Raw genomic sequence first — 57,671 nt, 5'->3', positions numbered from 1 at the left:
TTCACCCGGGTGAAGTGAGCGTCCGGGTGAAGCCGGCGCGACGGTCCCGGTGCAGCGTGGCTCGGGAAACACTCGCCGACCAATAGGACGTCAATCATGAGCAAGACCGCCAGCAGCGACGGTCGTGGCCCGACGGCCAGACGACGAGCGAGAGGAGTCGGGATGAGCGTGGAAGGGGCAACCAGGCAGAACGCCCGCAGTTGGTTCGTTCGAGGCCGGCTCGTCGGTGCCGCGGCGATCGCGTTCGCGGTGTCGGTGGTGATAGAGAACGCGGTGTACAGCTTCCCGGCCGCGCCGACCTTCGACGCTCCGATCGAGGAAGTGCTGGCCTACTACGCGGCCAACCGCGACTCGGTCGCGATCGCGACCGGTGTGGTGGCCCTGAGCTTGCCGCTGCTGCTTGTGTTCGTGTCGGGCCTGCACGGCCTCGTGCAGCGGCGCGGCGGAGCGGGCGCCGACTGGTCGCGCCTCACCTTGGCCGCTGGCGCGACGCTGTCGGCCATCTTCGCGCTGGTCAACGTCCTGCAGATCGGGCTCGCGCTCTCCGCCGGCGGGCTCACCGAGCCGACGCCCGCGTTCGAGCTCGTCTGGCGGGCTCACGCGGCGGCGTTCGCGCTGGCGCTGCCAGCGCTCGGCACCACCTTCATCGGCGCGGCCCTCGCCGCGCACGCGAGCGGGCTGACTCCGGCTTGGCAGCTCCTGCTGGGCCTGGTGGGCGGAAGCCTGCTGCTCGCCGCGGGGCTCGGCAACCTCGCGATCGCCGACGGCTCGCCGCTGCTCTTCGTCGGGCTCGCAGGGTTCGCCGCCTGGCTCGTCTGGCTGCTCGCGACCGGCGTGCGGCTCGTCCGTAGCGACGTCGATTGACCGTCCGCAGACACGAACCGACTCACGACCAGAGGAGCAACGAATAACGACCGGGGTGAAGGCAGCCCCGATCGCAGCGGCACTGGGGACGTTCAGAACAGGGTGGACGCATCGGCAACGCACTCTCATGCCGCTGGTCGCGTGGTGGGTCGGCTCCAGATCGCGCAGGGCAGGCCGTCGCTGAATACCTGGGGTGGGTTGGGCAGGGGTCGGGCCTGGCCGTTGGCGACGCGCCGGGCTGTCCAGGCGCACACGGCGGCGTCGAGAACATCATCGACACCGGCCTGTCGCCCGGTGTCGCCGAGATCGCTGTCCAGGGCGATGCCGGCGGTGGCCAGGAGTCGGTGCCGCAACTGTGCGCCGGCCCAGGTGTTGTTGCGCGCGGTGAGTGGGGTACCGGCGAGGCGGGCGAAACTGACCTCGGGGTGGACCTCCACGACCCGGCACGGGGCCTGGCCGATCCACCGGTCCACCTGTCGGAGCTTGGCGCGCAATCCGAATGCCTGGATGGCGATGCCCGCACCGGTCACTGGCGGTTGTGCGCGCTGGCCGTGGTGATCGGCGACGTCGAGCGCGGCGCGGACCGGAGTCATGAACACCGACGACCACAATGCGCCGATCGCCTTTCTGGCCAGCAGGACCACCCGGAACTCCGCACGATCGCGGCCGGCTGACCCGACTTCCGGGCTGTCGACCGAACGGCGTTGCTGATCGGTTGGTGTCGATGACCTACCGCAGCGCCGCGGTGACCCGGTGTACCGGCCGGAACCCGGCTCCGTTCTGCGGCGTCGATACCGGTGCGTCGATGCCTCACGGGAGGTCGGGGATGCACGGGGAACGGTCTGGTGTGCCGGAGGGTTACGAGCGGCGGCCACATGTTCGGTTCATGGCGTGGTGTGGCGCGGTGGGCCTGGCGATCCTGATTACCGGATTGGTGTTGGGCTTGGCGTTGCCACCGCCGTTCTCGGTGCCGGCGTTGCCGGACATACCGGAGTTGCCGGACCTGCCGAACCTGCCATCGGGATTGCCGGACCTGCCTGGCGGGCCGCGGTGACGGCGCTGCTGGAGCGGGACACGAGGCCGCGCAACGTGTTGTCGGTCGCGCTTGTGCTGTCCGGGATCTTCGGGTACGGGATGCTGCTTGACGCCGCGAAACCGGCATTGAGCAGCCCGGTGTCGTGGGTGGACGTCACGGACCTGCCGGCGCCGCCGATCTTCACCGCAGTGCGGGTGTGCGTGCTGGTCAGCTGGGCGATCGCGCTGGGCATCGGGGTGTTCGCGATGGTGCGGCTGCGTTTGGCGCCGGATCCGGTGGGCCGGGCCCGCGTGGTGCGGGGAAGTCAGGTGGCGGCCGCGGTGGTGTTGCTGCTGCCGTTTCCCATCTTTCCGGTCGATGTGCTGATCCGGAACTGGTGGGCGGCGGCGATCTGCGTGCCCACCTCGGCTCTCGCGCTCTGCGGTGTGCACCTGATGCAGCGGTACCGGCGGATGCCGCTGGGGTTGCCACTGGCCGGGTTCGGATGGGGCGCGCTGATCGCCACCGGGATCGCCGGGTCGATGAACGGCTGGTTCCGGCAGTACGGCGCCGCGTACCTGGTGGACTTCCGGGATGTCCTGACCGACCAGTCCGCGCTGGACGCGACGATCAACCGGGTGATCACCGCGATGTCGCTCAACGCCGGCTTCTTCGAGGAGCTCGGCAAGGGCGCCGGGGTGGCGGTGCTGTATCTGCTGTTCCGGCACCACATCGACAACCTGGTGTCCGGTGTGGTGCTCGGTGCGGCGGTCGGCCTCGGATTCAACTGGAGCGAGAGCATGCTCTACATGGGAGCCGGCAACGGCGAAGGGGCCGTGTACCAGTACTGGGGCCGGCAGACGCTCGGGTTGATGGCCGCGCACACGGCGTTCACCGCGATGATCGGCGCGGGCTTCGGCATCGCCCGCCAGCTCAGCGACCGGCGCTCCAAACTCCTCGCCATCGGCAGCGGGTTCCTGGTCGCCGCGAGTGCCCATTTCGCCAACAACGCGTTGATGCCACGCGCGGTCCGGGTGCGGGACAACCTGTTCGGTGACAACCCCTGGCTGACCGATCTGGTGGCCATGCCCCTCACCATCATCGTGTTGCAGGGCCCGGTCGTCGTGCTGTACATCCTCCTGCTGCGGCGCGGGTTGCGCGGCCAGGTGGGCGGTCTGGCGGTCGAGCTGAGCCGGGAGGCGCAGACCGGGCTGGGTGCGGTCACCCCGGACGAGATCCCCGCGCTGCTTGGCCCGGCGCGCCGGTTCTTCGTGAAGTTCCGGGCGTTTCGGCAGGGTGGTGTGGCCGCATACCGGCACATCGCCCGGCTGCACGCGGCCCAGTTCGACCTCGCCATGCAGCGCTGGCACCGAACCCGGTGGGAGGTCGATCCGCGTTCGCAGGACGAGGCAGCACTGCGCGACATCGTGCTGCGCCTGAAGATTCCCCGGCTCGCACCGGACCGGCCGGCGGTCACGGAGGTGCCCGCATGATCACCCGGATCATCGTCCTGCTCGACACGATCCTGCTGTTCGCCCTGCTCAATCCGGCCACGGCCGCCGCGTGCAGCATTTCCTACCAGAACGGGCAGGTGGCACCGACCTCCAACTGCGCCACCACGCAGCCACTCGTCGGCGCGGCGTCGGTCACGGCGGCGGTCGCGGCGGTCGCCGTCGGGCGGGCCCTGGTCAGTCTGGTCCGGGGCGCCGCGACCGGGCCGAGCGCGGCCATGGTCGTCAACGCGCTCGCGGTCGCCAGGGTCGCGCCGCCGCTGCAGCAGTCGCTCGCCCAGAGCGTCCAACTGGCCGGGCAGGGGGCGACCGCGGCCAACCGGGCGATCGGACCGGCTCAGCAAGCCGCACAGGCGGCCGCGGTCGCCGCCAACCCCGCCGCGCCGGGGGCAGCGCAGGCCGCGCTCGCGGCCCAGCGCGCGGCCACCTCGGCGGCGGCCCTTGTCCAGTCGGCGTTCGAGGGTGCGCAGGCCGCTGCCCAGGCGGCGACCACCATCGCCCGAGCCGCCGAACTGCAGTCCCAGGGCGCGGCTCGGCCGGTCCAGCAGGCCGCGGCGGCGGCCGCCGACGCCGCCCGGCAGACCGCCGCCGCGGCGGGGCGGGCGGGACTGCAGGCGCAGGTCGCGCACCGGATCGCCGAACAGATTGCCGACCCGGCGAACCTGACCATGGCCAAGGCCGGGGTCACCGCGTCCGAACTGGTCCGGGCCAGCCAGATCGCCGCGCACGCCGCGTGGACCGCCGCCGAGAGCGCCAACGTCACCGGGCATGCCGCGGCGCTGACCGAGGCGCGGGCCAACGGCACCGCGCCGAACTTCGCCGCCGGCCTGTCGCTGACCGAGATCCACGACGGCGCGCTGCGGGCCGCGCTGCCGGCCCTGCACACCCGGTTCGCCGGTGCCCACGTCTACGGCGACGTGCCGGGGCACCGATATCTCAGCGTTCCCAATCTCGACGGCGTGCAGCCGGTCCGGGAGACGCTGCCCGGCGCGTCCACCAAGAACCCCGGCAAGAACCCCGGCTACCCCGATCTGATCGTGCACGTCGCCGGCTGGTCCTACGTCTACGAGATCAAGTCGGCCAGTTCCACCTACGGCAAGACGTTCACGACGATGAAGCAGGTCGCCCGCTACGTGCTCAAGCTCAAGCGCGCGCTGCGGCCCAACAACAGTCCCGTCTACTACGGTCCCGAGTTCCCCACCACGGTGGCGGTCGACCAGCAGACCGGCATCCTGTACCGCCTGTTCGGCGATCCCGAGTTCCCCGGCGTCATCTTCTACGCCGTCGAGTGACCGTGGCCGGCACCCCCAATGGCCATCCGGGTGGCCGCGCCCGCCTCGCCTTCGTCGACCTGCTCGAGACAGAAGCCGGCGACGTCCTTGTCGTTTCCACATGGGTGGGTCTTGTCGAGTGCTCGGGAGGCCGGAATGGGCCGCGAGGTTGTCACGCGAGTCGTGCGCGGATCGTGTTCGCCTGGGGGTCGCCCAGGTTGTCGAAGATGGTGAGGGCTTCGCGCCATCGGGTTCGTGCCGTCCCGTGGTCGCCTTGGGTGTCGAGGGTTCGGGCGAGGTTGGCCAGGGCGCGTGCGATGTTGCGCTGGTCGCTCAGGATCTGGCTGGTGCGTAGGGCTTCCTCGTAGTGGCGGCGGGCGTGTGAGTGGTCTCCCGCGTCGTGGTGGATGTCGCCGAGGGTGCAGAGGGTGAACTGCAGGCCGGTCTGGTCGTCGTGTTGCTGCTGGAGGTGGAGGGCGTCGTTGAGGTGCTTGATCGCTTCGGTTGCTTGGCCGAGACGGCGGTAGGTATCGCCGAGGTTGTTAAGGCAGATTCCCTCACCGTTGGGGTCGTCGGTCTGGCGGAACAGTGGGAGGGCTTCGTGGAAGCAGTCCAGTGCGGCGCGAAGTTCGTTCAACGCGACGTGCACGACGCCCAGGTTGTTGAGGTTCCAGGCTTGTCCGTGCCGGTCGTCCACCTCTGCCAGCGCCTGCTGTGCCTGGTGGTGGCACTCGATCGACGTCGGGAATTGGTGCATGTCGCTGTGGGCGACACCGAGGCCGCGCCAAACGATTCCCTCCGCGCGTCGATCTCCTAGCGATCGTGCCACGGTCAGTGCGATTTGGAACGTCGCGATCCAGTCGTCCCAGTGGCTGCGCCGGTAGTAGAAGCTGAGCAGGATCCAGGCTAGTTGCCACGCGATCTGCGGAGTATCGCTCTCCGCCGCGATCCGCACGGCTTGTCGTAGCGTGTCGCGTTCGGCGTGGTACCAGGCTAGGGCGTCGTCGTTGGTGGCGGACTGCGGGATCAGGAGCCCTGCGGGCATCGGGTGGAGCTCGATGACGCGTAGTCGCCGCGGGTCGAACGTCGCGCGGGCGGACTCCGCCGCGTGGAGGTACCAGACGAGCAATCGGTCGACCGCTTCCTTGGCTTCTTGAGGATGGGCGAGCCCTCGCGCGAAGGAGCGGACCAGATCGTGGAGGCGGTAGCGGTGCGGAGTGGTCTGCAGCACCAAGTGCTCGTCGAGCAGTGCCTCGAGGTGGAGTTCGGCGTCCTCCGGGGTGATCGACGCGATGGCGGCGGCCGATTCGGCGGTGAAGTCGTCGCCCGGGTGCCAGCCCAGCAACCGGAACGTCCGTTGATGCGCGAGTGCGAGCGCCCGGTAGGACAGGGTGAACGGGGCGTGCAGGTCGTGGGTGCCCGACGCGGGCTGGTCCCGGCTCGTCATGCGCAGCAATCTGGTGGCCAAGTCGTCAGTCGTCCACAGAGGATGCCGTCGGAGGCGCTGGGCCACGAGCGAGATCGCGATGGGGAGGCGGCCGCAGAAGTCGGTCACTCGGGCCGCTGCCGCTGGGTCGTCGATGACACGGTGGTCGCCGACGACGCGGGACAACAAGCTCACGGCGTCGGATTGTGGCAACACGTCGAGCGGTACGCCTTGGGCGCCGGCGAGTCCGGACAGGCTTCTGCGGCTTGTGATGAGCACGAGGCCGCCGGGTCCGCCGGGTAGCAGAGGTTGGACCTGCTCAGCGGTCAGGGCGTTGTCCAGGAGGACCAGCACTCGCTTGCCGGCCAGCCGGGATCGATAAACGGCGGCGCGTGCCTCCAACTCCCGCGGGATCTGCTGACCGGGAACACCGAGCAGCCCCAGGAAGTTCTCGAGCACCGCACCGGGCTGGAGCGGCGCGCGCTCCGGGTCGAAGGCGCGAAGGTCGGCCCACAGTTGGACCTGGTCGTACCGGCCACCCTGGGCGAGTCGGTGTGCGAAGTGCACGGCCAGCCGTGTCTTGCCGACGCCGGCCATGCCGTGGATCACCGCCACGGGGACTGCCGTGGCCGACGGCGGGTCGGCCAACGCCTCCAGCGCGCGCAGTTCGGCCTCCCGGCCGGTGAACTCGGCGATGTCCATCGGCAGTTGCCGCCAGGCCGCGGTTGTCGTGCCCGTCGGGGCAGGGTGTCGGTCGTCGCCGAGGATGTCCTGGTGCGCGCGTCGTAACCGTGCTCCTGGTTCGATGCCCAGTTCGGTCACCAGCATGTGCCGGGCACGGGCGAAGGTCGCGAGCGCCTCGGCGCGCCGCCCGGCCCGGTGCAGCGCCAGCATCAACAAGGTCCACAGTTCCTCGCGGAGCGGATGCTCGGCGAGCAGGGCACGGGTCGCGCCCACCGCCTCCTCCGCCTGCCCCACCTCGAGTTGCGCCTGTCCGCGCCGTTCCGCAATGGACACACGCAGATCAGCCAGACGCGTGATCTCCGCTTCGAGAACCGGTCCCGGTGACAGGTCCGACAGGGGGCGACCACGCCACAACCGCAACGCCTGATCGAAACAGGCGGTCGCGGTCGCGAAATCGCGATGATCGCAGGCGTTGGTGCCCTTGTCCGCGAGTTCCCGGAACGAGTCGAGATCCAGTTCCCCGGAGCGGACCGTCAGTACGTAGCCCCCGGGGCGCGTGCGGATTCTGTCCTCACCGATGGCGGCGAACATCCGCCGGAGTCCGGCGACATAGGTGCGGAGGTTGGAATCGGGTGCGACCGGCGGCGTCTCCCACACGGCCTGGGTGAGGTAGCTCGTACTGGCCAGGGAATTGGCGCGCAACAACAGCGCGGCGAGCACCGAGCGCTGCCGCTGTCCACCCAACGGCAACGGGATGCCGGCATGCCGTGTCTCCAGCAGGCCGAGAAGCCGAAACTCCACGCGAATCCCCCCAGACACCTGCCTCCCGTGTGCCGCGTCCATGGTCGCGCGACGCCCCTCGGTCGGCCAACCTCCACCTGGCGCAACCATGTGCTGGATCTGTGCGCAGGCCTGTCATACTCCGGCGCCGCACCGGACCGCATGATGTGCGCGGTTCTGTGCGGGTCCTGTGCGGGCGGCCGAGCACAGTGGTCACGTGGGGGGTACGACGAAGCCATGGGGTGCTGCGCCGCTCGCCACTGACAGCAATGCGAGGTGGGTCATGCGGAAAACCATTCAAGCCGTGGCAGCGAGTGTCGGTGTCGTCGGTGTCGTGCTGGCCGGTACCGGGTCGGCGGTGGCCGGCACCGAAGAGTCCGGGAGCCAGAGCTGCCGGGAGGGTAGTCGGTCAGGCACCACGACAACCGCGGGCGCCCTGCTGTTCTACGACATCTGCATCGAGGCCTACGGGGCGAACATCAACCTGTATCTGGAGGACAGGGCGAAAGACGGACGACGAGCCGAGGCGTGGCTCGTGACGGGAATCAACGAGTACGAGCTCTTCGAGGTGACCGGTGGGGTGGACGACTGGGACACGTACTGGCACTTCGACCAGGAAGCCACCGTGAGGGTCAAGGTGTGCACCAGCGACGCGGACATCGACCGCCGGTGTGCCAGGCCGGTGTAGCCCCACCGGTGGTCAGCTTCCCCCGTAGCCCGGACACCGACCAGCCCGTTCCCTCGCGGAGCGGGCTGGTTTCGTGTGGCGTGACATCGTTTCGTGTCATCACGGACTCGGCGTCAACGGCTGAGCTGGCCATCACCCTGCTGGAGAAGGGATCGCGCTACACCCCCACGAGCCGGGCTCCGGTCGTGGCGCCGGCCGCCTTCGGACGTGCCGCCGGCTCGGGGACACCGTCCGCGCACATCCTCGGGTGCGCCCGGGTGATCGGGAAGGGGCCGTGAACACTCTGGGGCCGGTCGGTGAAGGAGGGGTGAGAGTTCCCCTGACGGCGAGAGGCAGACGATGACCGGAATGATCCCAGGATGACCGCGGCGGCCCGGATGTTCCCAGCTTCGGACACCGATGCCGCGATCATCGGGCGGTCCGTTCGGGAACCCGAGTGCTTCGCCGTGGTGTTCGACCGCTACTACTCGCAGATCCACGGCTACGTCGCGCGACGGCTGGGCCGGAGCCTGGCCGACGACCTGGCCTCGGAGACCTTCCTGACCGCGTTCGCGATCCGTGACCGGTACGACCTGGCACATCCCGACGCACGGCCGTGGCTGTACGGGATCACCTCGAACCTGATCGCCCGGCACCACCGCGCCGAACAGCGGCGATACCGGGCCATGGCCCGGACCGGCACCGACGAGACCAGCCAGGGCCACGCCGAGGAGGTCGTCGTCCGGCTCGATGCCGTGGCCCGCCGGGGCCCGCTCGCGGCGGCGGGGTGATCGGCGGCGTCGAGCGCGGTGCGGACCGGAGTCATGAACACCGCCGACCACAATGCGCCGATCGCCTTTCTGGCCAGCAGGTCCGCTTCCCGGCGGGAGCGGTCGGGCAACCCGATCGGAATGTCGATGCCGACCGCGACCAGTGGACCATCGGCGAGAGCCGACCCGACCAACGCCTCGATCGTGCCCGCCACATATCCGCGCACCCGCCCGCCGGCCAACGCGATGCCGACCCATGACCCCTCAGACAACTTATGTTTGCATGAGGGGACATATGCTCAAAGATCCAGAGACGGCATACCTAGGGGATCTGACGTCCGATTTGTCAGGATGTTGGCATACAAAGGTTCACAAACATATGATCTCACTACGCTGAGCGACCCTAGACATCATATTTCTGGCGTACGATCAGTCCGTGTCGTTGACCGACGAGGCGATCGCTCGCATCCGGGCGCTGATCCAGTCGGGGAAGCTGCTACCCGGGGCGAAACTGCCACCCGAGCAGCAACTCGCCGCCGAGTTGGGGATCTCCCGCAGCCCGATGCGCGAGGCGGTGAAGGCCCTGGCCGTCGCCCGGGTCCTCGATGTGCGCCGCGGCGACGGCACGTACGTCACCAGCCTCGCCCCGGCCGTGCTGCTCGAAGGGCTCGGGCTGGCGGTGGAACTCATGCAGGGCAACACGTTGCTCGAGCTCACCGAGGCGCGCCGGCTGTTCGAGCCGGTCGCCACCGGGCTTGCCGCCACGCGCATGACACCCGACCACCTCGCCGAGATCCGCGGTCATCTCGACGCCATGCGTGGGGCGAGCGAGGACGTCGAGCTGCTCAACAAGCACGATGCCGCGTTCCACCGCGCGGTCGTCGCGGCGACCGGCAACGAGACGCTGACTACGATCGTCGATGGCATCTCCAGCAGCACGCTGCGCGTGCGGGTATGGCGCGGGATGGTCGAGGCCAACGCCGCCGACCGGACTCTCGCCGAACACGAGGCGATCTACGCCGCACTCGCCGACGGCGACGCGAACCTCGCTCAAGCCGCGACCCTTATGCACATCAGCACGACCGAACGATGGCTGCGCCGGGTGCACGGCGCGAGTCTCACCACCGCCGACGTTCCTGCCCACCCCGACGAGGAGACCGATGCGTTCCCGCGACCGGACCTGACGGCGCCGAAGAGCCGGTTGCACCCGACGAGAACACCAGCACACGTAACAGGTACAGCGACCTGAGGAGGATGCCGCCGAAGTACGGCCGAAGGGCTCCACAGCGAACAGAATGCAACGGCGCGTTGGTGTGTGCCGGCGGTTGAATGCGGCCAAAAACATCCGTCTGCCCGATTTCATCGGCGCGCTGTCAACGGATGCGCACCACTCGTCGCAGGCGAGGTCAGGTAGCCGATGAGAAAACGGCCCGCGATCAGTGCGGTCGCGATTGACCATGGATACCGAAAACTGTTTCGCGCCAAGCCTATCGAAAACGTTTTCGGTGGCAAGTACCGCCCAGTCTTCGTTCCCGACTGTTGACCCGTGACGACTCGTGTGGTTACCGTGATGACCCACACGTCCGAGTAATCAAACAGCGTTCGGTATTTCGAACATACTGGGAGCGCTCCCAGAGAGAGGGATGGCTTCGGGGTTGGGCGGGTCACCGTGCCAGACAGCCGGTTCGAGGTGTCCAGACCGTCCATTAAGGACCACTTGGACCGCCGGTGCCACGGGCCATTCCCGGCGAGGAAGGGCAACGATGCCAGATTCGACTCGTCCCATGCGTTGGATGCGAGCGGCGGTCGTCTCGCTCGCGGTAGCCGGTGCCGTGACGCTGATGCCGAACGTGGCCGAGGCTGCCACCACTCTGGGTGCGGCGGCGGCCCAGTCCGGGCGGTACTTCGGTGCCGCGGTGGCCGCCGGCAGGCTGGGTGATGCGCAGTACACAACCATTCTCGACCGAGAGTTCAACATGGTGACTCCCGAGAACGAGATGAAGTGGGACGCCACCGAGCGGTCCCGCAACAGCTTCAGCTTCGGCCCGGCCGACCAGATCGTCAACCGCGCGCGCGGTCGCGGGCAGCGGCTGCGTGGCCACACCTTGGTCTGGCACTCGCAGCTGCCCAGCTGGGTGAGTGCGATCGGGGACGCGAACACGCTGCGCGGCGTGATGAACAATCACATCACCACGCTGATGAGCCGCTACCGAGGTCAGATCTACGCCTGGGACGTGGTCAACGAGGCGTTCGCCGACGGAGGCAGTGGCCAGCTGCGCAGCTCGGTGTTCCGCAACGTGCTGGGCACCGGGTTCCTCGAGGAGGCGTTCCGCACCGCCCGCACCGTCGATCCGGCCGCCAGGCTCTGTTACAACGACTACAGCATCGAAGACTGGACCGCGGCCAAGACGCAGGGTGTCTTCCGATTGGTCCAGGACTTCCGATCCCGGGGCGTGCCGATCGATTGCGTCGGGTTCCAGGCGCACTTCGGAAGCGGTGGTCCGCCGAGCACCTTCCAGACGACACTGTCCAACTTCGCCGCTCTCGGTGTGGACGTCCAGATCACCGAGCTCGATATCGCGCAGGCGCCGGCGGCCGCATACACCAACACCGTCCAGGCGTGCGTGCGCGTTGCGCGGTGTTCCGGGATCACCGCGTGGGGCATCCGGGACAACGACTCCTGGCGCTCAGGTGAGAACCCGCTGCCGTTCGACCGTGGCGGTAACAGGAAGCCCGCCTACGATGCGATTCTGGCCGTGCTGAACGCCACCGCCACCCCGCCACCGGCCACGCGGGTGGTCAGCCTGCGGGCGCATGCCAACAACAACCTTGTCAGCGCGGCGAACGCCGGAGCCGGTGCGTTGATCGCCAACCGGACTTCCATCGGGGCGTGGGAGCAGTTCGACCTGATCACCAATGCCGACGGCAGTGTCAGCTTCCGGTCGCACGCCAACAACAACCTCGTCACCGCCGAGAACGCCGGCGCGAGTGCGCTCATCGCCAACCGCACCGCGATCGGTCCGTGGGAGGAGTTCGATCTCATCCGCAATGCCAACGGCAGCGTGAGCTTCCGGTCGCACGCCAACAACAACCTCGTCACCGCCGACAACGGCGGGGCCAGCCCACTGATCGCCAACCGCACCACGATCGGCCAGTGGGAGGAGTTCGACCTCATCGGTTGAACGCGCAGCGATCAGTTACCACCTTAGGGGCAATTGTGAATGTCACCATGCGAACGAGGCGTGGAGTCGCCTGGATTGCGGGCGTCCTCTGTGCCGTGGCGATGCTCCCCGTCGCTACGGCCAACGCAGACAATCCAATCATTCAGACCATTTACACCGCCGACCCGGCTCCGCTGGTGCACAACGGCCGGGTGTACCTCTACACCGGGCACGACGAAGACGGCTCGACGAACTTCACCATGCGGGAATGGCGGGTCTGGTCCTCAGCGGACATGGTGAACTGGACCGATCACGGATCGCCGTTGAACCTGGCCAGCTTCAGTTGGGCGGATGCCAATGCATGGGCCGGCCAGGTCGTCGCACGAAACGGGAACTTCTACTGGTACGTGCCCATGAGGAGTCGATCGACCGGCGCGATGGCCATCGGGGTCGCCGTGTCGAGCAGCCCCACGGGTCCGTTCCGGGACGCACTGGGGCATCCGCTGGTCGGAAACGGGGAGATCGACCCGACGGTCTTCATCGACGACAACGGGCAGGCCTACCTGTACTGGGGGAATCCGCGCCTGTGGTTCGTGCGGCTGAACACCGACATGATTTCTTTCTCCGGTGGTCCGACCCAGATCCCGCTCACCACCGCGGGGTTCGGCACCCGTACCGGAAATCCGAGCCGGCCGACCCTCTTCGAGGAGGGGCCCTGGGTGTACAAGCGCAATGGCTTGTACTACCTGGTGTTCGCGGCGAGGTGCTGCTCTGAGTTCATCGCCTACTCGACGGGTACCAGTCCGACCGGGCCGTGGACGTTCCGGGGGACGATCATGCCCACCCAGGGCAGCAGCTTCACCAACCATCCTGGCGTCATCGATTTCAACGGGAGCTCGTACTTCTTCTATCACAACGGCGCGCTGCCGGGCGGCGGCGGCTTCACCCGCTCGGTCGCCGTGGAGCGGTTCACCTACAACGCCGACGGCACGTTCCCGACCATCACCATGACCGCGGCCGGGGCGCCCCAGGTGGGCACGCTGAATCCTTACGTCCAGCAGGAGGCCGAAACGATCGCCTCGGAGTCCGGTGTCGAGACGGAGCGTTCCAGCGAGGGCGGGATGAACGTCGGTTGGATCGAGAACGGCGACTGGATCAAGGTCAAGGGTGTCGCCTTCGGTGCCGGCGCGACGTCGTTCAGCGCCAGGGTGGCCTCGGCGACCGGTGGTGGCCGGATCGAGCTTCATCTGGACAGCCTGGGCGGCACGCTGGTGGGCGCCTGCACTGTCCCGGGTACCGGTGGCTGGCAGTCCTGGCGAGACGTCTCCTGTTCGGTATCCGGTGCGACCGGAACGCACGACGTGTACTTCAGGTTCACCGGCGGCAGCGGCTTCCTGTTCAACGTGACCTGGTGGCGGTTCAACGCCCTGTGACATCGGTCCGGGCGGCACCCCGCCCAATGAGGAGGTCATCGCACATGTCTGCCCAGTTCACTCGCCGCACGATGTTGGCGGTGACCGGTGTTACCGGCGCGGCGGCAGCCGGTTTGTTGCGCGACGGCATCGCCGGGGCCACCGCCGGTCCGAGTAGCTATGTGCCAACCTGGGCGTCGGTCGACCAGCACCCCCCGGCAGCGGAATGGTTCCAGGACGCCAAGTTCGGCATCTACTTCCACTGGGGCGTGTTCAGCGTCCCGGCGTTCGGCAACGAGTGGTACCCGCGCAACATGTGGATCAGCGGCTCCGCCGAGAACAACCACCACCGAAGTGTCTTCGGCGATCCGTCGGTGTTCCCGTACCACAATTTCATCAACGGCGCCCGGGACCGGGCCGGGAACTTCGTGCAGTTCGCGCCGAGGCTGAGGTCGGCCGGGGGGAACTGGGACCCGACCGAGTGGGCGCAGCTGTTCTTCGACGCGGGTGCGAAGTTCGCCGGACCGGTGGCCGAGCACCACGACGGATTCTCGATGTGGAACAGCGCTGCCAGCGAGTGGAACTCGGTGGCCAGGGGGCCTCGGCTCGACCTGCTGCGCCTGCACGCCGACGCGATCCGCGCCAAGGGGCTCAAACTGCTGGCGGCACTGCACCACGCGTTCAACTTCAACGGCTACTACGACCGCGTGCCGGCGCAGTCGGATCCCAGCCTGCGCAAGCTGTACGGCCAGCTGGACCGAGCCGCGGCGAACCAACTGTGGTTCACCAAGCTCAGAGAGGTCATCGATGGCTACCAGCCGGACATCCTCTGGCAGGACTTCGACCTCACCGCGGTCGACGAGTCGCAGCGGCTGAACTTCCTGGCCTACTACTACAACCGGGCAGTAGCCCTGAACAAGGACTTCGTGGCCACCTACAAGGACGGATTCAACAACCGCGGCGAGGTCTTCGACTTCGAGCGCGGCGGCCCGGCCGGCATCCAGACGCCCTACTGGCTGACCGACGACAGCGTCTCCCCCAGCACCTGGGGCTTCACCACCGGCATGGGCGTGTTCTCGACCAAGGCGATCCTGCACGCGCTGATCGACCGGGTCAGCAAGAACGGCAACATGCTGCTCAACATCGCCCCGATGGCCGACGGCACCATCCCGGACGCGCAGCGCCGGATCCTGCTCGGGATGGGCGACTATCTCAGGCGCTTCGGCGAGTCCATCTATGCCACTCGCGCCTGGGCGAGCTTCGGGGAAGGCCCGACGCAGATGGGCGGCGGCACCTTCCAGAATCCGCGGGAGGGCACGCCGCGGGACATCCGGTTCACCCGCACCAAGGACAACACCGTGCTCTACGCAACCGTGTTGGGCTGGCCGGGCAGCACGGTGAACCTCACCACGCTCGGCTCGAACCGGATCAACCTTGGCAACCTGAACGCGGTGCAGCTGCTCGGTCCCAATGCCGGGCAGTTCACCAACCTGCCCAACCGCACCCAGGATGGCGGCGGCCTGCGCATCACGATGCCGTCGGCCAATCCGCCGTTCACCGCCGACGCGTACGTGGTGAAGCTGGTCTTCTCCGGACAGATCCCCACGCTCGGGTCCGCGCCGATTCCCACCGGCTGGACGCGGATCGCCAACGACGCCACGGGGTTGGTGCTGGACAGCGGCGGCAACGTCGCTTCGGGTTCCCGGCTCAAGCAGTGGAGCTGGGACGGCAGCACCAACCTGCAGTGGCAGCTGGTGCCGCTGGGCGACGGCTGGTACCGCATCGTCAACCGCACCAACGGAATGGTCGCCGACAGCTGGGGCAACGCCACGAACGGCGCCACCTGCCTTCAGGCTCCCTGGAACGGTGGCAACAACCAGCAGTGGCGCCTGGCCGACAGCGGCGGCGGCCACTTTCAGATCATCAACCGCGGCACCGGGACCGCACTGGACAACGCCGGCAACACCGCCGTCGGCTCCGACACGATCATGTGGGCACCCAACAGCAGCCCCAACAACCACTACACGATCACCGCCGTCTGACCTGACCAAGGGAGGAACAATGCGAACACGGCTCCGCTGGCTCGCGGCGACCGCCGTGGCAGGAGCCGCGGTCGCCGCGACCGCGGTGACGTGGTCGCCGGCGTCGGCGGCCGGCACCGGGCCCTGCGACATCTACGCGTCCGGCGGCACGCCCTGCGTTGCCGCACACAGCACGGTGCGTGCGCTCTTCGGCTCCTACAACGGGAATCTGTACCAGGTGCGGCGCTCGTCGGACACCGCGACCCGGGACATCGGCGTGCTGACCGCGGGCGGCGTGGCCAACGCGGCGGCCCAGGATTCGTTCTGTGCCGGCACCTCCTGCGTGATCACCGTGGTCTTCGACCAGTCCGGCCACGGGAACGACCTGTGGTACCAGGGATCGAGCGTGGTGCCGGGCTCGAGCCAGAGCCGCCCGGCGAACGCGACCTCCGAATCGCTGACCGTCGGGGGCAGCAAGGCGTACTCGCTGTTCATCAATCCCAGCAACAGCTACTGGCGAGACGGTCACCTGTCGGGCATTCCGACCGGCAGCGCGCCCGAGGGCATGTACATGGTGAGCAGCGGAACCCATGTCAACGGCGGTTGCTGTTTCGACTACGGCAACAGCGAGACCGGCCGAACCGCCGACGGGCCGGGTGCGATGGACGCCATCAACTTCAGCACCCAGTGCTGGTTCGGCGGATGCGCCGGAACCGGGCCGTGGGTCCAGGCCGATCTCGAGTTCGGGCTCTATTCCGGGGGAAGCCAGACCTGGAACCAGAACCAGCGGGCGTTCCCCCACCGGTTCGTCACGGCGACGCTGAAGAACAACGGCACGTCGCGGTTCGCCATGAAGGGCAGCAACGCGCAATCCGGCAGCCTGTTCACGCTGTGGGACGGCTCCCTTCCGCCCGGGTACAGCCCGATGCGCAAGCAGGGTGCCATCGTCCTGGGCAGCGGTGGCGACTGCTGCAGACCCGGCGGTGGCGCCAACCTCAGCGCGGGGACCTTCTACGAGGGCGCCATGGTGTCGGGCTTCCCATCCGACGCGACCGAGAACGCGGTGCAGGCCAACATCGTCGCGGCCGGCTACGGCAGCGGCGGCTCCGGCACGACCGGGGCGGTGCGCGCGGTGGGCGCGGGCCGATGCCTGGACGTGCCCGGCTCCACCACGGCGCAGGGTACCCAGTTGCAGATCTGGGACTGCAACGGCGGCACCAACCAGACCTGGACGCGCACCGCGGCGGGCCAGCTGACCGTCTACGGCGGATCCGATCAGCGGTGCCTGGACGCCAACGGTCAGGGCACAACCAACGGCACCAGGGTGATCATCTGGTCGTGCAACGGCCAAGCGAACCAGCGGTGGAACCTCGGCGCCAATGGCACGATCACCGGTGTGCAGTCCGGCCTGTGCCTGGATGTGTCCGGAGCATCCACCGTGAACGGGGCGCTGGTCCAGCTGTGGGCCTGCAACGGCCAGAGCAACCAGCAATGGGCCCTCGGGAGTTGACTCAACCTGTCCGGCGGGAGTGACGATGCGAAAACGGCTTCGCCTGTTCTTGGGGGCGATCCTGATGGTGGCCGCCGGTGTGATACCGCCCAGCGGTTCCGCGGCCGCCGAGACCAACGGCGGAGTCCGGGTGATGCCACTGGGTGACTCGATCACCGACGGGACGCAGGTTCCCGGCGGGTACCGGATCGGGCTCTGGCAGCGGCTGGCCGCAGGCGGCTTCCGGACCGACCTCGTCGGGTCGCTGGTCAACGGCCCCACCAGCCTCGGTGACCACGACCACGAGGGGCACTCGGGCTGGCGGATCGACCAGATCGACGCCAACATCGCCGGCTGGCTGCACACCACCAGCCCGCACGCCGTGCTGCTGCACATCGGCACCAACGACGTACTGCAGAACTTCAACCTTGGCGGCGCTCCCGGCCGACTGTCCACATTGGTCGACCGCATCACCGCGGCCGTGCCGAACGCCGAGGTGTTCGTCGCGACCATCATTCCGCTGACCAACGCCGGTCAGGAGGCCAACGTCCGCAGCTACAACGCCACCATCCCGGGCATGGTGCGGAGCAAGGCCAACGCCGGCAGGCACGTGCACCTGGTCGACCTGCACAGCGCGGTGACCACCGCAGACCTGATCGACGGCATCCACCCCACCGCCACCGGCTACAACAAGATGGCCGCCGCCTGGTTCGCCGCCCTGCAGTCGGTCCCCGGCAGCCTCGGCGACCCGGGCCGGCCGATCACCGGTGCGCAATCCGGCCGCTGCGTGGACGTCACGGGCATCACCACGACCAACGGCACCCAGGTGCAGCTGTGGGACTGCAACCGCCAGACCAACCAGGCCTGGACCCGCACGCCCGGCCGGCAGCTGATGGTCTACGGCACCAGATGCCTCGACGCGTCCGGTCATGGCACCACCAACGGCACGCCGGTGATCATCTGGGACTGCAACGGGCAACCCAACCAGCAGTGGAACGTCAACGCCAACGGCACGATCACCGGAGTCCAATCCGGACTGTGCCTGGACGCCGCCGGACCGGGAACCGCCAACGGCACGAAAGTCCAGTTGTGGGGCTGCACCGGAGCCGCGAACCAGCAGTGGACCCTGGGATAGGAAATCAGTGAAAGTATGTCAAGCTCATCACCGTGCGTGCCTTGGAATCGCGCCCGGCCCGGCAGGACAGCCTGCGCGAACGCAACCTCGCGTTGGTGCTGAAGCAGATCGCCGACGCGCTGGCACCGGTGTCCCGAGCCGAGGTGGCGGCGACCACCGGGTTGACCAGGGCGACGGTGTCCGCGCTGGTGGACGCGCTGGTAGGCAGCGGTCTCGTCAGTGAGCTCGAGCCCCGCGTGGCCAAGGCGACCGGGCGGCCGGCGACCGGCCTGGTGATCGACGGCACCCGGATCGGCGGGCTCGGCGTCGAGCTCAACGTCGACTACCTGGCCGCTTACGTCGTGGATCTCGCCGGCACGGTCCGGCACCGGGAGGTGGTCCGGGAGGACCAGCGTGGCCGCGCTCCCGAGCGCAGCTGTGCGGCGCTGGCTGCCATGGTGGCGCGGGCCGTCGCGGCGGTCGCGGCAGAGGGACTGGTCGTCGCCGGGGTCGCGGTGGCCGTGCCCGGGCTGGTCGACTGGCCGGCCGGGGTACTGCGGTTCGCGCCCAACCTCGGCTGGCGCGACATCGACGTCCTGGGGCTGCTGTCCCGCGCGGCCGAGCTGACCCGCGTTCCCGTCACGGTCGACAGCCAGGCCAACTTCGCCGCGCTGGGCGAGTTGCACAGCGTTCCGGCTGGTCCGGGTGACTTCCTGCACGTGTCCGGGGAGATCGGGGTCGCGGCCGGGTTCGTCGTCGGTCGGGAGTTGTTCCACGGCACCCGGGGCTGGAGCGGTGAGATCGGGCATGTGGCCGTCGAGCCGGACGGCCCCGCCTGCCGGTGCGGTGGGCGGGGATGCCTGGAGCGGTTCGCCGGGCAGGAGGCCATTCTGCGGGCGATCGAGCTGCCGATCGCGGCCGGCACGAACCTGGGTGGGCAGGCCACGGTGGGCCGGATCGTCGAGGCCGCCTCCGCCGGTGACGCCCGGACGCTCCAGGCGCTGCGCACGGCCGGACGGGCCCTCGGCATCGCCGTCGCCGGGGCGATCAACCTCCTGGACCTGCCGGAGGTGGTGCTGGGCGGCATCTATGCGCCACTGATCGCGTGGATCGCACCGGAGTTGCAACGCGAGGTGAACCGGCGGGTGCTGTCCGCGGCTTGGGCACCGGTGACCGTCCGGCCCGGGACCGCTGGACCGGAAGCGGCCGTTCTCGGCGCGGCCGGCGCGGTCACCCGCGCCGTCATGCGGGACCCGGCAGCCTGGTTACGCAGATCCGCCTCCGAATCCACCTCCGGATCCGCCTCTCCGGGATTTACTGCTGTTGTTGCGTCCCAGCCAAGGGTGCGGACGTCGGGTTGATTGTGGCTCGGTTGCGTCGCAGTCCCGCCTCTCCGGGATTTACTGCTGTTGTTGCGTCCCAGCCAAGGGTGCGGACGTCGGGTTGATTGTGGCTCGGTTGCGTCACGGTCCCCTGAGGTTGCGGTAAGTGGGCCAAGACTGCCGGAGTCGTGCCGTGGTTTCCTCCTGGTGCTTCGTCGGGGGTCGCGCTACCTGCGGAACCGGACCGCCTGGGGTGCCGGGCCGGAGAGCAGGGCGATCACGGCGTCGGTGTCGCGGGTCAGGACTTGGCGAACCTCGGCCAGCGGCACAAGGGCTGGGTCGGTGGCGAGGGTTCGGAACGTGCGCAGTTCCCGGATGGCCCTGGCATCGTTGCCGTTCGCCTCGGCCTTGCGCGCCTTGGACAACTGCGCCTGCAACGTGTTCGCGCTGGCCTGGGACAGCCATCCGGTCGCCCGGAACCGGTCGATCAGGTTGGCCATGTCCCGCATCGAGGTGGTGACGCCGAAGTTGACCGACTGCATGGTGCTGTTGCCGGCCCGGTCCACCGCGGTGACCTGCAGGGTGTGCGTCCCGAGGCCGAGTTCGAACAGCGCCTGCAGGGTGCCGGAGGCGTACGGGTTCCCGTCGAGCGACCCGGTCAGCGTCCGTACACCCGAGGTCGCGTCCACGGCCTGCCAACTGATCCGCAGATCCTGGCTGTCGCCGTAGATCTGACCGTTCGCGATGCCGGAGACCAGGACCGTCGGCGCGACGCCGTCGATCCTGATCGTGGCGGCCTTGTCGGTCTCCGCGTTCCCGGCGTTGTCGACCGAGCGGTACCGCACCGTGTGCGTGCCGTCGCCGGTGACATTGACCGGCTCGGTGTACGGGGTCCATGGTCCACCATCCACCGCGTACTCGGTGCGGGCCACCCCGGACGCACCGTCAATGGCCGACAGTGTCACCGGTACCGCGTGGTTGTTCCACCCGTCGTCGTTGGGCGGGGCGAACTGCGCGGTGGTCAGCGGCGCGGTCGTATCCACCCGGACCGTCAGGGTCCTGGTGTCCTCGATGTTGCCGGCCCGGTCCACCGACCGGTAGGTCACCGTTCGCGATCCGTCGCCGGTCACGGTGAACGGTTCGGCGTACGGCGTGACCGGCCCACCGTCCACTGTGTACTCGGTGTGGTCCACCCCGCTGCCCTGCCCGTCGGTCGCGGCCAGGGTCACCGTGACCGGGCGGGTGAACCAGCCGGCGGCACCCGGCTCGGCCGGGTCGGTCGACGCGGTGGTGACCGGCTTGGCGGTGTCCACCGGTTGGGCCCACGAGGCATGGAAGTAGTCGAACTTGACCGTCTTCGAGGCCGTCTGGTTGGTCCCGATGGTGAACAGGCCGACCTTGCCGTTGGACACCGCGGCGTTGGTCACCGCCTCGCCGATGTCGGTCCAGGTGGTGCCGTCCGCGGAGTAGAACCCGTTGAAGGTGTCACCCTGTTTGGTCAGGCGCAGATACCACACGCCCTGGGTGAGGTTGCCGGCATTGGGCTGCGGGTTCTGCACCGCGTCGCCGACCTCGCTGCGCAACTCGATTCGCCGCGACACCGCCGATCCGGCCGTGTTGTCGGTGACGTAGTCGAACTTCACGTAGTTCGCGTCGTCGACGTACACGAGCAGCCCGCCCTGCTGGTACTGCTCGTTGAGCGTGCTGGCGTCGATCTTCGTCTCCACCGTCCAGTCCCCGAGGGGCGGCGTCTGAAGGGTGAAGTTGGTCGGCGTGCCGTTGGGCGTGCCGAAGATGTCACCGGCGCCGGTGTCGATCTCCAGGTTGCCGCCGGTGACCCGCTCGTGCGCGGGGTCCGGCCGCACGATCGTGGTCCATCGGCAACCGTCCACACTGGATCCGTCGAACTCGTCGTTCGGTGACGGCGGCACGGCGGTCGGGTCCGGCACGATGCTGAACCAGTCGAACGCCGCGTCGATCACCGGTCGGGTTCCGGTTCCGGTCAACGACATCAGGCCGATCCGCGGGTTGGTGATTCCGGCGAGGCGCTTGTCGGTCTGCGGCATCTGGATCCAGGTCAACCCGTCCGCCGAGTACGACGCCAGCAGGTGTGTGCCGTCGCTGGCCAGCCGGACGTAGGCGGTGTCCGGGTAGGCCGAGCCGAGGTTGGGGGTGTTGGACTCCCCCACCTCGTTGGGCGCGCCGGCCTCCTCCCGGATGAACTGGAAGACGCGGGCGCCGGCGTCGGCCGTGCCGCGCGCCTCGAGCACCATCTTGGCGTAGTTGTCGTCGTCGCCGTAGAGCACCAGTCCGGCCTGCTGGTAGGCATCCCGCGCGACCAGCGACAGCTTCGCCGTGGCCTGCCAGGCACCGCTCGGCGCGGGCTGGACCACCATGTTCGGCACCGGGGTGTCGTTGCCGGTGCCGTAGATGTCGGCGTTGGCGGTCGGGACGTGCAGGCTTCCGCCGGAGACAGCCAGGTCCTGGTTCTCCCGGATGACCGTCCACCTGGCTCGGTCGAGTGCGCCGCCGAGGAAGTCGTCGGACCTGCCGGACAGGCACGCCGTCGGGGGGCTGTCCACGACGACCGGCACCATCTGGATCCGCGCCGCGCCTCGGCTGTCGGTCACCGTCACCGACGCCTGGTACGAGCCGGGCGCGGTATAGGTGTACGAAGCGTCCGGTGTGGACGGCCGGGGCGCGCCGGCGATGCCGAAGTCCCACTGGTAGGTGAGCGGCGTGTCGCCGTCGGGATCGGTTGCGGTGGCGTGGAAGTTGACGGTCAGCGGGACGGTGCCGCGGTTCGGGGTGGCCGTCGCGGTCACGTCCGGGCGCTGGTTGTCGGTCACGCCCCTGCCCAGGAAGTCGACCCAGTTGACGTTGAGCAGCCCGCCGTCGTTGGTGCTGCCGGCCGGCTTGCGGACCACGAAGTACAGCGGCCCGCTGGCACCCGGTGGGTTGGACAGCGGGAGCGACACGTCGGTGTAGGTCTGCCAGCCGCCGGTGTTGGCCACCGCGACGCTGCCGGCCAGGGTGCCGTCCGGCGCGCCCGTGCGCACCTCGATGGTGCCGCCCGTGGATGCCGACGCCGCCCGGAACCGGATCGTGTCGATGTTGGTCAGGCTGGCCGGGTCGAACGACCACCAGTCGCCGTCCTCGATGGAACCGATGTCCTGGAAGCCGCCCTGCGGATCGGACGCGGTTTCCGGGGTCACGCCGGGAGATCCGGTGCCGGTGCCGTCCGGAACCCGCCCGGTGGCGCTGAAGAACTCGGCCTGTTTGCGCTTGGGCTGCAGGATCACCTGGGCCCGGCCGGTCAGCGGCGCCGCGCCGCCCGCCCCGCCGTGGTCGGTGTAGCTCGCCTCGAGCACGGCGAACAGGTTGTCGCTGTCGCTGTGCCCGGACGACAAGGTGGTCTGGAGCACGCCGGTGCAGCCGTGTTCCTGGTCGAGCGGATGCCCGTGGGTGTCGTGGCCGAGGATGGACTGCAGCGTGACCTGACCGCAGTCGATCGTGCCGTCCTCCGGGTCGGTCACGGTGACGGCGAACCGCACCTGGTCGCCCCAGTCGAAGAATCCGCCGTTCGGCGGCGCGGTCAGGGTGACCGTCGGCATGGTGTTGCCGACCACGATCGGCACGCTGGCGGTGCCGGTCCTGCCGTCGGCGTCGGTCACCGTGAGGGTCGCGCTGACGTTGCCGTTGGCGGTGTAGGTGAACGTCGGGTTCGCCTCGGTCGAGTCGACCGTGCCGTTGCCGTCGAAGTCCCACGCGTAGGTGATCGGCGTGCCGTCCGGGTCCCGCGACCCGGCGCTGGAGAAGTGCACGGTCAGCGGGGCCGGGCCGTTGGTCCGATCCGCGGACGCTCGGGCCACCGGCGGCCGGTTGCCCTGCACGTAGTCGATCCGGTAGATCGCGGAGTCGGCGTTGTCCCCGCCGAAACCGGAGCCCCACTCGATCAGGTACAGGGCGCCGTCCGGACCGAACTTGAGGTCCATCGGCTTCTTGAACTCAAACGTGCTCAGGATCCGGTTGATGTCGACCAGTTGGCTGCCGTCCTCGTTCAGTTGGAAGGAGTACAGGTTGTTCTGGGTCCACTCGCCGAAGATCGCCTTGCCGTCCCAGTACGCCGGCCATTTGCGGTCGGATAACAGGTTCGGGTCGAACCGGTAGGTGGGTCCGGCCATCGGCGCGCCACCGCCGCCCAGTTCCGGGAACGCCGGGTCACCCGCGTAGTGGTAGTAGGCCGTGGCCGGGATCGCCGGCGGCAGATCGGTGAGCCCGGTGTTGTTCGGCGAGTTGTTCACCGGGTGCGCGCAGTCGAACGCCGCTCCAGAGGCGCCGGTGGCGAAGTCGTAGTCGACGTACGGCCGGTTGTCGGCCACACAGTACGGCCAACCGTAGAACCCCGCCTGGTTCAGGATGTCCCACTCGACGGTGTTCTCCGGGCCGCGGGTCGGGCTGGCGGTGGCGGCGTCCGGACCGTAGTTGGCGACCAACAGCTTGTGCGTGGCCGGGTCGAGGCCGATCCGGAACGGGTTGCGGTAACCCATCGCGTAGATCTCCGGCCGGGTCCGCGCGGTGCCGGGCGGGAACAAGTTCCCGGCCGGGATGGTGTAGGTGCCGTCGGACTCCGGGTGGATGCGCAACACCTTGCCGCGTAAGTCGTTGGTGTTCGCCGAGGACTTCTGGGCGTCCCAGGCGGAGCGGCCGGGCCGCTCGTCGATCGGGGTGTAGCCATCGGAGGCGAACGGGTTGGTGTTGTCGCCGTTGGCCAGCCACAGGTCGCCGGTGCCCTTGTCGAACACCAGGCCGCCGCCGTGGTGGCAGCACTGCTCCCGCTGCACCGGGATGTCCAGCACCACCTGCTCGCTGGCCAGGTCCAGCGTGTCGCCGTTGACGGTGAACCGCGACAGCCGGTCGACGGCCACCGCCGAGGGCGAGTAGTACAGATAGACCCAGTGGGTCGTGTCGAACCGCGGATCCAGTGCTATGCCGAGGAGTCCACTCTCGTTGGCGGTGAACACGTTGAGGTGGCCCGACGTCACCGTGCCACCGCCGTTCGGCCGGATCACCTTCACGTCGCCGAGCCGGTCGATGTAGAACACCCGGCCGTCGCCGGAGATGTCGAGCATCATCGGATTGGACGTGTTGTCGTCCAGGGTGACCTTGTCGAAGCTGGTGTCCAGGGAGGCGGCGCAGTCCGCCGGCACCACCCCGGCAGCGGTCTGGATGCCGCCAAGCAGCAGGTGCAGGAAGTTCGGTTCGGTGAAGCTCTCCCTGGTGTGGCCGAGTCCGGTGTACCAGGAGCGGCCGCCGTCGAAGTCGTGGCACCAGGTGATCGGATGGTCGAAGCCCATCGTGGCGCCGGAGTACGTGGTCTCGTCCATCGACGCCAGCACGTGCACGTTGCCGCGCGGGTCGGCCTGGTAGTCGTACCACTCGTCGGTGCGGGTCCACCGGGTCGGCAGGCCCTGCGTGGCCGGATGCGCCGGGTCCTCGACCTTGACCGTGGCCTGCTGGATCGCCGGGTGCTGCCTGAAGTAGGCGCCGACCAGTTCGCCATACCAGGGCCAGTCGTAGCCGCTGTCGGAGGCGGCGTGGATGCCGACGAACCCGCCACCCTGCTGGATGTAGCGCTGGAAGGCGTCCTTCTCGGCCTGTGTGCCGAGCGGGTCCCCGGTGGTGGACAGGAAGATCACCACGTCGTACCGCGCCAGGTTGGCGTCGGTGAAGAGCGTGTCGTCCTCCGTGGTGTCCACCGTGAAGTTGTGCTGCTGCCCCAGTTGCTGGATGGCGGCGATACCGTCCGGAATCGAGTCGTGCCGGAACCCGGTCGTCTTGGAGAAAACCAGCGCCCGGAACGGCGGATCGGTCACCGCCGTGGCCGCCGGCCGCGAGGCGACGCCGGCTGACAGTCCGAGGAGCGTGACGGCGAGAACAGACAATGCTCGTCTGCCGGCGGCCAGCGGCTTGCGAATCATCTGGAGTTCCCTTCTCACGACGCCATGCCCTCACCACTCCCCCGCGACGGCGACCACGGTGGGATCGTCGAGCAGCGTCTCGAACGCGACGTGGGCTCCACCGCGCGCCGCGGCGGTGAAGCCGAGCCGGGACAGCTCCACCCGGCAACCCCCGATGTCCAGCGCCAGGACGCGGGCCCGCAGCTCGCACATCACCGGACCCAGCAGATATGCGCCCAGACTGGCGAAATACCCGCCGAGCACCAGTGCCCGCGGGTTGAACACGTTGACCAGAACCGATGCGCCGAGGCCGAGCGCCGCGCCGACCCGGGACAGCGCGTCCAACGTGCGCGGCTCCCCCGCCTCGGCGCGCCGGCGGATCACCTCGAGCCGCTGATCCAGGTCCAGCGACGGATTCCGCACCACGTCATGCGCGTCGGCGGCCATCCGGAACAACCCGGCCAGACCGACCATGGTCTCCCAGCAGCCCCGCCGGCCGCAGCCGCAGACATGGCCGGCCGGGTCGAGCTGGATATGCCCCACCTCGCCGGAGAACCCCTCCGCGCCACGCAGCAGCCGGCCGCCCACGATCACACCGCCACCCACCCCGGTCGCCCCGGTGAGATACACCAGGTCGGAGGTGCCGGCGACACTGCCCATCGCGAACTCGCCCAACACGGACAGGTTGGCGTCGTTGTCCACCTTGATCGGAAACCCTGGGCGGGCACCCGTTCGCGCGGCAAGCCGGTCGACCACACCCGCCACGACACCGACCTGGTGCCAGTGCAGGTTGGGGGCGAACGCCACCACCCCCGCCTCGACGTCGACCAGCGCCGGAACGGCCAGAGTCATCCCGATCGGCACCACACCCAGCCGGGCGCATTCGTCGAGCGCCCGCACGGCCAGATCGGTAACCGCGTCGAGCACAACGTCGGCCGCAAGCGCCTGCACGTCGAGTGCGACCCGATGGGCAACCACGACGCTGTTGCGCAGGTCGAGCACCAGCACGCTCAGGTAGTCGACGTTGATCTCCACACCGATGCCGCCGATGCGCCGCCCGTCCAACTCAACGCTCTGCGCCGGCCGCCCGATCGCGCCGCCCCGTTCGACCTCGCCGTCCCGCGCCAGCCCGCGCTCGACCAGCTCCGAGACCAGGCTCGACACGGTGCCCTTGGTCAACCCGGTCTCCACCGCGATCCGGGCCCGCGAGCGCGGACCGGCGTCCCGCAGATGCCGCAACACCAAGGCGAGATTGCTCCGACGCACCGTCGCCTGATCGGCCGGTTGCCGACCAGTCGCGGACCACACCGAAGGCGAGAGGCTCACGACACCACCGTTGCCGTGGAAGTTTGTCCATTGAACAAACAAATTAGGGCCCAGGCCGCCGCACCGTCAAGGATCGCTCCCAACGGAGGTCGCCTGGAACCGTGCTTGGTGCGCGTCTGAGGCCGGGCATGATCACATTCTCGGCGTCACCGCCCGTCCGCTGGTTGAGAGCGAGCCGGGTTGCCGCATTGGCGGAAGCCCTCAGACCACGTTGGCCTCTGGCCGAGCGGCGCCTTCACCGAACCGTCCGGCACGCAACGGACCGATGTCCACGAATGGCTCGCGGCCGAGGTAGAGGTCTCTGACCACCTCGCCGACGGCGGGACCTTGCAGGAACCCGTGCCCGGAGAAGCCCGTGGCGTACAGGAAACGGGACGGCGACGTCGCCTCGCCGATCATCGCGTTGTGATCCGGGGTGACCTCGTACAGCCCGGCCCAGCCTCCGGTGATGCCGACGTCGAGCAGCGCGGGCGCCCGGCGCTGCATGGCGTGGTGCAGACGTGGGACCCAGTCGTCGGTCATCCTCGTGTCATAGCCCGGAGCAACGTCCGGATCGGACATGCCGACCAACAGTCCCCGGCCTTCCCGGTGAAAGTAGAAGCTGGTGTGGAAGTCGATCGTCATCGGCATCTCGGGAGGCAGCCCGGCAACCGGCTCGGTGACCACGATCTGTTGGCGAAGCGGCACGACCGGCAGGTCGACGCCCACCATGTCGCCGACCCGCGGTGACCACGCGCCCGCCGCGCAGATGACGGCCGGCGTTGTGATCCGTCCGGCCGAGGTGATCACGGCATCGATCCGGTCTCCGCGCGTCTCGATGTCGACCACCTCGCACCGGCGAAGGATCGTCACGCCGTGGCGGCGTGCGCCGATGGCGTATCCCTGCACGACGTCCTCCGGCGTACAGTGCCCGTCGTCCGGCGAGAACGCTGCCGCCCGCAGCCCGTCGATGCTGAGCAACGGGGACAGCCGGCGAGCCTCTCCGGGATCGATCATTCTGCTGGGTACGCCGAACCTGTTCTGCAGCCGCACATTCGCTTCGAACGTCGCCACCTGGTCCGATGTGGACAATAGGAACAGGTAACCCACGCGGTGCAGCCCGATGGCGAACCCAGGTTCCTCGGCGAAGCGGGAAAACGCCTCGAGGCTGCGGGCGCCGAGTTGGATGTTGAGCTCGTCGGAGAACTGGGCTCGGACGCCGCCCGCCGCCCGCGAGGTCGACCCGGCAGCCAGCGTGTCCCGTTCCACGAGCACGACATCGGGCACTCCGGCCCGGCCCAGATGGTAGGCGATGCTGGTGCCGATGATGCCGCCGCCGATGACGACCACCGCCGCGGATTCCGGCACAACCTGGCCCATCCCCGTCACCGTCCCGCGGTTCGCGCGGCAGCACTGACCAACCCGTCGCGCAGCGCCGCAACGACGGGGCCGGCGGCGGTGCCGGGATGGTCGACGACGACCGACTCGGCCCGCCGGAGGACGTCAAGGTCGACTTCGCGCCGATCAGGTTCGACCGAGCCGATGCTGATCACCGTGCACCCCTCGGTCAACCGGACTCCTCGTACCACCGGTGCACGGCTGAGGGTGCAGGTCGCGACGATCCGTATTCCGCGCACGGCCTCTTCCGGGGTGGCGCCCGAGCGCTGGGAGGCCATGGCCGGGGCCAGTTCCAGCAGCGACTCGACGTCCTGTGCGGACAGACTGAGCATCGGCAAACCGCTCATTCGAGCCTCCCACACCAGGTGTAGTCCCACTCGATCGTACTGTCGGCGGCCTGTTCGGAGGCCGACCGCGATGAGAGCGCACAGCGGTGCTACGAAACGGTTGGGTTCGCCACCGGCTTCGTGGATCGCTGCCGAACAGCCAGGAACGCGGTGCCGGCCGCGACGAACGCAAGGCCGCCGAGCGCCAGCGCGGTGAGTACGAAAGACCGAGTGGAATACTGCTGCGGGGCGAGCGGCCACGCAGGATCGCCATCCGGGCCGTCGACCCGGCCATCCTTCGAAAGTGAACGCGGGAGGAACTCGGTCCGTATATCACGGTGGCCGCGCTCGACCTGCCCGAACGCGGCGGCATCCCTGAGCGGTACACCGCGGACTCGGTTCCGCTTGCGATGCCCAGCCGCATGCGGCTCTCGCGGCTCCTACTCCCGAGCCACTGCGCGGCGGTCGGGGACGACCGCGTCGAACCGGTCGTCGTTCACGGCTGGCGGGCTGCCGCCGAACGCCTGGCTGCGGGCCGCGAGGACCAGCACCAGCACCGCGAAGTAGAGGTAGGCGTTGCCAAGCACCTGCTGGACGATGTTCCAGGAGTATTCGGCGTTTGCGGTATGCGGCCACCACCATTGGGGAGCCAGGGTGAATATCATCGCCCCCGCGGCGGCCAGCACCAGCGGAAACGGGGTCCGCATGCGGCACAGCGCGAGCAGAACGGGAACCGCCCAAACCCAGTGATGGGTCCAGGACACCGGCGAGACCACGAGTACCGCGAGGGCGTTGAGCCCGAGCGCGAGGTCGGGCCGGTCCGCCTCGAGTGCCCGGCGGATGGCGACGACGGCGAATCCGAGCACGATGGCGGCACCCAACAGCCAAATCAACGTTCGAAACGGCGGCTGCAGGCCGAACCGGGCGAGCACGGCCTGCAGTGACTGGTTCCCCGCGTAATGCACGGTGCCGATCCGGCCGGTGTTGTAGAGCGTCGTCGACCAATACCGCAGCGACTCCTCCTTGGCCAGCACGAAACCGGCCGCGGTGAGGACCAGGGATGTCCCCATTGCCACCACGACCGCCCGGCGGTCGCGCCGAAGCAGGAAGAACAGCGCGAAGCCGGCCGGCGTGAGTTTGACGGCCGCGGCCAGGCCGACCAGCCTGCCCCGAGGCCAGCGTGGCAGCAGGACCAGGCAGTCCAGTACCACCAGGCCCATCAGCAGCAGGTTGACCTGACCGTAGTTCAGTGTGGCCCGAACCGGTTCCAGGGCCACACAGACCGGAAGTGCTGTCGCCGCGGCGATCCACCACCGGGACGGGACACCGAGCCCGACCGCGATCACGATCACGACCATTACCAGTCCGGCCACGGCGAGCAGTGCGCCGCCGACCGGCACCGATACCAAGGTGAACGGCGTCAACAACACGGCCGCCACGGGTGGATAGGTGAACGGCAGCGCGATCCCCACCGACGTGACCGGCAAGGCGCCATAGAGCGATCCATTGTCGAGCCAGGTCTGCGCTCCCAGCCGATACACCTCGAGATCGACATACGGCCCCAGATACGACCAAAGATGGCCGACCGCCAAAACGTTGGCGACGGCCAGCCCGATGACGATCACCATTCGCCAGCGGACCCGAAGACGCGCGAACTCCGGTAACTCCACCCCAACCCCCAACTCGACGCCCCAGATAGGACCCCGTCACCTGTAAGACTCGTAGCTCCCCATTACCGTTGCGTCTGATCCGCAAGGCGCGCCGTCACGCGGGCTCGCCGGTCAGTACCAGGGAGACGTTACGCAGGTAGGCGGCATCGATCGCCAGGGTATCGGTTCGGCCGCCACAGCTGTGCACCCGGCAGGTAGTGGAACCGTTAATGGCCGCGCCCCCGATTACCGGCCAGGTCGACGCCCTCGCCGCCGTCACCCGGGGCCGAGGAAGGCGGTGACGGTGTCGACGAAGAGGTCCGCGTCGTCGATCCAGGGGATGTGACCGGTTCGGGGTTGGATCACCACGGTGGCGTCCGGGAACAGGGCGGCGAACTCCTGGAGCAGCCGCGGTGTGGGGGCCGGGTCGATGTCGCCGCCGAGCAGCAGCACCGGTGCGCCGACCCGGCGCAGTGCGGCGCGGGTGCCGACCGGGTCGCCGAAGGCGCCGTCCGCGCGGAACCCGGCCCGCGCCTCGGGCGAGACCTGCGCCTGTTCCGACTCGGCGAAGTGCCGGGCCGCGGCGGTCCACCGGAAGAAGAAGAACGGCGCGGAGGACACGCGGTTCGCCGGGGTTTCCTCGCCGGCTTCGCGGCGCATCATCGCGGCGTAGGCCTCGGGGTACCACGGCTGGTCCGCGCGGCTGTGCAGCACGGCGAGCCACTCGGCGTCGGTGAAGTCCAGACCGGTGGCCAGCCAGCCCGGCGCGACCAGGACCAGGCGCGCGACCCGGTCGGGGTGGCGGGCGGCGTAGAGCGTGACGACGTTGCCTCCGGCGGAGTGTCCGAGCAGGTCGAGGCGGTCCAGACCGAGGTGGACGCGAAGGGCCTCGACGTCGTCGACCAGGCGGATGGCCCGGTAGCTGTCCGCCTCGGCCGGCACGGCGGACTCGCCGGTGCCGCGGTGGTCCAGCAGGATCAGCTCCCGGTGGGCGGACAGGCCGCCCAGGTCCTCGAGGTAGGCCGACGCCCGGCCGGGGCCGCCGGGCACGCAGACCAGCGGCGGGCCGTCGCCCTTGCGGTGGTAGCACAGGACGGTGCCGTCGTAGGAGGCGAAGGTTGGCATCGGCCCATTCTTCCGCGCCTGGGCCGTCCAACACACTGGCCCCGGCACCGACGAAAGACGTCGCAGGGATGCGGGCCTTCGCTCCCGCAACGGCAATGGCCGTGATCGGGCTGCTACACCACCATGACGTCACGCTCGACGGCGCCCGGGTTGTGATGGTGGGCCGCTCCGCCGTTGTGGGAACACCGACCGCCCTGCTACTGATCAGGGAAACGCCACCGTGACCGTGTGCCACTCCCGGACAAGGGATCTGGCCGCGCACACTCGCGCCGCTGATGTCCTCACCGCGATCACCCCGGTACCGGGCGGTGTCGGTCCGGTCACCACCGCCCTGTTGCTGCACAACACCGTTCAGGCGGCCCGCAGTCTCCACGAGACGGGCGGGGACGCCCGTTCCTAGTCGCCGCGCGTGTCGGTCCACCTCGGCTCGTACCTGGTTTCGATCCGGTTGGCGAAGTCCAACCACGCCTTGGCACAGCGGCGGGCGGCGTCGACAACCTTTCCCGCACAGTGCGGCGGAACGGCGTCGACCAGCCAGGCCCACTGCCGCGGCCGAATCGTGAGGGCATCCAGCAAGCGCAGCAGCACCCGGCCCGACTCGCTGAAGCGCAGTGCGGGATCTCCACGAAGCGCGCTGATGATCGCGGTATCGCCCACGGTGTCCGCCCCGACATCATCGGGCGAATCGGGCGGCTCCCAGCGTCGGTTCACCGGCGCGTCGATCCGATGCTGCGTCGGCAAAACCGGATCCAGACCACGGTGCAGCCGGTCCCGCACGTCCCGCGCGGTTCCCGGGGAGATCCCCACCGCCCTGGCGATCTCACGCAGCGATGCGCCCGGTTGGGTCGACATCAGCTCGCCGGCCCGCTGGCGTCGATCTCCGACATCGACCGGGCGGACTCGGCCGTCCCGGCCGATCCGCATGGACAACTGGGAGTTCTCCCCACTTGAACGTCGCCGGATCGCCGCCACGGTCTTGTGGGACAGACCAGTGACCGACGCGATAGCCCGGTCCGACCACTCCTGGTGCGAATCCAGAATGCGCACCGCGGCGGCCGTGCGATCGGCGAGCGACAACGGCAGCCCATGCCGTTCCACGTTCATCCGGACCGCCAGCACAAAGGCGTCCTCGCTCGTGCCGTCGAAGAACCGAACCTCGATCCGCTTCTCGCCGCGAAGTCCTGCCGCCCGCAACCTGTGCATACCATCAACCACCCGCATCGATGCACGATGCACGACGATCGGCGGAAGTTCCGCATCGGACGCCGCCAGAGTGCGACAGTGCTCGGCATTCTCGCCCGCTAGTCGCGGGGAATCGCCAGGCAACAGGTCGCCGAGCGGAACCAGCTCATCACTGCCTTCAGAAACGTCCCGATGTCCGGCGATACCGTCACTCACCGGGCCCCTCGGGCTTCGCCCCCGGTAACCATCACCAACCATTACGATCACCGGCAACTCCGCGGTCGCCATACCCCAATAGCCGTACCAGAACCTTCAGCAGAATGTGTCAGGACCTCTCGTCGGTTCCTCCCTCGAATCCCGGCCACGTACACGGTCTGCCAAGGAAACACCGGACCCGTATTGATCGCAATGCCGTGTACCGCCACGCGGAACACGAATTTTTGATGCAAGCAGCGCCCGGCACTCCCGTGCCTGATGGCGTCGTACAGACCGGGTCAAGCTGTGACGCTGCGTCAGTGGCCGGACAAGCCGCTGACTCGCTGCCGACCGGCTTCGCCGGTGTCAACCACCCTGACGAGACCAACGCTCGCACCGGGCCGTCGCCGAACAGCCTGATCCATCAGATCGCGGCCCAGGACCACGGCCACACCCCTCCGCCGGCAGCCAAGGAACCTCCCGCCGGACGCGGTCACCGAGCAGCTGTCGGAGCCAGGAGACCGTGCTCGTCGGCCGTGGTCGTGAGCTCGCCGTCCTGGCCGAGCTCGGCAAGGGACGAACGTGGTGACCATCGCGTCATTCTGCCGGACGACCGATCGGCCCGGCGTGGTCTTTCCGTTGAAGTCGAGTGTGAAGCCGTTGCGGGCTGTACCGGCGCGGAGGATCGGAAGGGGAAGCGGGGCTTTGACCGCACCGGAACAACTGACCAACCGCACACCGGTCAGGTATGGGTAACAGGCTTCGTGGACCTCGGTGGGTGAACAATCCGATAAGACCGGCCGCCGCCTTTGGCCGCTACATTCGGTGGCGAGGACGGATACGAGATCACCTCCGAGCTCGAGCTGGACGCGATCGGCTGACGGCTACCGCCGTGACCCGGTGCGCCAACCGGGGACAGCGGCGGACCCACCGCCGACCGTCCTCCGGGTTCACGCAACCGCACCGCTTGTACAACCATTCCGGCAGACCTACAACACGCTGCCCCGCGCCGACGCCAGTACCTACCTCGCCCGGCCCACCGACAGCTCTTCAGCCATGGGCTGTCTCCGGTTAGTCGCCGAGGAGTGGACGGAGCGTGCGGTGGGCGATTGCCAACCCCTGCTTCGTTTTCGACTGGGTGCCGCCCCAGATCGGGTCTTCGTGCTCAACCGCGATCGCACCGTCGTACCCGGCGCTGTAAAGGATGTCGATGAGACGGTTCCAATCAAGCATGCCTCGGCCGGGGACGCGGTAACGCCACCACCCGACGTCGGTGGGCGAGGCGCGCCCCACCGTTTTGCCGAACACGCCGTAGCGGGTGCGGGCTCGTTCGTCGATCTCGACATCCTTGGCTTGTACGTGCGCGACGATGCCCCGGTTCAGGGCGTGGTGGAGCGCCTCGATCGGGTCGATGCCCAGCCACGGCAGGTGTGAGGGGTCGTAGGTCAGGAAGAAGCCGAGGTCGGTCATCCAGTCCCACAGTTCGGGTGAGTAGGCGAGGTTGCCGGGATAGCCGTCGGGGTGCCACCCTTCCATCGGGCAGTTCTCCGCCAACAGGCGCACTCCGCGCTCGGCGGCATACTCCACCAGTGGGCGCAGCTGGCGCTCGGCCAGTTTGAGGTTGTCTGCAACGGACCGGGTGATGTCCCGGCCGATGAAGGTGTCGACGAAGGGGATGTCCAGGGCGGCCGCGGCGTCGACGCAGCGGCGCAGGTGCTGATGGATGCGCTCGCGTTGGTCGTCGTCGAAATGCAGGTTGTTGTCGCAGTAGGTCACCGCAGTGGCGGTAAGCCCGTGCTCGCCCAGCGTTTGCCGAACACGGTGAGCGTCGTCAATGGAAAAGTGTTCGACGTCCAGGTGGGCGGCATGGTGAATGTGCGTGCTGCCGGTGGGCCACGCGGCGATCTCCAAGGCTTGGTAACCGGCCCCGGACGCCCAGGCGGCGACCTCCTCCAGAGACAGCCAGGGCAGGCAGGCCGTCAGCAGACCGAGTTTCATGACTTCTCCGTAGGTCCGGCGAACGAGTCGAGCCAGTGCCGGGTGTCGCGCGTGCTGGGATGGTTGGAGCCGAGTTCCTTGGTCTGCGAGCACAGGATGCGTCCAAGTCCGCGGACGGTCGTGCGGCGGATGCGCATGTGCGGGTGCATCAGCGCGCGGGCCACGGCCAGGTACTTGCGGGTCTCCAACGTGTCAGGGTGGTTCCGGCCTAGGACACGCCCGCGATCGCGTAGCAGTGGCCGCAGGATTGCGTAGGCGCGCGCGCCGTCTTCGAAGAGGACGTACATCTTCCCCTTGGAGTGCCGTGCGTCCAGGGTGTCGGGGTGCTCCGGGCCAAACCGGTGCGACCGCTCGGCGATGACCTCGTCGTAGCCATCCGCTGCCTCCGCCAGCCGTCCCCGGCATCCGAGCGTCCAGGAGAGCATGCACCGGACATGCAGTCGTAGCGCCGGATCGGGACTCGGTAGGCGTGCGAAACTCGCGTCGAGGGCGCGGAATCCGGCTTCGGCCTCGGAAACACGGCCCGCGTGCACCGCCGCCCAGTGCAGCAGCCGGAGGGTCGGAAACGTGCCAGGGTGGTGCTGGCCGAAGACGCGTGTCTCGGCCGCGTTCAATGCTTTCAGCAGGCTCATGGCCAGCTCGTCACGGCCAAGCTGGAGCTGCGCGTACGCAGCGGCGCGGCGAACACCGAGGACGGCCGGGTGGTCCGCGTCCAGCCAACCGGTCAATCGAGTGGCGGCTCGCGCCAGACTTTCTGCGGCGCGCTCGTTCCGGTCCTCGATGTGTGCCTCGCAGGCGGCAGCAGTGACGAGAAGGAGCCGTGCTGCCCAGTCAGGATCGGGTGGTGCGGCATGGACACGCAGCACCTCGCAGAGCCGGGTGGTCACTGCTGCGAGTTCCTTGCGCCGAGTTCGCGGCAACGCACGCAAGTCGGTGAAACCGGGCCACGATGGGGAACAGACCTCCAACTCGCGCGCCATGCGTTCGCCGCCGCGCCGCAGCCACACGGACAGGGCGAAGTTCGTGCCCCGGCACAGCCGCGTGATGGGGCCAACCCGGCTGTCCCCCATCAAATAGCACAGTTCGGGCAACCATTCCTCGTCGTGGATCTCGAACCGCAACTCCGGCGGTAGCCGCCGGGCGGCCAATCTCAAGATCACGAACGGCAACCTGTTGACCCGTGCCCGGAGTTCTTCGCTGACCAGTGCACTCAATGCGAGATAGACAAACGCCCCGAGGACCGCGAGAAGGGGCCAGATCAGGGCGGTGGCCGTGTTCACGGCAGTCCTCCCTCCGTGCGTAGTACGCGCGGCTGTTCGGCAAGCATCGGTGGGCGAAGCTCCGCACTGAGCGTGGTCAGCTCCTCCCGAGCGGCACGTGTCCCTTCCGGGCTGAGCCGGTACAGGCGGCGGGCCGGGCGACCGGCCATGGATGGGTCGATGTCCTCCCGCTCCCTGACGAGCCAGCCGACGGCTTGCAGCTTGGCCAGGATGGGATACAACTTCCCGCTGGGAAAACCGGTCACCCGCATGAGCTCGTAGCCGTACCGGGGCTGAGCAGGATCTTCCAGAAAGGCTCGAAGCACTTTCGCCACCGCGACGGTAATCCGGACGACAGCCATAGTAAGAGTTTTACATAGGTCCAGTTATGATCACTATCCGGCCATTCCGACGCACTTTCTAGGCCGAACAGCGGAGGCTCGCCACCATGATCCCGCTGCCGGCGCCCTGAAGTGTCATCCTTTTGACCAGGGTCCGGAAAGCGATAGCCGGTGCGACAACGTCGCCGATCCGGGGCGCCGGCGGCGACGCACGTCGGTCGGGGGGTGGGCTCGCGCGGCACAATTTGCGTCCGTTCGGCGGGCTTCCGCGCGGGAACGCGGCCGGAACGTACGAAGCTGGCATTTTCTCCGGCCGGGCGGTGGTGCCCGAATTACCCCGCCTAATACAACCAGCAGATGCACCGATACAAACGCTGAGGCCCTGTCTGCGGGGGAGATACGGGTCGCTCTCGGGGGAGGGCGCGATGCGACAACGCGCGGTCTCGGTGTGGCTGTGTGCGCCGAACGAGCCCGGGTTCGGGCGGCGGGCGACCGGGCTGCTGACCGATGCCGGCGTCGAAGTGGGGACGAGTCCGGGGGGTGGCATGCCCGGGGTATTGATCGTCCGGTGGGCCGGGGAATGCCTTGACCTGGTCGCGAAGCTGTCGGCGGGGCGGCAGCTCGTGGTGGTCGTGGTCGGCCCGATGGACCTCGATCCGTGGGAACTCCTGGATGCCGGCGCGGCCGATGTACTCGCGTGGGGTGACGACGGCATCGAGGCGATGCGCTCGGTGGCGGCCAGGGTGTACCGGTGGCACGAGGTCGACCGGCTGGCCACCACGGAACCGGTGAGCAGCCGCGTGATCGGGCACAGCTCGGCATGGCTGACGGCGCTGCGCTGGCTGGTGGAGATCGCCCGCTTCTCCGACGCGTCGGTGCTGCTCACCGGGGAAAGCGGGACCGGAAAGGAACTCGCCGCGCGGCTGGTGCACGGGCTGGACACCAAGCGAAACAAGGGAAAGTTCGTCGTCGTCGACTGCACGACGATCGTCGAGACGCTGTCCGGGCCGGAGCTGTTCGGACACGAGCGGGGCGCGTTCACCGGGGCCGACACCGCCCGGCGCGGCGCGTTCGCCGAGGCGGACGGCGGAGTGCTGTTCCTCGACGAGATCGGTGAGCTGCCACCCCGGCTGCAACCGGAGCTGCTCCGGGTGCTGCAGGAGAAGTCGTTCAAGGCGCTCGGTTCGCAACGCTGGCAGCGGACCGACTTCCGGCTGGTCTGCGCCACCAACCGGAACCTGGTCACGCTGGAGCGGTCCGGCGCGTTCCGCCGCGACCTGCTGTACCGGCTCTCGGCGGCGACCGTCCAGCTGCCCTCGCTCGCCGAGCGGGTGGCCGACATCCCCTTGCTGGCCCGGCACTTTCTCAGCCAGCTCGTCGGGGCGGAGGCGCCCGACTTCGACCCCGCGGTCGAACGCCTGCTGCTGACCAGGAGCTATCCCGGCAACGTCCGCGAACTGCGTCAGCTGGTCACCCAGATCGCCATCCGGCACGTCGGCGGCCCGCTGATCACAGTGGGTACGGTGCCGGACGGCGCGCGGCACCCCGAGCCGCGCAGCCCGACGCGAAGCTCGGCGCGGCTGGCCGATTCCGTGCGGGACGCCCTGCACGACGGGCTCGACCTGAGGGCGCTGAAGGCCACCGTCGCCGATCTCGCGGTGTCCATCGCGGTGGCCGAGGCCGGCGGCAACCTCGTCCAGGCCGCCAAGCGCCTCGGCGTGACCGCCCGGGCGCTGCAGTTGCGCCGGGCGACCGCCGAGGTCAGCGACGGCGCGGCGGAGTCCGCGGTTGCCGGGTGATCACCGGCCCGAGTGTCCAGGCAGCGCCGCGCGCTGAACTGCGCACCCGGGTCAGCGTCTCGACGATGGTGTCCGCCACGCTGCTGGCGATGCCCGCAGGCGACCTGCGGGACGCGGTGCTGGCCGAGGCCGACCGCAACCCCGCGCTCGTGGTCCGGCAGCGGCCGGTGTGCCCGCGATGCGGTCGCGGACTCGCGGCGGGCGCGTGCCCGCGGTGCGGATCGGCCGCCCGCGGCGGAGACGTCGAGCCCGCCGCGACCGTCTCGGCCTGGCATGCGCTGCACCGCGACGCGCGGCTGGCCGCACCGCGGGCACTGGCCGGGGCGGTGGCGACCGTGCTGGCGGCGCTGGACGAGCGCGGCCTGCTCACCGCCGCGGCCCGCCGGGATGTGCTGCGCCACGGGGTCGGCCCGGCCCAACTCGACGCCGTCATCGAGGTGCTGCGCGCCGTCGGTCCGCCGGGTGTCGCCGCGGCCACCCCGGCGGAGAGCCTGCTCGTCCAACTCGGGGCCGCACCGTTGCGCCCGGCCGAGCGCGCACTGGCCCGCCGCCTGCTGACCGTGCACGCCGGCTGGCTCGAGGCGGGCGAGCTCGCCAGAATCGCGGCCGCCGAGGACTGTTCCCCTGAGGTGGTGCGAACGTTGCTCACCCGCCTCGGCCGGCTGTTGCGCCCCTACCCCGGGCTCGGCGACGGGCCGTCCCGGCCGGCGCCGCGCCCGCCGGACCTGATCTTCGAGGTGGCCGGCGGCCGGGTCCGCGCGCTGGTCACCGAGTCCGAGGGGCTCGCCCTGGACGTCGATCCCGGCTATCTCGCCGCCGCCGGGAGGTTGGCCTCGGTCCGCGACGGGATGCGGGACGCGCGCACCGTGATCAGCCGGGTCCAGCGCCGCTGGTCCATGCTGCAGCGACTCGGCGACCTGCTCGGCGAGCACCACGCGCCTGCGCTGCTCGCCGGCTCGACGGCGTTTGCCCCGCTGACCCAGACCAAGGCCGCACAACGGTTGCGGGTGCACGAGTCGACGATCAGCCGGGCCGTGGCACACCGGCACGCCCGGCTGGTCAGCGGCCAGCTCATCGCCCTGCGCAGGATGTTCGGGACCAACCACGACGCCCGCGCGGCGGTCGCCGAGCTGTGCTCCACCGTCCCTCGACCGCCGGACCGGAGGGTGGTGGAACTGCTGGCGGCGCGCGGGATCGTGCTGAGCCGCCGGGCGGTCGCCAAGTACCGGCTCGAGCTCGGCCTGCCGGCCCGCTGAGCGCGAACCCACCTTCGCCACGAACGAACCGGTCTTCGCGCAACCACCCCGTTTTCCCTGGTCGCCTCCCGGCGGGGGGTTGGCACGGAAATTGCATTCGTCTCCGTAGCCGGTCACGACCACGGAGGCACACATGCATGACATCGACCAGGTACAGCTCGAGGAGTCCGGGCCGCCGCTCGCCTTGCGCGAGCGGGAGTACGAGGACGAGTACACGGGCGAGTACGAGGACGAGAGCGAGGACTTCCTCGAGTTCGAGGACGAAAACGAACCGGAGCTCGGGGAGAACGCCGAGGTGGAGCTGGCGACCCAGTTCCTCGAGATCACCAGTGAGCAGGAACTGGAGCACTTCCTCGGCGACGTCCTGCGGACCGTCACCGGCGCGGCGTCGGACTTCGCCCGCAGCCGGGAGGGCCGCCAGATCGGCGGCATCCTCAAGAAGGCCGCCGGGCGGGTGCTACCGGTACTGGGCCGCGCGGCGGGCGGTGCCGCCGGCGCCGCCCTGGCCGGCGTGACCGGCGGCTCGCGTTCGCGCTACCGCAAGGCCGGCGCCCGGGCCGGCGGTGCGCTGGGCACCGCGGCCAAGCGGTACTTCGGGCTCGAGTTGGAGGGCATGAGCGCCGAGGACCAGGAGTTCGAGGTCGCCCGGCAGTTCGTCCGCTTCGCCACCGACGCGATCCGCAACTGCCTGCGCAGGGTGGGCACCGGCCCGGCGGCCCAGGTCGCGCGGCAGGCCACGGTCGCCGCCGCCCGTGAGCAGGCCCCCGGCCTGATCACCGACCGGATGCTCGAGACAGCCCGGATCCCGCGGTCCTCCCCCGCGGCCCAGCGCGCCACCCAGACCGGCACCGCGGCCCGCAAGCGGCGCGGCTGCGCGTGCGGCGTGGCCACCGGCATGCCGCGCGCCGGCCGCTGGGAGATGCGCGGCAACACCATCGTCCTGCTCCCCCGCTGACCACCAGACCCGCGACAAGAAAGGGAAATTCGATGACCGCGACGATGACCGAGTATGAGGACTACCTCGAGCTCGAGGACGAGGCGCACGAGCACGAGGACTACCTCGAGCTGGAGGACGAGGGCGAGTTCGAGGACGAGTACGAGCAGGAGGACTTCCTGGGCGGGCTGGTCAGCTCCGTGCTCGGCGGCGAGCTCACCGGACCACTGTCCGAGCAGGAGGAGTTGGAGCTGGCCAGCGAGTTGCTGGAGGTCAGCACCGAGCAGGAGCTGGAGCAGTTCATCGGCAAGCTGGTGGGCCGCGCCGTCAAGGGCGTGCGGAACTTCGCCCGCTCCAAGGCGGGCAAGGCGCTCGGCGGGGTGCTGAAAGGCGTGGCGAAGAAGGCCCTTCCGGTGGTCGGCGGCGCCCTCGGGTCGATGGTCGCGCCCGGCATCGGGACCGCGATCGGCTCGAAGCTCGGATCGCTGGCCAGCGGCCTGTTCGAGTTCGAGCAGGAGATCAACCAGCAGGAGCTGGAGTTCGAGATGGCTCGCCGGTTCGTCCGGATCGGTGCCACCGCCGCCCGCCGCGCCTCCGCGCAGACCTCGCGCGGTGTGCCGCCGATGACCGCGGCCCGCCGGGCCGTGCTGAGCGCGACCAAGGCGCACGCGCCGGCCGCGCTGCAGCGGGGCCGGCGTACTCCGCAGCGCTTCCGGACCCGCCGGCCGGCCACGACCGGTCAGCGCAGGCGCGGACCCCGCGGCGGCTACCGGCGCGGCGGGACCTACGGCTACGACCGGCCCGTCGAGTCCACCAACGGGGACGCCTACGACCAGGACGGCTTCCCCCAGGACGACGCGAACGGCCAGAACGGCGGTCCGGGCGAGCGCGGCCAGTGGGTGCGCAAGGGCGGAAACATCGTCCTCATCGGCGCGTGAGTCATGCCCGATCCCAGTGACTTCCTCGCCGCCGAGACGCGTGCGCTACTCGTCCGGGTCGAGGCGCTCAAGCCGTTCGTGCTGCAGGAGACCATGCTGCCGGCCGCCGTGCTGCTGCCCGGCGCCCTGATCGGCGTGGAGAAGCTGCTGCTGCGCGAGCGGGCGAAGTTGCGCCGGCTGGGACGGGCATTCCTGAGTTGGCTCGCCGGGCCGGGCCGGGCGGCTCCGGCCACCGAGGCGCAGCGGCGGTTCACCACGCTGCGGCTGCGGCTCAATGAGCACCTGGCACAGCTCGACCTGTTCTCCGACGCGATCACCCAACGCTCGGAGAGCGCGGTCGGAACCTGGCTGTCCGGAATGGACGTCGCGGCCGGGGATGCGTTGCGGCTCAACGACGGAATCGCGAGCGAGGCGGTGCCGATCATCTGCTACCTGGACCGGGGGCCGGGCGCGGCGATCCGCCGGGCCAGGACGCGGTTGCCGGGCGAGGCGACCAATCCGGTCGCCATCATCCGGATACCGCGGGAGCGGATGGTCGGTCACGGCATCGCCTCGTCGCTGTTCCACGAGGTGGGCCATCAGGGCGCGGCACTTCTGGATCTGGTGCCGGCCCTGCGGGCAGAACTGCTCGACCGGGCCGGCTCCGCACCGGTGTCCGAACGACTGCCGTGGCGATGCTGGGCGACCTGGATTTCCGAGATCACAGCGGACTTCTGGTCGGTGGCGAAGCTCGGCATCGGATCGACGCTCGGCCTGATGGGTGTGGTCAGCCTGCCGAGGCCGTTCGTATTCCGGTTCACACTGGACGATCCGCATCCGTTCCCGTGGATCAGGGTCATGGTGTCGGCGACGATCGGCGACACGCTCTACCCGAGTCCACAGTGGTCACAGCTGCGCCGGCTGTGGCTGCGGCTCTACCCGCTGTCCGGCGCCGAACCGGAGGTGGCCGAGGTGATCGGCCACCTGGCTCCGACCATCCCGGCACTGGCCAGGTTGCTCGCCGGGCACACCCCGGCCGGGCTGCGCGGAACCACGCTGGCCGACGCGCTCGCCCATCCCAGCCGGCATCCGGAACCGTTGCGCCGGTTGTTCGGCGCGTGCGTGACGCGGCCCGACCTCACCGCCGACGTCCGGCCGGCGCTGCGGTTCGCGGTGCTCGGGCAGGCCCGCTGGGACGGCCGGCTGACCGCCCGGCAGGAAAGCCGGGCGGTCAGCCGGATGCTCACCGGCTGGGCGATGCGGTCCACGTTGCGGATGGCCGCCGCCCACTCGAACCCGCAACTTCAACCGGCCGGTGCCGCCGGCTGACCGAACACCGGCGCACGCCGTGCGCCCGCACAGAAAGGCCGATTCCATGCCACCCAAGGACCGCAAGCCGGTCGATGGCAACCAGGACCCGAAGCCGACCTCCCAGGAGATCGAGGCCGCACTGGAAGCCAGCACCCCGAACCCGGTGCACGTCGTAGAGGACGACACGCAGCTCAGGCGCGACCGCGACGAACTCATCGGGCCCGGTCTCATCGAGGACCTCGATCCGACCCTGCCGCGTTCGGTCGTCCGCGATCCCGAGCCCACTCCGGACATTCCGTCGGTTCGGCTGGCCCGGCCGGACGATGGACCGACCGCGCACCAGGGTCTCTGGACGCTGATCCGCAACCGCACCAACGCGATCTCGTTCAACAACTACTTCCGGTACGTCAACGAGGTGTTCAACGTGAACCGGGACGTGCTGAACGAGACGAGGGAGCTGCGGCGGCAGGTCGGTGACCTGTCCTTTCTCGGACTCGACGGATTCGAGGTGCTCCGGGCCGCCACCGCCTTCTTCCTTCAGCACGAGGTCGGACTGATCGTCGACGGCACCTTCCTCAATCCCCGGCTCGACTCCGACTACCTGCAGGACCGCTACGACCAGCAGTTCTTGATCGACGGCGACGACCCGAGGGAGCTCTCCCGACGCAACCAGCGGTCGCTGTCGGACAGTTGGCTGTCCGACATGCGTGACGACTACCTCCAGCAGATCGCGGTCGGCGTCGAGCCGAAGGTGCTGCCGTATCTGAAGCTGATCCTGGACCGGCTGTCGGACCTGCCGCCGAAGCGGCCGCAGGACGTCGTCGGTGACAGCTACGGGGTGCTGGCGTCCAAGATCGTCGGCCCGTTGGGCCTCGAGTTGATCTGGAACTACTGGCACGAGGAGGGCATGCTCGTCCAGGCACACAACGCGGTCACCAACCGCTTCCAGAACCAGCGCACGATCCCCGGCGGGCCGGATCCCCTCGCCCGGCTGGAGATCGACCCGTTGCGGCGGCTGAACAACATCCTGTGGGGCTGGATCCAGAACCGGCCGTTCCTGCTGTCGGTCCGGCGCCGGGCCTACGAGTACGACCACCAGTACGGCATCACGCTGCTTGGCACCGCGGTCGGCGACGTGGACGGCGCGGACACCCGCTCGCAGTTCATCTCCGCGTTCCACCACCTGCTGCACCTGTGCACGATCTTCTACCAGCAGGACGACGACCTGACCGTGCACTCCGACGGGTTCCCGCTGCTCAACGCGCTGCGGGAGACTCAGTTGGTGGTCACGGCCGGGGCGCACAACCAGTTCGGCGACCTGCCCTGGACCGCCCGGATCGAGATGCTCATGCAGATGTTCATGTTCGCCCGACCGGAGATGCGCGAGTTCCTCGGTGGCCGGATCATGGTGCCCTACCGGGAGCCCTGGATGGACCGGGTGGACACGGTGAAGTCGGCGATGGGGTGGACCGACGTCAACGTCACGCATTTCCGGGACCTGGGCACGTTCGGCGAGCAGATCCTGCTGTCCATCCGGTTCGGCAACTGGGCCGCCGAGATCGAGCCGCAGGCCGCGGTGAACTGGGCCCGTTACTGGCGCCCGGAGATCCAGGGTTACGTGCACGCCTACCGGGCGGCGACCGGTGTGGATCTCAGGTCCACCGTGGACACGACGATGCCGGGAATCCTGCTGCAGCGGCAGCTGCGGGAGCGGATCGAGTCGGCGCCGGCCAGGGGCGCGATCGGTTCGGGCAACGGCACGCCTGCGGTGCAGGCCTCGGCCAGGAACGTCCACGAGCTGACCACCTGACGTGGCAGGTCTGGACTTCACGGCGAGCGACTACCTCGGTTACCGCCACGACCACGCCGCGCTGCGGCCGTGGCGGCGGCTGACCACCGGACGGCCGGCGGTGCTCGGCGAGCCGCGGCAGGCCATGTGCCTGGCCGCGGAACTCGCCCGGCGCACCGGCCGGGCGGCCGGCGTGCTGGAGACCTCCACTCTGCACGCGATGGTGGACGTGTGGTCGGTGCTGACCGCCGGGCCGGTGACCGTCCTGGTAGACGAGGTCGCCTACCCGATAGGCCGGATCGCGTTGCGGGCCAACGGAGTCACCGCCACCGTGGTCCGGCACTTCGACCCGGGCCACGTCTGCGATGTGGTCGCGGCGGTGCCGAGGCGAGGGCGGGTGGTGTTGCTCGTGGACGGTCTGTGCTCCGGCTGCGGCCGGCTCGCCCCGCTGGACCGGCTGCTCGAGGCGGTCGCGCCGAGACGAGGGGTGATCGTGGTGGATGACACGCAGGCGGTCGGCCTTGCCGGGGCGCGGCCCACCCGCGGCCGGCCGTACGGACACGGCGGCGGGGGGACCGCGGCCTGGCTCGGCCTGCCGGCCGCCGCACCGGTGGTGCTGGTGGCGTCCGCGGCGAAGGCGTTGGGGGCGCCGCTGGCCGTGGTGACCGGACCGGCCCGGCTGGTGGCGCAGGTGCGGCGCACCGGGCCGTCCCGGATCCACGCCGGCGGCCCCTCGGCGGCGGCCAGGGCGGCACTGGCCGGCGCGCTCGCCACCGAGTCCCTCGACGCGACACGGCGCCGGCACCAGGTGGCGGCGCTGGTGCAGCGGTTCCGGTCGTTGTGCCGGACCTACGGGCTACCTGCCCCGGACGGGGGCCGGTGGCCGACACAAACCGTGCCGGTGCTGGCCGGGAACGCCCAGGCGGTGCACGAATCCTTGCTGCGCAAGGGAATCCGCTCGGTACTGGTGCACCGCCGGTGCCGGCCGGGGATCGGCATCGCGTTCCTGATCACGGCCGACCACAGCGCCGCGATGGTCGACCGCGCGGTGCGGACGCTCGCCGACGTGCTGGGCGGAGTCCGACTCGGGGAAGGGCGGGCGTCATGATCACGGGTCTCGCCGGGGATCTGGCCGAGCTGCAGCGGCTGCCCACGGTCAGTGCGGGGCGGGGGGCCGAACCGGCCCTGCGCCGCGCGTCGGCCTGGCTCGCCACCCAGCTCGCCGGCCTCGGCGCCACGCTCGTCCCGTTGCCCGCCAACGGTTCCGCGCCGGTCGTGACGGCTCAGCGCCGGGGCCTGCCCGGCGCCCCCACCGTGTTGATCTACGGTCACTACGACGTGGTCCCGGCCGGTCCGCCCGGGTCGTGGTCGGTGCCGCCGTACGCCGCCGTACGGATCGGCCGGACCCTGTGGGGCCGGGGCACCAGCGACGACAAGGGCCCGGTGGTCGCCGGGCTGCACGCGGTCCGCGAGCTGTCCGCCGCCGGGCGCCGGGTGAACCTCAAGTTCCTGTACGAGGGCGAGGAGGAGATCGGCAGCCCGAACCTGCCGCGCACCCTGCGCTCGCTGCGCGCCTGGCTGCGGGATGTCGACCTGGTGCTGGTGTGCGACACCGAGGCCGACGTGACCGGCCATCCGGCGCTGACCTGCTCGCTGCGTGGTGAGCTCACCGCGAGGCTGACCGTGACCGGGTCCGGGCGGCCCCTGCACGCCGGGCGGTTCGGCGGCGCGGCACCCAACCCGGCGCAGGCGCTGGCGATGCTGGTCGCCGCGCTGCACCACCCGGACGGCCGGGTGACGGTTCCCGGCTTCTACCACGGAATCCGGGCCCCGCGGCCGATCAGGGTGGCCGACCACGAGGCCCGGCTCGCCGCGGTGGCCCACGATGGCTGGGGCGAACCAGGGCGGACCCCGACCCAACGGGTCACCACCAGGCCCGCCGTCGTGGTGACCGCCCTGTGCTCCGGGGGATGCCGGCCGGGGCCCGGGCACGTGATCCCGGCGCGGGCCAGCGCCCTGCTCAACATCAGGCTGGTTCCCGACCAGCATCCGGCTCGGATCGGGCGGCTCGTCGCCGAGCACCTGGCCGCGCTCGCCCCCGCCGGCACCCGGTTGGAGTTCGAACCTCTCGTGCTGGTCGAGCCGTGGGCGCTGGACAGCCTGACGCACCCCGGGGTCCGCGCCGCCGCGGCCGCCGTGCGGCGGACCTGGGGCGCGCCGCCCACCCTGATCCGCAGCGGCGGCAGCATCCCGGCCGTGTCGCTGCTCGCCAAGGCGATCCCGGCGGCCGCGGTCGTGCCGCTCGGGTTCGCCCGGCACGGGGAGAACGCGCACAGCGTGGACGAACACGTCGACCTGGACCGGATGCACCGCGCCGCACACACGATCGCGGATCTGGTCAACCGGCTCGGGAGGGCCCGATGAGGGTGATCGACGCACACTGCCACGCCGGGTTCGGCGACGGCCTCACCGGCCCCTGGGACACCGAGGCCGCACTCGACGCCTACCTGAGCCGCGCCGAGGAAGCCGGCATCGGCCACACGATCGTGTTCCCGGTGTTCAACGACGACTATCCGGCGGCCAACGAGCGGCTGGCCCGGATCGTCGCGCGGATGCCCGACCGGCTCACCGGCTTCTGCGCGCTGCACCCGCAGCGCGACGCCGGCGGGCTCGACCGGATCATCGGGCGGGCCGTGGAGGTGCACGGTTTCCGCGGCATCAAGGTGCACGGCGCCGAGGCGTACCCGTCCCGGAAGACCTGCGCGCTCGCCGGCCGGTACGGGCTGCCGGTGCTGTTCGACATCTTCGGCAACACCGCCCGCAGCGAGATGCTGGCCGGGCAGTACCCCGAGGTGACCTTCATCGTGCCGCACCTCGGCGGGTTCCGCGACGACTGGATGACCTTCCTGGCCGTCATCGATCAGCTCATCCGCCACCCCAACGTCTACGCCGACACCAGCGGAGTCCGGTACTTCGACGCGCTGGCCGACGCGGCCCGGCGAGCCCCGGAGAAACTGATCTTCGGCTCGGACGGTCCGCTGCTGCATCCCGGCGTGGAGCTCGTGAAGATCGCCAAACTGGGCCTGCCGCCCGCCGTGCAACGGCGGATCACCGGCGGGACCATCGCCACCCTCCTGAACCTGAGAGCCGATGACGTGGTATCCGCCGGCGCGTGAACACGGGTAGACCCCGACCACCATCCGCGGCGCGAGATCACCGTCCGCGCTGCGCGCCAGGGCGAGCTGGGGTGTCTGCGCGCTCGGCGGCGATGAGCGGCGTTGCGTCCGGCGTCGATCCACGATGCTTCTAAGGTGGACAGGAGAACCGGAGCTGGAGTTCTGCGCCGAGACGCCCCCTCACGTGAGGAGGCCGTGCGCGTGGGTCGGCGGCGGGAGGGAGACGAGGTGAGCATCTGGCTCGACGTGATCAACTATGTTCGGCTGCGGTATGAGGTGTTGGAGGAAAGCGACGCCTGGCTGCGTTTCCGGTTGGACACCGAGGGTGACCGGACTCAGCAGGTGTCGGTGCACCACGTGCGCGGTCCGGATGGGGCAGAGTTGATCGAGATCTCCTCGCCGGTGGGGTGGGCGGACAAGGTCGACTTGCGGCGCCTGCTCGAACTCGCGGGAACGGTCATGGTCGGTGGCGCCGCGGTGGTGGACGGCGTCGCGTTGGTCAAGCACGCCGTGCCGTTGGCGGACCTCAGTATCCAGGAGGAGTTCGAGCGCCCGCTCTTGCTGGTCGCCGCGCACGCGGATGCCTTCGAGCGCGACCTGACCGGAGCCGACCAGTTCTGATCGGACAGCCGAGCTGGTCTCGCACGTGCTGGCTGTAGCGGCGGCGCGTGGCCGGCCGCGGTTGGATGTCCGGTCTTGCGCCAGACGTCCAACCACGGCCCGCCACGATCAAGCCGCCATCCGCCTCCACGTCACCGAGGCCTGCGGTCGGACTCGGTGAGCATCGGTGGCTCCGCCGTGCGCTGCTGGCGTTCCAGCCACGCCGGCCACAGCCGCTCGGCCACCGTGGTACGCAGCCGTCCTCCCAGGTGCATGGCGCGCCAGGCGCCGAAGTAACCGGGAAGCACACCCGCGGCGACGATGATGTGACCGGCCAACGCCGGCGTGAGCAGATACGTCGACCAACGGTGGATTCCGTTGTACAGCACGAACACCGGCCCGCCGGACACGGTCACCAGTCCGATCCCGCTGACGATCAGCGCCAGCAGCAACGTGACGAGGATCAGGTTCATGATCCGCTGACCGGGATCGAAATGGCCATCGTGCCGGCCGAACCGCCCGGTGAACACCGCTGCCGGCCAGCGCCCGAACCAGCGCAGGTCCGAGCGCCGAAACCGCACCGAGTCGACCAGCAGGGTCCGCGCCGCGCGCCAGCCGAGCACGACACCCACTGCGGCGAGACCGGCGAATGCCCACCCGACATAGGTGTGTAACTCGGTATCGGGGAGGCTGAACAACTCCGACAGCACGCTGGGCTCGCCTTCTTCGCCCAGCGTGAGCCACCAGCCGGTGAACAGCAACACAAAGACGGTCAGGTACACGCCCGCGTGGAACCAACGGGTTCTGGCGTTGTTACGTCTGACGATCTCTGGTGCCACCCGACCCGACCGTTTAGTAGCCATCGCCACCGCTCGTCGGCTGCTGCGGCTGGCCGCCGGAACCACCGATCTCGACCATGATCTTGGTCTCGGCACCGGCCGGCGAATGGTCGGCGTTGCGCAGGGAGATGCTCATCTCATGCTGGCCGGACGACAGCCCCGCCGCTGACTTCGACGACGAGGTCACCTCCACGGTGTCCGACTCGACGACCTCGTACTTCTTGTCGTCACCATCGAAGAAGAGGTGCACGTGGTGCTTACCGGACTCTGTCGGTCCCAACTCGACGCTCGAGTCCACCTTTACCTGGAACGGCATCTGGACCGATGACCCGTCGGCTGGCTCGGCAATCGAGACGGTCATCCCGCCGTCGCCGGAACTACCACCAGAGCCGGCCGAGCCGGAGCCACTGCTGGCGTCGTCACCGCCGCACGCGGACGCCCCTGCCAGCACCAGCGCACCGAGCATTGCCAATATGCGGTCTCGTTTTGTCATCGTCTCCCGTCCTTCGGTCGTCTGCCGGGTATTACGCGGGTCCGCCGGAAAGGTTCAATGGCAACCAAAACTCCCAGATCCTGGGTACTCATCCCCGTTACCCCTAGGGATACCGGTGACTACCTAAGTACGTTTGCCCCCCAGACGGACGGCCGCGGCTCAGCTCGGGTCGACGTCGCCGGCCACTGGAACCCCGGGCCAATCGGCCGGATCGAAGTATGCGTTGTCGATCGTGACGGTGCCGTCGTCAGCCAATGTCCAGAAGGCGCACCAATGCGCCTCTCTCGTGGCCCCGGTGGTGCGTTCGGTGAACGAGAGGACTGCTTGCACAGCCAGAATATTGCCGTCCGTAATGGCGTTCGTCGAGCATGTCGCGAACGTTCTTGTCGACAGCCATTGACACTCCGCTCACGCGGGTGCGGTGAACACATAGGAGCCGGCCGGGAGGTGGAAGGTGCCGGGACTCGACGGAACCGCTTCGGCGGGATAGGTGACCACATCCGGGCGCGGGGTCGGAACCCGGACCGTCGCGGACGTGCCGGCGGGGACCGTGACCCGCAGGGTGAGGACGCCGGCCGAGCTGGACCATTCGCTGATCGCCGTGCCGAAGGGGGTCAGGTAGGTGGACCGGGCGGACGTCAGGCCTGCTCCCGGGCGGGGCGCGATGAGCAGTGCCGCGTAGCCGGGGCTGGCCGGGGCCAAGCCGCCGATCTGCCGGTAGAGGAAGTCGCCGACCGAGCCGAACCCGTAGTGGTTGAACGAGTTCATCCCCGGGTCGTTGAACGATCCGTCCGGGCGGATGCCGTCCCAGCGCTCCCATACCGTTGTGGCGCCTCGGCTGTGCATGTAGCCCCAGCCGGGAAAGTCGGGCTGCAGGAGGATCTGGTAGGCCGTGTCGACATGGCCGTTGTCGGCCAGGACCGGCAGCAGGTTCTCCACCCCGAGGAACCCGACCGAGAGGTGCCCGCCGGTGGCGGTGACCTTCGCCGCGAGCCGGTCGGCGGCGGGCCGGATCCGGTTGGGCGGCAACAGCCCGAACGCGAGCGCCAGTACGTAACCGGTCTGTGTGTTGGCGCCGACCGTGCCGTCGGTGGCGACGAAGCGGTTGGTGAACGCCGCTGCCACCTGGTCGGCGAGCTGGCCGTACGACGTGGCCGCCGCGGTGCGGCCGGTGGCGGCGGCCATGCGCGCGACCAGCCGGGCCGACCAGCCGAAGAACGCCGTGGAGATCAGGTCCTGCGCGGTGTTGTCGTTGACGTTGAGCCAGTCGCCGTAAGTCTCCCGGTTGCGGATCAGGTCGGTGCCGGCGGTGGCGCGCAGGTAGTCGACCCATCGGGTCATGGCGGTGAAGTGCTCGTCGATCACCCTGGTGTCGCCGTAGCGCTGCCACAGGGTGTAGGGCACGATCACGCCCGCGTCGCCCCACCCGGCCTTGCCCGCCCCGCCGAGCACGCCGGGCGCGACGTCGGTGAAGGCGCCGTCGGCGTGCTGGGCGTCGACCAGGTCGTCGGTGAACTTGTCGAGGAAGCCGTGCACGTCGGCGTTGAACGTGGCGGTGCCGGCGAAGATCGCGATGTCGCCGGTCCAGCCCAGCCGCTCGTCGCGCTGCGGGCAGTCGGTCGGGATGGACAGCATGTTCGACCGCTCGCCCCACAGGATGTTGTGCTGCAACTGGTTCACCAGCGCGTTGGAGGTGGTCAGCGTCCCGGTCTGGGCGCCGTTGGTCCATGCGGCGCGGCCGGTGACCATGCCGGTGGTCGGCGTCATGCCGGCCGGCAGCCCGGTCACCTCGACGTAGCGGTAGCCGTGCACCGTGAAGCGCGGCTCGTAGCTCTCGACGCCGCCCGTGCCGGCCAGGGTGAACCGGTCGGTCACCTGGGCCGCACGCAGGTTGGCGGTGTAGATCGTGCCGTCCGGGTTGAGCACCTCGGCGTGCCGCATCGTGACCGTCGTGCCCGCCGGTCCGGACACCGCGAGCCGGTTCCAGCCGGTGAAGTTCTGGCCCAGGTCGAAGATCCACACACCGGGCCGCGGCTGGGTGATCGCCACCGGCCGGAACTCCTGCTGGACGGTGACCCCGTTGTCCACCTGAGACACCAGGGTCGGCTTGGCCGCGGTGCGCACCACCGCGTTCGACCACGTGCCGTCGTTGAACGTCGGGCCGTCCCAGCCGGCCACCGCGAGCCGGGCGTCGTAGGTCTCGCCGTGGTAGAGGTCGTCGGAGCGGATCGGGCCGGTGGCGGCCTTCCAGCTTCCGTCGGTCCGGATCACGGTGCTCGTGCCGTCGGTGAAGGTGATCCGCAGCTGCGCCGAGTACCACGGCTGGGTCCCGTAGCGCTGGTTGCCGGCCATGCCGATGCTGCCTGAGTACCAGCCGTTGCCGAGCCAGGCGCCCAGTGCGTTGACGCCAGGCCGGACCTGCCCGGTCACATCGAACACCTTGTACTGCAAGCGTTTCGTGTAGTCCGTCCAGCCCGGTGCCAGCACGTCCGCGCCGACTCGCGCACCGTTGAGCCGGGTCTCGTGCAGGCCAAGTGCCGTGGTGAGCAGCCGCGCGCTCGCGACCGGCTTGCTGACGGTGAACCCCTTGCGCAGCAACGGAGACGGCTGGCTGACCGCGACGTTCGAGGCCCATGGGCCGGAACCGTAGGACGCCAGCGCCCGCGCAGCCGGCCACGCGCTGTCGTCGAAACCGTTCCGCTGCCAGCCATCCGGGGCGCCCTGGTTCGCCTTCCACCCGGCATCGGTGATGATCGTCTGTCCATTATGGAGCGCCAACTTGCCGATGAGTCCCGCCGGTGACTGGGTCGTGTTCTCGGCCCGCATCGCGATCACGTTGCGGCCCGCGACCAGCCGCCCGGTCAGGTCGAGCACGGTCGCCCGCCTCCAGGAGTCGGTCACCCGTGGCGAGGTGCTGACCGCGACGCCGTTGACCCACACGTCGGCCGTGTCGTCCCCGGTGACGACCAGGGTCGCGCCGGCCGGGGCCGCGGCGAGGTCGAGGGTGCGCCGGAAGAACCGGCTGGCGGCCGGCACGCCGGCGACCGGATCGCCCTCGGGGTACCAGATCCAGCTCGCCCCGCCGAGGTCCGGCGCCACCGCGGCCTGACCGATGAAGTCGCCGACCCACTCGGCCGCCGGAGCGAGCAGCCCGGTCTCGAAGCTCTGCGTGGCGCTCCACCCGCTGACCCGACCCTGACCGTCCCAGATCCGCACCCGCCAGAAGTACCGGGTGAGCGAGGCGAGCGCGCCGCCACCGTGGACCACGTCGACCTGCTGGCCCGACGAGACCCGGCCGCTGTCCCAGACGTCGCCGGTGTTGGCGGCACTGGTCGACACCGTCACCTGGTAGGCGGCCTGCCGCTGCTGTGCCGCCGCCGAGCCGAGCCGCCAACCGAACCGCGGCCGGGCGCTGTCGACGCCGAGCGGGTTGGTTCGGCGCTCCACAGTGCCGGCCGCCACGGTGAGCGGGGACACGGCGGCCGGGTTCGGCGCGGCCACCCCCGTGTTCCACGGCCCGACGCCATAGCCACCCAGGTCGGCGGCAACCGGCCAGGTGGCATCGACGAATCCGGGCTGCTCCCAACCTTCCGGCACCGACCGCGCCGACCGCCAGGTCCCGTCGGTGATCCGTTCGGTGGTACCGCCCCCGGTGGCGACCCGCAGGCGGCCGACGACGCCCGCCGGACCCACCGTCAGGTTGCGCGTGGCCAGCGCGATCGTGTTGGTACCGGCGATCACGGCCGGCGCCAGGTCGACGAAAAGGGCCGTACGCCACGCGTCGACGACCCGAGGCGAAGCCGCCAGCGGCTTGCCGTTGAGCCAGACGTCGACGGTGTCGTCACCGGTGACGACCAACTGGGCGTCACTGACCGCACCGGCGGCCACGGTGAACGTCGCGCGGAAGTAGCGGTGGGCCGCCGGCGCACTGACCCGCGGATCGCCCTCCGGATACCAGATCCAATGCGCACCGGCCAGGCTGACCGCCGGTGCGGGTTGCGCGACGCTGACCGGCGGGGTCGGGACGCCCAGGCCGGACAGGATGACGGTGGCGACAAGCGCGGTCACGACCACGCGGCGGCTGGTCCGGGGCATGGCAGGGCTCCCATTCAGCGTGCCGGGACGGCGACTTTAAACGTTTCAAACGTCTAGGCACTCACTGTAGCCAGCCCGTCACACCGGCGCAATGGCCAGGCGGTTCCCGTCATCGGCCGAGGTCGGTGCCAACGCGACAGGGCCTCGCTCGTACCGAGCGAGGCCCTGCTGCGTTCTGGCTGCTATGCCAGTCAGACGATGGTGATGCCGGTGGCCTGCGGGCCCTTCTGGCCCTGGCTGATCTCGAATTCGACGCGCTGGTTCTCCTCGAGCGACTTGAAGCCGCCACCCTGGATTTCCGAATAGTGCGCGAATACGTCGGCGCCGCCGCCGTCAGGCGCGATGAAGCCGAAGCCCTTTTCGGAGTTGAACCACTTAACGGTGCCCTGAGTCATGTTGTCTCCTCGACAGGTCGTGTATACGGAACGCTGCGGGGTGCGGCGGACCGGGAGTCTGTGACGGGATCGTCTCCGACCAAACCTGGAGGAAAATCCAAAACCCGCGACAATGTTTCGCGAGCGCGCACAAACACGAACACAAAACTAACATCCGCGTACACCGTAGCACACCTCCACCCACCCCGCGCGCCAGGTGTGCGGCGGTCGCATCAGGGCGGGTGAACATGGCCCGCACCATGCCGATCGTGGTGCAGCGTCCAGAGTGGCCGGCTCCGTTCGGTCCGCTCGTCAGGCGGGTGCGAACGGGTGCGGTTCCGTCCTGCCGTCCTTGGCCACGATGCAGGTGGACTCGGGTATTTCCGCCCAGGCCCCGTGCAGATTCCCCAGCGGCTCGGACACGACCAGCAGGGTGTCCTCCGAAAGGTCGTGCAGTTGCGGATTGTCCGGGTGCTGATGGCGGAGTGTCGAGATGTCGGTGTTGTGGAACAGGGACCGGGACCGGCCCTCGCTGGAGTACCGGAACGCCCACAGGGTTTCGCCGTCGGTGGTCGCGACCGTCATCTGGACCGGGTGCGTCGTGCCGCACTGCCGGCCGGTCTTCTCGACCAGCCCGACCGCCTGGGCCACGGCGGACAGCGGGTCCTTCGCCAAGCCGAAGGTCAGGGCGAGGTAGAACAGGATCTCGGAGTCGGTCGACCCCGAGATGTCCGGGTAGAGCGCGGGGTCGATCGCGAAGCTGAGCTCGCGGCGCACCTTCGGGAAGTCCGCGATGGCACCGTTGTGCATCCACAGCCAGCGGCCGTGCCGGAACGGGTGGCAGTTGGTCTCCTGAACGGCGGTGCCGGTGGAGGCCCGGATATGCGCGAAGAACAAGCCCGACTTGGCGAATGCCGACAGCTCGCGCAGGTTGCGGTCGTTCCACGCCGGCTTGACACTGTGGAACACTCCCGGCGTCTCCCGCTCGCCGTACCACCCGACCCCGAACCCGTCCCCGTTAAGGGACTCCACCCCCAGGCGAGAGTGCCTGCTCTGCACCACGAGCGAGTTCTCCGGCTTGTACAGCAGATCCTCGAGACGTACCGGTGAACCCATGTAGGCCAGCCAACGACACATGTCTTCCGCCGTTTCTCCGTCCGCGAGCGGTTTCGATGACCGGCGAACCGGCATCGTCCAATCGGCCCTGTTGGCACCGCGGTTGCCGAATGCTCGCGTGTGCTCACCCGACTCTTCGGCCTGCCACCCGGCCGGTCATCCCCCACACCGGATGAGTTCCGCCGCGGCCGAGTCCACCGAAGGTCAGCGAATCGTGAACCGGTCGCGGAGGGTGGTGTCGAAGGAGGACCCGACGGTGATCTCGTAGCTGCCCTTGGCGGTGGTCCAGTTGCGGGTGTGCGGGTTCCAGTACTGGAGCAGATGCAGATCGGCGAGGTCGGCGGCGCGGATGGTGAGGTCGACGGTGCGCGATCGGCCCGGGGCCAGCGTCACCTTCTGCCAGCCGAGGAGTCGCTTGGACGGTTCGCCGGTGGCCGAGGGCAGGCGTAGGTAGGCCTGGGCGGTCTCGGTGCCGGTTCGGGTGCCGGTGTTGGTCAGGCGGAACCGGATGTGCAGGTCCTTGCCGGTGGTGATGCGCAGGTCGTCGTAGGCGAAGGTGGTGTAGGTGAGGCCGTGGCCGAACGGGAACAGCGGCTCGATGTGCCGCGCGGCGTACCAGCGGTAGCCGACCTGCAGGCCTTCCTTGTATTCGACCTGGCGCGGCTCGTCGCTGCCCGGCGGGCGGACGATCGATCCGTCGGAGAACGTGCCGGGGTACCGCTCGGGGTCGCCCGCGGTGGGCAGGTCGGCTTCCGACCTCGGGAAGGAGTGGGTGGGCTTGCCGCTCGGCGCGACGTCGCCCCACAACAGCGCGGCGGTGGCGGGACCCATCTGCTCGCCGGCGAACCACATCTCCAGCACACCCTTGACCGCGCCGAGCCAGGGCATGACGACCGGCCCGCCGGTCTGCAGGACCACGACCGTGTTGGGGTTGGCCGCGGCCACCGTGGCGATGAGCGCGTCGCCGTTGCCGTCCAGGGAGATGTTCGGCCGGTCGGCGAACTCGCCCTCCCGGTAGTAGCCGAACACGATCGCCACGTCGGCATCGGCCGCGGTGGCCGCCGCGGCGGCGAGGTCGCTGCCGTTGGCGTAGGTGACGGTGCCACCGGCGGCCGCCGCCCGGGCGGTGATGGCGTCCAGCGGTGCCGCGGCGGTGCAGGGGATGTTCGGCGCGGTGTGCAGGCAGACACCGGAGGCGTCGATGTCGCCGGTCTCCGGGGTGTTGGCCGCGGTCGGACCGACGACGGCGATCCGGTTACCGGCGCCGGTCAGCGGCAGGATCCCGGTGTTCTTCAGCAGCACGGCGCCCTGCTCGGCCAGCGTCCGGGCGAGGGCCTCGCTGTCCGGCGTCGAGACGTCGGCGTCGGGGGCGGCGATCCGCGGGGTGTCGAACAGGCCGGAGGCGATGTGCGCGCGCACGATGCGGAAGGCCGCCTCGTCGACATCGGCCTCGCGCAGCCGGCCCAGCGCGATCTGTTCCTTGATCGCCATGGGCGTCCAGTAGCGCCAGGCGTTCAGCTCCTGGTCGAGGCCCGCCGCGAGCGACGGCGGATTCTCGGTCAGGTAGTGCCGCGCGCCGAAGTCGGTGACGACCCAGCCGTCGAAACCGATCTCCTGCTTGAGGATCCGTCGCAGCAGCGACTCGCTCCCGCAGGCCCAGTCGTGGTTGACCTGATTGAACGAACACATGACGGAGCCGACGTCGCCACGGTCGACCGCGATCTCGTAGGGCAGCGTGTAGATCTCCCGCAGCGCCCGTTGGTCCACATTGGACGAGCTGTTGGTGCGGTCGGTCTCCTGCTCGTTGGCGACGAAATGCTTGAGCTGGGCCTGCACCGGCTCGCGGTCGTTGGCGCCGACGCCTTTGGTGTACGCGCCGGCCAGCAGGCCGGACAGCACCGGGTCCTCGCCAAGGTACTCCGACGTGCGGCCACTGCGCGGGTCCCGCCCGCTGGCGATGCCCGGCCCCAACAGGACGTTGCGCTGCTTGCGCCATGCCTCGTGGCCGATCGCAACGCCCTTGCGGAAGGCGAGTCCGGTGTCCCATGAGGACGACAGCGACACGTTCGCCGGATAGACGGTCACGCCGGGTCCGGCTCCGGCGATGGCCGACGGCGCGTCGGTGTACTGGATCGTCGGCGTGCAGGGCACCTGCACCGGCATGGTGAACGTGACCGGCGTGAACTGATCGGGCGGCACCTCGCGAGGGCGGGCCGTGGTGAACGTGGTCCGGGTCGGCTCGTTCGCCGAGTGCTCGTCGAGCCAGCGCAGTTTCTGGTCCAGCGACGACGCCGCCAACAGCGCCCGCGCCCTTCGCTCGGCCGACTTGCGCTGGTCCATCCACGGCACGCTCGCGCAGTCCACCTCGTCGGCGATCGCGGTCGGCGTTGCGGCCAGTGGGACGCCGGGGACCAGCAGTCCCAGTGTGGCGGCGAACACCGCGGTGCGTCGCCGGGCGATGGCAGGTCGAGTTCGCACGGCTTCAGATCCTGTGCGCGCCCGGCCGCCGAAACTAGCCCATGGTGTACCGGTAGTAGCACGAAACACACTTGGCACGTTGGCGGCGGACGGATCCTCGGGTTCGCCTGGTCACGGTCGGGCAGCGGCCTGGCTCCATGAACCGTAGGTGCGCAGCCCGTAGAGCAGCGGCACACCGCTACTGCCCGGGCTGATCCGCACCACCTGGCCGAACACCACCATGTGATCGCCCACCGGGCTGACATCGAC

Annotated in this window: 41 protein-coding genes and 3 pseudogenes (1 of these 44 running past the window's edge); 24 read left to right on the top strand and 20 right to left on the bottom strand. The window is 69.5% G+C overall.

The window, feature by feature from the left end:
• Positions 1-162: 162 nt before the first annotated feature.
• Entirely contained in the window at positions 163-864 is a 702-nt protein-coding gene (locus VFV67_RS23845) for a hypothetical protein (protein ID WP_326472849.1), read from the top strand.
• A 125-nt stretch (positions 865-989) separates the two neighbouring features.
• Here the strand turns inward: VFV67_RS23845 and VFV67_RS23840 are convergent, their stop codons facing one another.
• Entirely contained in the window at positions 990-1,508 is a 519-nt protein-coding gene (locus tag VFV67_RS23840) for a DUF429 domain-containing protein (RefSeq protein WP_326472848.1), read from the bottom strand.
• Between the two features lie 260 nt (positions 1,509-1,768).
• On the opposite strand from VFV67_RS23840, the gene VFV67_RS23835 reads away from it, so the two are divergent.
• Genes VFV67_RS23835 through VFV67_RS23825 form a run of 3 tightly spaced genes read left to right on the top strand, consistent with a single transcriptional unit; the run spans position 1,769 to position 4,682 of the window.
• A complete protein-coding gene (locus VFV67_RS23835) occupies positions 1,769-1,918 on the top strand; it encodes a hypothetical protein (RefSeq protein WP_326472847.1) in 150 nt (49 codons plus the stop codon).
• Entirely contained in the window at positions 1,915-3,372 is a 1,458-nt protein-coding gene (locus tag VFV67_RS23830) for a PrsW family intramembrane metalloprotease (RefSeq protein WP_326472846.1), read from the top strand. Before VFV67_RS23835 ends, VFV67_RS23830 begins: the two co-directional genes overlap by 4 nt.
• The gene (locus tag VFV67_RS23825) at positions 3,369-4,682 is read left to right on the top strand and encodes a hypothetical protein (protein WP_326472845.1); all 1,314 of its coding nucleotides are present in this window, start codon (positions 3,369-3,371) and stop codon (positions 4,680-4,682) included. The genes VFV67_RS23830 and VFV67_RS23825 overlap by 4 nt, the downstream gene beginning before the upstream one ends.
• 151 nt (positions 4,683-4,833) lie before the next feature.
• Here VFV67_RS23825 and VFV67_RS23820 read toward each other — a convergent pair whose 3' ends face one another.
• Positions 4,834-7,572, bottom strand: a complete 2,739-nt coding sequence (locus tag VFV67_RS23820) for an AfsR/SARP family transcriptional regulator (protein ID WP_326472844.1) — start codon at positions 7,570-7,572, stop codon at positions 4,834-4,836.
• 283 nt (positions 7,573-7,855) lie between these two features.
• Here VFV67_RS23820 and VFV67_RS23815 point away from each other — a divergent pair, with 283 nt between their 5' ends.
• Positions 7,856-8,239 (top strand): hypothetical protein, encoded by a 384-nt coding sequence (locus VFV67_RS23815; RefSeq protein WP_326472843.1) that lies wholly within the window; start codon positions 7,856-7,858, stop codon positions 8,237-8,239.
• A 359-nt stretch (positions 8,240-8,598) separates the two neighbouring features.
• On the top strand, positions 8,599-9,009 hold the full coding sequence (locus tag VFV67_RS23810) for a sigma-70 family RNA polymerase sigma factor (protein ID WP_326472842.1): 411 nt from the start codon (positions 8,599-8,601) through the stop codon (positions 9,007-9,009).
• Between the two features lie 14 nt (positions 9,010-9,023).
• On the opposite strand, the pseudogene VFV67_RS36835 reads toward VFV67_RS23810, so the two are convergent.
• Positions 9,024-9,203: pseudogene (locus VFV67_RS36835) on the bottom strand (DUF429 domain-containing protein); the annotation flags it as partial.
• A gap of 221 nt (positions 9,204-9,424) precedes the next feature.
• On the opposite strand from VFV67_RS36835, the gene VFV67_RS23805 reads away from it, so the two are divergent.
• The 7 genes from VFV67_RS23805 (at position 9,425) to VFV67_RS23775 (ending at position 19,546) form a co-directional block, all read left to right on the top strand.
• Positions 9,425-10,237 (top strand): FadR/GntR family transcriptional regulator, encoded by an 813-nt coding sequence (locus tag VFV67_RS23805; protein ID WP_326472841.1) that lies wholly within the window; start codon positions 9,425-9,427, stop codon positions 10,235-10,237.
• Positions 10,238-10,631: 394 nt separating this feature from the next.
• Positions 10,632-12,170 (top strand): endo-1,4-beta-xylanase, encoded by a 1,539-nt coding sequence (locus VFV67_RS23800; RefSeq protein ID WP_326472840.1) that lies wholly within the window; start codon positions 10,632-10,634, stop codon positions 12,168-12,170.
• Positions 12,171-12,217: 47 nt separating this feature from the next.
• Positions 12,218-13,582: a glycoside hydrolase family 43 protein gene (locus VFV67_RS23795; protein WP_414636336.1), complete on the top strand. Its 1,365-nt coding sequence runs from the start codon at positions 12,218-12,220 to the stop codon at positions 13,580-13,582.
• A gap of 71 nt (positions 13,583-13,653) precedes the next feature.
• On the top strand, positions 13,654-15,603 hold the full coding sequence (locus VFV67_RS23790) for an alpha-L-fucosidase (RefSeq protein ID WP_326472862.1): 1,950 nt from the start codon (positions 13,654-13,656) through the stop codon (positions 15,601-15,603).
• Positions 15,604-15,622: 19 nt separating this feature from the next.
• Complete coding sequence (locus VFV67_RS23785; protein ID WP_326472838.1) at positions 15,623-17,092, top strand: arabinofuranosidase catalytic domain-containing protein; 1,470 nt, start codon at positions 15,623-15,625, stop codon at positions 17,090-17,092.
• A 25-nt stretch (positions 17,093-17,117) separates the two neighbouring features.
• On the top strand, positions 17,118-18,206 hold the full coding sequence (locus VFV67_RS23780) for a ricin-type beta-trefoil lectin domain protein (RefSeq protein ID WP_326472837.1): 1,089 nt from the start codon (positions 17,118-17,120) through the stop codon (positions 18,204-18,206).
• A gap of 32 nt (positions 18,207-18,238) precedes the next feature.
• The gene (locus VFV67_RS23775) at positions 18,239-19,546 is read left to right on the top strand and encodes an ROK family protein (RefSeq protein WP_326472836.1); all 1,308 of its coding nucleotides are present in this window, start codon (positions 18,239-18,241) and stop codon (positions 19,544-19,546) included.
• Positions 19,547-19,734: 188 nt separating this feature from the next.
• Here VFV67_RS23775 and VFV67_RS23770 read toward each other — a convergent pair whose 3' ends face one another.
• The 6 genes from VFV67_RS23770 to VFV67_RS23745 form a co-directional block, all read right to left on the bottom strand.
• Complete coding sequence (locus VFV67_RS23770; protein ID WP_326472835.1) at positions 19,735-25,488, bottom strand: ThuA domain-containing protein; 5,754 nt, start codon at positions 25,486-25,488, stop codon at positions 19,735-19,737.
• Between the two features lie 30 nt (positions 25,489-25,518).
• Positions 25,519-26,709, bottom strand: coding sequence for an ROK family transcriptional regulator (locus VFV67_RS23765; protein ID WP_326472834.1), 1,191 nt, complete (start codon positions 26,707-26,709; stop codon positions 25,519-25,521).
• Positions 26,710-26,994: 285 nt separating this feature from the next.
• The gene (locus VFV67_RS23760; RefSeq protein WP_326472833.1) at positions 26,995-28,152 is read right to left on the bottom strand and encodes an FAD-binding oxidoreductase; all 1,158 of its coding nucleotides are present in this window, start codon (positions 28,150-28,152) and stop codon (positions 26,995-26,997) included.
• Between the two features lie 5 nt (positions 28,153-28,157).
• A complete protein-coding gene (locus VFV67_RS23755) occupies positions 28,158-28,517 on the bottom strand; it encodes a hypothetical protein (RefSeq protein WP_326472832.1) in 360 nt (119 codons plus the stop codon).
• A gap of 419 nt (positions 28,518-28,936) precedes the next feature.
• Positions 28,937-30,124: a glycosyltransferase 87 family protein gene (locus tag VFV67_RS23750; RefSeq protein ID WP_326472831.1), complete on the bottom strand. Its 1,188-nt coding sequence runs from the start codon at positions 30,122-30,124 to the stop codon at positions 28,937-28,939.
• 297 nt (positions 30,125-30,421) lie between these two features.
• Positions 30,422-31,270 carry an alpha/beta hydrolase gene (locus VFV67_RS23745; RefSeq protein ID WP_326472830.1) on the bottom strand — a complete coding sequence of 283 codons (849 nt, stop codon included), beginning with the start codon at positions 31,268-31,270 and terminating at the stop codon, positions 30,422-30,424.
• A gap of 44 nt (positions 31,271-31,314) precedes the next feature.
• Here VFV67_RS23745 and VFV67_RS23740 point away from each other — a divergent pair.
• A pseudogene (locus VFV67_RS23740) lies at positions 31,315-31,670 on the top strand (hypothetical protein); the annotation flags it as partial.
• On the opposite strand, the gene VFV67_RS23735 reads toward VFV67_RS23740, so the two are convergent.
• The 4 genes from VFV67_RS23735 to VFV67_RS23720 form a co-directional block, all read right to left on the bottom strand.
• Positions 31,667-32,668, bottom strand: a complete 1,002-nt coding sequence (locus VFV67_RS23735; RefSeq protein ID WP_326472829.1) for a ParB/RepB/Spo0J family partition protein — start codon at positions 32,666-32,668, stop codon at positions 31,667-31,669. The pseudogene VFV67_RS23740 and the gene VFV67_RS23735 sit on opposite strands and share 4 nt — an antisense overlap.
• Before the next feature lie 1,050 nt (positions 32,669-33,718).
• Positions 33,719-34,645 carry a sugar phosphate isomerase/epimerase gene (locus VFV67_RS23730; RefSeq protein WP_326472828.1) on the bottom strand — a complete coding sequence of 309 codons (927 nt, stop codon included), beginning with the start codon at positions 34,643-34,645 and terminating at the stop codon, positions 33,719-33,721.
• On the bottom strand, positions 34,642-35,925 hold the full coding sequence (locus VFV67_RS23725; RefSeq protein WP_326472827.1) for a tetratricopeptide repeat protein: 1,284 nt from the start codon (positions 35,923-35,925) through the stop codon (positions 34,642-34,644). The genes VFV67_RS23730 and VFV67_RS23725 overlap by 4 nt, the downstream gene beginning before the upstream one ends.
• Positions 35,922-36,266 carry a PadR family transcriptional regulator gene (locus VFV67_RS23720; RefSeq protein ID WP_326472826.1) on the bottom strand — a complete coding sequence of 115 codons (345 nt, stop codon included), beginning with the start codon at positions 36,264-36,266 and terminating at the stop codon, positions 35,922-35,924. The genes VFV67_RS23725 and VFV67_RS23720 overlap by 4 nt, the downstream gene beginning before the upstream one ends.
• A gap of 404 nt (positions 36,267-36,670) precedes the next feature.
• Here VFV67_RS23720 and VFV67_RS23715 point away from each other — a divergent pair, with 404 nt between their 5' ends.
• The 10 genes from VFV67_RS23715 (at position 36,671) to VFV67_RS23670 (ending at position 48,048) form a co-directional block, all read left to right on the top strand.
• Positions 36,671-38,044, top strand: a complete 1,374-nt coding sequence (locus tag VFV67_RS23715) for a sigma 54-interacting transcriptional regulator (RefSeq protein ID WP_326472825.1) — start codon at positions 36,671-36,673, stop codon at positions 38,042-38,044.
• Entirely contained in the window at positions 38,041-39,300 is a 1,260-nt protein-coding gene (locus VFV67_RS23710; protein WP_326472824.1) for a hypothetical protein, read from the top strand. Before VFV67_RS23715 ends, VFV67_RS23710 begins: the two co-directional genes overlap by 4 nt.
• 133 nt (positions 39,301-39,433) lie before the next feature.
• Positions 39,434-40,255: a hypothetical protein gene (locus VFV67_RS23705; RefSeq protein ID WP_326472823.1), complete on the top strand. Its 822-nt coding sequence runs from the start codon at positions 39,434-39,436 to the stop codon at positions 40,253-40,255.
• A 32-nt stretch (positions 40,256-40,287) separates the two neighbouring features.
• Entirely contained in the window at positions 40,288-41,172 is an 885-nt protein-coding gene (locus VFV67_RS23700; protein ID WP_326472822.1) for a hypothetical protein, read from the top strand.
• 3 nt (positions 41,173-41,175) lie between these two features.
• Positions 41,176-42,480, top strand: coding sequence for a hypothetical protein (locus VFV67_RS23695; protein WP_326472821.1), 1,305 nt, complete (start codon positions 41,176-41,178; stop codon positions 42,478-42,480).
• A 46-nt stretch (positions 42,481-42,526) separates the two neighbouring features.
• Entirely contained in the window at positions 42,527-44,272 is a 1,746-nt protein-coding gene (locus tag VFV67_RS23690) for a hypothetical protein (protein WP_326472820.1), read from the top strand.
• Between the two features lies 1 nt (position 44,273).
• Positions 44,274-45,359 carry a hypothetical protein gene (locus VFV67_RS23685; RefSeq protein ID WP_326472819.1) on the top strand — a complete coding sequence of 362 codons (1,086 nt, stop codon included), beginning with the start codon at positions 44,274-44,276 and terminating at the stop codon, positions 45,357-45,359.
• Complete coding sequence (locus tag VFV67_RS23680) at positions 45,356-46,675, top strand: M20/M25/M40 family metallo-hydrolase (RefSeq protein ID WP_326472818.1); 1,320 nt, start codon at positions 45,356-45,358, stop codon at positions 46,673-46,675. Before VFV67_RS23685 ends, VFV67_RS23680 begins: the two co-directional genes overlap by 4 nt.
• Positions 46,672-47,427: an amidohydrolase family protein gene (locus VFV67_RS23675; protein ID WP_326472817.1), complete on the top strand. Its 756-nt coding sequence runs from the start codon at positions 46,672-46,674 to the stop codon at positions 47,425-47,427. The genes VFV67_RS23680 and VFV67_RS23675 overlap by 4 nt, the downstream gene beginning before the upstream one ends.
• A 228-nt stretch (positions 47,428-47,655) precedes the next feature.
• Positions 47,656-48,048 (top strand): hypothetical protein, encoded by a 393-nt coding sequence (locus tag VFV67_RS23670; RefSeq protein ID WP_326472816.1) that lies wholly within the window; start codon positions 47,656-47,658, stop codon positions 48,046-48,048.
• Positions 48,049-48,179: 131 nt separating this feature from the next.
• Here the strand turns inward: VFV67_RS23670 and VFV67_RS23665 are convergent, their stop codons facing one another.
• The 7 genes and pseudogenes from VFV67_RS23665 to VFV67_RS23635 form a co-directional block, all read right to left on the bottom strand.
• Complete coding sequence (locus VFV67_RS23665; RefSeq protein ID WP_326472815.1) at positions 48,180-48,866, bottom strand: cytochrome b/b6 domain-containing protein; 687 nt, start codon at positions 48,864-48,866, stop codon at positions 48,180-48,182.
• A 13-nt stretch (positions 48,867-48,879) separates the two neighbouring features.
• Complete coding sequence (locus tag VFV67_RS23660; RefSeq protein WP_326472814.1) at positions 48,880-49,359, bottom strand: hypothetical protein; 480 nt, start codon at positions 49,357-49,359, stop codon at positions 48,880-48,882.
• Between the two features lie 408 nt (positions 49,360-49,767).
• Positions 49,768-53,454, bottom strand: a complete 3,687-nt coding sequence (locus tag VFV67_RS23655; RefSeq protein WP_326472813.1) for a family 78 glycoside hydrolase catalytic domain — start codon at positions 53,452-53,454, stop codon at positions 49,768-49,770.
• Positions 53,455-53,645: 191 nt separating this feature from the next.
• Complete coding sequence (locus tag VFV67_RS23650) at positions 53,646-53,849, bottom strand: cold-shock protein (protein ID WP_326472812.1); 204 nt, start codon at positions 53,847-53,849, stop codon at positions 53,646-53,648.
• A 291-nt stretch (positions 53,850-54,140) separates the two neighbouring features.
• Complete coding sequence (locus VFV67_RS23645) at positions 54,141-54,944, bottom strand: class II glutamine amidotransferase (RefSeq protein WP_326472811.1); 804 nt, start codon at positions 54,942-54,944, stop codon at positions 54,141-54,143.
• Between the two features lie 204 nt (positions 54,945-55,148).
• Complete coding sequence (locus VFV67_RS23640; protein WP_326472810.1) at positions 55,149-57,422, bottom strand: beta-glucosidase; 2,274 nt, start codon at positions 57,420-57,422, stop codon at positions 55,149-55,151.
• A 111-nt stretch (positions 57,423-57,533) separates the two neighbouring features.
• Positions 57,534-57,671, bottom strand: a pseudogene (locus VFV67_RS23635) (flavin reductase family protein); it runs 329 nt beyond the window's last position.

Origin of the sequence: Actinophytocola sp. (genome assembly GCF_035762905.1) — a bacterium.
Taxonomy (GTDB): Bacteria; Actinomycetota; Actinomycetes; order Mycobacteriales; family Pseudonocardiaceae; genus DASYTH01.
Note: the sequence above shows the minus strand (reverse complement) of the source record. Positions and strands in the feature narration are given on the sequence as shown.

Coding starts and splice junctions, on each gene's coding strand:
- VFV67_RS23845 (WP_326472849.1), top strand. CDS start 163: ATGAGCGTGGAAGGGGCAACCAGGCAGAACGCCCGCAGTTGGTTCGTT.
- VFV67_RS23825 (WP_326472845.1), top strand. CDS start 3,369: ATGATCACCCGGATCATCGTCCTGCTCGACACGATCCTGCTGTTCGCC.
- VFV67_RS23810 (WP_326472842.1), top strand. CDS start 8,599: ATGACCGCGGCGGCCCGGATGTTCCCAGCTTCGGACACCGATGCCGCG.
- VFV67_RS23800 (WP_326472840.1), top strand. CDS start 10,632: ATGGCTTCGGGGTTGGGCGGGTCACCGTGCCAGACAGCCGGTTCGAGG.
- VFV67_RS23795 (WP_414636336.1), top strand. CDS start 12,218: ATGCGAACGAGGCGTGGAGTCGCCTGGATTGCGGGCGTCCTCTGTGCC.
- VFV67_RS23790 (WP_326472862.1), top strand. CDS start 13,654: ATGTTGGCGGTGACCGGTGTTACCGGCGCGGCGGCAGCCGGTTTGTTG.
- VFV67_RS23785 (WP_326472838.1), top strand. CDS start 15,623: ATGCGAACACGGCTCCGCTGGCTCGCGGCGACCGCCGTGGCAGGAGCC.
- VFV67_RS23780 (WP_326472837.1), top strand. CDS start 17,118: ATGCGAAAACGGCTTCGCCTGTTCTTGGGGGCGATCCTGATGGTGGCC.
- VFV67_RS23770 (WP_326472835.1), bottom strand. CDS start 25,488: ATGATTCGCAAGCCGCTGGCCGCCGGCAGACGAGCATTGTCTGTTCTC.
- VFV67_RS23760 (WP_326472833.1), bottom strand. CDS start 28,152: ATGGGCCAGGTTGTGCCGGAATCCGCGGCGGTGGTCGTCATCGGCGGC.
- VFV67_RS23755 (WP_326472832.1), bottom strand. CDS start 28,517: ATGAGCGGTTTGCCGATGCTCAGTCTGTCCGCACAGGACGTCGAGTCG.
- VFV67_RS23750 (WP_326472831.1), bottom strand. CDS start 30,124: ATGGTGATCGTCATCGGGCTGGCCGTCGCCAACGTTTTGGCGGTCGGC.
- VFV67_RS23745 (WP_326472830.1), bottom strand. CDS start 31,270: ATGCCAACCTTCGCCTCCTACGACGGCACCGTCCTGTGCTACCACCGC.
- VFV67_RS23730 (WP_326472828.1), bottom strand. CDS start 34,645: ATGAAACTCGGTCTGCTGACGGCCTGCCTGCCCTGGCTGTCTCTGGAG.
- VFV67_RS23720 (WP_326472826.1), bottom strand. CDS start 36,266: ATGGCTGTCGTCCGGATTACCGTCGCGGTGGCGAAAGTGCTTCGAGCC.
- VFV67_RS23715 (WP_326472825.1), top strand. CDS start 36,671: ATGCGACAACGCGCGGTCTCGGTGTGGCTGTGTGCGCCGAACGAGCCC.
- VFV67_RS23705 (WP_326472823.1), top strand. CDS start 39,434: ATGCATGACATCGACCAGGTACAGCTCGAGGAGTCCGGGCCGCCGCTC.
- VFV67_RS23700 (WP_326472822.1), top strand. CDS start 40,288: ATGACCGCGACGATGACCGAGTATGAGGACTACCTCGAGCTCGAGGAC.
- VFV67_RS23695 (WP_326472821.1), top strand. CDS start 41,176: ATGCCCGATCCCAGTGACTTCCTCGCCGCCGAGACGCGTGCGCTACTC.
- VFV67_RS23690 (WP_326472820.1), top strand. CDS start 42,527: ATGCCACCCAAGGACCGCAAGCCGGTCGATGGCAACCAGGACCCGAAG.
- VFV67_RS23680 (WP_326472818.1), top strand. CDS start 45,356: ATGATCACGGGTCTCGCCGGGGATCTGGCCGAGCTGCAGCGGCTGCCC.
- VFV67_RS23675 (WP_326472817.1), top strand. CDS start 46,672: ATGAGGGTGATCGACGCACACTGCCACGCCGGGTTCGGCGACGGCCTC.
- VFV67_RS23660 (WP_326472814.1), bottom strand. CDS start 49,359: ATGACAAAACGAGACCGCATATTGGCAATGCTCGGTGCGCTGGTGCTG.
- VFV67_RS23655 (WP_326472813.1), bottom strand. CDS start 53,454: ATGCCCCGGACCAGCCGCCGCGTGGTCGTGACCGCGCTTGTCGCCACC.
- VFV67_RS23650 (WP_326472812.1), bottom strand. CDS start 53,849: ATGACTCAGGGCACCGTTAAGTGGTTCAACTCCGAAAAGGGCTTCGGC.
- VFV67_RS23645 (WP_326472811.1), bottom strand. CDS start 54,944: ATGGGTTCACCGGTACGTCTCGAGGATCTGCTGTACAAGCCGGAGAAC.